The 57,671-nt window shown below is 69.2% G+C and carries 43 protein-coding genes (2 of these 43 running past the window's edge); 25 read left to right on the top strand and 18 right to left on the bottom strand.

Annotated elements, in window-relative coordinates:
* Together AC07OD_RS05210 and AC07OD_RS05205 are read left to right on the top strand one after the other, a co-directional pair.
* Positions 1–270: the 3' portion of an OmpA family protein gene (locus AC07OD_RS05210; protein WP_492253679.1), read on the top strand. Its footprint begins 453 nt before the window's first position; 270 of the gene's 723 nt are visible here — the last part of the coding sequence; its start codon lies beyond the left edge, outside the window; its stop codon occupies positions 268–270.
* Between the two features lie 3 nt (positions 271–273).
* On the top strand, positions 274–525 hold the full coding sequence (locus AC07OD_RS05205; protein WP_218295687.1) for a zinc ribbon domain-containing protein: 252 nt from the start codon (positions 274–276) through the stop codon (positions 523–525).
* A gap of 46 nt (positions 526–571) precedes the next feature.
* Here the strand turns inward: AC07OD_RS05205 and AC07OD_RS05200 are convergent, their stop codons facing one another.
* The gene (locus AC07OD_RS05200) at positions 572–1,336 is read right to left on the bottom strand and encodes an SDR family oxidoreductase (protein WP_494595481.1); all 765 of its coding nucleotides are present in this window, start codon (positions 1,334–1,336) and stop codon (positions 572–574) included.
* A 107-nt stretch (positions 1,337–1,443) separates the two neighbouring features.
* On the opposite strand from AC07OD_RS05200, the gene AC07OD_RS05195 reads away from it, so the two are divergent.
* Positions 1,444–2,355: an AraC family transcriptional regulator gene (locus tag AC07OD_RS05195; RefSeq protein WP_218340038.1), complete on the top strand. Its 912-nt coding sequence runs from the start codon at positions 1,444–1,446 to the stop codon at positions 2,353–2,355.
* A 51-nt stretch (positions 2,356–2,406) separates the two neighbouring features.
* On the opposite strand, the gene AC07OD_RS05190 is transcribed toward AC07OD_RS05195, so the two are convergent.
* The 4 genes from AC07OD_RS05190 to AC07OD_RS05175 form a co-directional block, all read right to left on the bottom strand.
* The gene (locus AC07OD_RS05190) at positions 2,407–3,594 is read right to left on the bottom strand and encodes a DUF1513 domain-containing protein (protein WP_494595478.1); all 1,188 of its coding nucleotides are present in this window, start codon (positions 3,592–3,594) and stop codon (positions 2,407–2,409) included.
* On the bottom strand, positions 3,578–4,696 hold the full coding sequence (locus AC07OD_RS05185; protein WP_218295683.1) for an imelysin family protein: 1,119 nt from the start codon (positions 4,694–4,696) through the stop codon (positions 3,578–3,580). Before AC07OD_RS05185 ends, AC07OD_RS05190 begins: the two co-directional genes overlap by 17 nt.
* Before the next feature lie 80 nt (positions 4,697–4,776).
* Entirely contained in the window at positions 4,777–6,267 is a 1,491-nt protein-coding gene (locus tag AC07OD_RS05180; protein WP_494595476.1) for a di-heme oxidoreductase family protein, read from the bottom strand.
* Positions 6,268–6,269: 2 nt separating this feature from the next.
* Positions 6,270–7,490, bottom strand: a complete 1,221-nt coding sequence (locus AC07OD_RS05175) for an imelysin family protein (protein WP_494595474.1) — start codon at positions 7,488–7,490, stop codon at positions 6,270–6,272.
* A gap of 312 nt (positions 7,491–7,802) precedes the next feature.
* On the opposite strand from AC07OD_RS05175, the gene AC07OD_RS05170 reads away from it, so the two are divergent.
* Positions 7,803–10,028, top strand: a complete 2,226-nt coding sequence (locus AC07OD_RS05170; RefSeq protein ID WP_369643055.1) for a PhoX family protein — start codon at positions 7,803–7,805, stop codon at positions 10,026–10,028.
* A gap of 102 nt (positions 10,029–10,130) precedes the next feature.
* On the opposite strand, the gene AC07OD_RS05165 is transcribed toward AC07OD_RS05170, so the two are convergent.
* The 4 genes from AC07OD_RS05165 to AC07OD_RS05150 all read right to left on the bottom strand — a co-directional run bounded on the left by AC07OD_RS05165 (position 10,131) and on the right by AC07OD_RS05150 (position 13,526).
* Positions 10,131–10,955, bottom strand: a complete 825-nt coding sequence (locus AC07OD_RS05165) for a FecR family protein (RefSeq protein ID WP_494595472.1) — start codon at positions 10,953–10,955, stop codon at positions 10,131–10,133.
* Positions 10,909–11,757, bottom strand: coding sequence for a BPSS1780 family membrane protein (locus AC07OD_RS05160; protein ID WP_494595470.1), 849 nt, complete (start codon positions 11,755–11,757; stop codon positions 10,909–10,911). Before AC07OD_RS05160 ends, AC07OD_RS05165 begins: the two co-directional genes overlap by 47 nt.
* A 353-nt stretch (positions 11,758–12,110) precedes the next feature.
* The gene (locus AC07OD_RS05155; protein ID WP_218340043.1) at positions 12,111–13,061 is read right to left on the bottom strand and encodes a homoserine kinase; all 951 of its coding nucleotides are present in this window, start codon (positions 13,059–13,061) and stop codon (positions 12,111–12,113) included.
* A 105-nt stretch (positions 13,062–13,166) separates the two neighbouring features.
* Entirely contained in the window at positions 13,167–13,526 is a 360-nt protein-coding gene (locus AC07OD_RS05150) for a hypothetical protein (RefSeq protein ID WP_218295677.1), read from the bottom strand.
* A gap of 53 nt (positions 13,527–13,579) precedes the next feature.
* Here AC07OD_RS05150 and polA point away from each other — a divergent pair, with 53 nt between their 5' ends.
* The gene (gene polA, locus AC07OD_RS05145; RefSeq protein ID WP_494595468.1) at positions 13,580–16,378 is read left to right on the top strand and encodes a DNA polymerase I; all 2,799 of its coding nucleotides are present in this window, start codon (positions 13,580–13,582) and stop codon (positions 16,376–16,378) included.
* A 341-nt stretch (positions 16,379–16,719) separates the two neighbouring features.
* On the opposite strand, the gene AC07OD_RS05140 is transcribed toward polA, so the two are convergent.
* The gene (locus AC07OD_RS05140; protein ID WP_494595466.1) at positions 16,720–17,619 is read right to left on the bottom strand and encodes a LysR family transcriptional regulator; all 900 of its coding nucleotides are present in this window, start codon (positions 17,617–17,619) and stop codon (positions 16,720–16,722) included.
* A 106-nt stretch (positions 17,620–17,725) separates the two neighbouring features.
* On the opposite strand from AC07OD_RS05140, the gene AC07OD_RS05135 reads away from it, so the two are divergent.
* From AC07OD_RS05135 to AC07OD_RS05110, 6 genes are all read left to right on the top strand, one after another.
* On the top strand, positions 17,726–18,700 hold the full coding sequence (locus tag AC07OD_RS05135; protein ID WP_494595464.1) for a Bug family tripartite tricarboxylate transporter substrate binding protein: 975 nt from the start codon (positions 17,726–17,728) through the stop codon (positions 18,698–18,700).
* Between the two features lie 43 nt (positions 18,701–18,743).
* On the top strand, positions 18,744–19,583 hold the full coding sequence (locus tag AC07OD_RS05130) for a substrate-binding domain-containing protein (RefSeq protein ID WP_218295673.1): 840 nt from the start codon (positions 18,744–18,746) through the stop codon (positions 19,581–19,583).
* 147 nt (positions 19,584–19,730) lie between these two features.
* A complete protein-coding gene (locus AC07OD_RS05125; RefSeq protein WP_494595462.1) occupies positions 19,731–20,798 on the top strand; it encodes a porin in 1,068 nt (355 codons plus the stop codon).
* 216 nt (positions 20,799–21,014) lie between these two features.
* Entirely contained in the window at positions 21,015–21,917 is a 903-nt protein-coding gene (gene yghU, locus AC07OD_RS05120; RefSeq protein ID WP_494595460.1) for a glutathione-dependent disulfide-bond oxidoreductase, read from the top strand.
* A 21-nt stretch (positions 21,918–21,938) separates the two neighbouring features.
* On the top strand, positions 21,939–22,571 hold the full coding sequence (locus tag AC07OD_RS05115; RefSeq protein ID WP_494595458.1) for a glutathione S-transferase family protein: 633 nt from the start codon (positions 21,939–21,941) through the stop codon (positions 22,569–22,571).
* Positions 22,572–22,698: 127 nt separating this feature from the next.
* Positions 22,699–23,625 (top strand): LysR family transcriptional regulator, encoded by a 927-nt coding sequence (locus tag AC07OD_RS05110; protein WP_494595457.1) that lies wholly within the window; start codon positions 22,699–22,701, stop codon positions 23,623–23,625.
* 54 nt (positions 23,626–23,679) lie between these two features.
* On the opposite strand, the gene AC07OD_RS05105 is transcribed toward AC07OD_RS05110, so the two are convergent.
* Positions 23,680–24,894 (bottom strand): D-amino acid dehydrogenase, encoded by a 1,215-nt coding sequence (locus AC07OD_RS05105; RefSeq protein ID WP_218295668.1) that lies wholly within the window; start codon positions 24,892–24,894, stop codon positions 23,680–23,682.
* Positions 24,895–25,261: 367 nt separating this feature from the next.
* Here AC07OD_RS05105 and AC07OD_RS05100 point away from each other — a divergent pair, with 367 nt between their 5' ends.
* Positions 25,262–26,152, top strand: a complete 891-nt coding sequence (locus tag AC07OD_RS05100) for a transporter substrate-binding domain-containing protein (protein WP_494595455.1) — start codon at positions 25,262–25,264, stop codon at positions 26,150–26,152.
* A 19-nt stretch (positions 26,153–26,171) separates the two neighbouring features.
* On the top strand, positions 26,172–26,969 hold the full coding sequence (locus AC07OD_RS05095) for an aspartate/glutamate racemase family protein (protein WP_370627790.1): 798 nt from the start codon (positions 26,172–26,174) through the stop codon (positions 26,967–26,969).
* Between the two features lie 142 nt (positions 26,970–27,111).
* On the opposite strand, the gene AC07OD_RS05090 is transcribed toward AC07OD_RS05095, so the two are convergent.
* Positions 27,112–29,511, bottom strand: coding sequence for a sensor domain-containing diguanylate cyclase (locus tag AC07OD_RS05090; RefSeq protein ID WP_218340052.1), 2,400 nt, complete (start codon positions 29,509–29,511; stop codon positions 27,112–27,114).
* 234 nt (positions 29,512–29,745) lie between these two features.
* Between AC07OD_RS05090 and AC07OD_RS05085 the strand changes: the two genes are divergently transcribed.
* Together AC07OD_RS05085 and AC07OD_RS05080 are read left to right on the top strand one after the other, a co-directional pair.
* Positions 29,746–30,642 (top strand): dienelactone hydrolase family protein, encoded by an 897-nt coding sequence (locus AC07OD_RS05085; RefSeq protein ID WP_218295664.1) that lies wholly within the window; start codon positions 29,746–29,748, stop codon positions 30,640–30,642.
* 148 nt (positions 30,643–30,790) lie between these two features.
* Positions 30,791–31,651 carry a ZIP family metal transporter gene (locus tag AC07OD_RS05080; protein WP_494595451.1) on the top strand — a complete coding sequence of 287 codons (861 nt, stop codon included), beginning with the start codon at positions 30,791–30,793 and terminating at the stop codon, positions 31,649–31,651.
* Between the two features lie 43 nt (positions 31,652–31,694).
* Here AC07OD_RS05080 and AC07OD_RS05075 read toward each other — a convergent pair whose 3' ends face one another.
* Complete coding sequence (locus AC07OD_RS05075) at positions 31,695–32,636, bottom strand: LysR family transcriptional regulator (protein ID WP_492807453.1); 942 nt, start codon at positions 32,634–32,636, stop codon at positions 31,695–31,697.
* A gap of 69 nt (positions 32,637–32,705) precedes the next feature.
* Here AC07OD_RS05075 and add point away from each other — a divergent pair, with 69 nt between their 5' ends.
* The 3 genes from add (at position 32,706) to arsA (ending at position 36,791) form a co-directional block, all read left to right on the top strand.
* Entirely contained in the window at positions 32,706–33,791 is a 1,086-nt protein-coding gene (gene add, locus AC07OD_RS05070; protein ID WP_494595449.1) for an adenosine deaminase, read from the top strand.
* 12 nt (positions 33,792–33,803) lie between these two features.
* Positions 33,804–34,823, top strand: a complete 1,020-nt coding sequence (locus AC07OD_RS05065) for a Bug family tripartite tricarboxylate transporter substrate binding protein (RefSeq protein ID WP_494595447.1) — start codon at positions 33,804–33,806, stop codon at positions 34,821–34,823.
* Positions 34,824–34,967: 144 nt separating this feature from the next.
* Positions 34,968–36,791 carry an arsenical pump-driving ATPase gene (arsA, locus tag AC07OD_RS05060; protein WP_494595445.1) on the top strand — a complete coding sequence of 608 codons (1,824 nt, stop codon included), beginning with the start codon at positions 34,968–34,970 and terminating at the stop codon, positions 36,789–36,791.
* A 74-nt stretch (positions 36,792–36,865) separates the two neighbouring features.
* Here arsA and AC07OD_RS05055 read toward each other — a convergent pair whose 3' ends face one another.
* A complete protein-coding gene (locus AC07OD_RS05055; RefSeq protein WP_218295657.1) occupies positions 36,866–37,624 on the bottom strand; it encodes a LytR/AlgR family response regulator transcription factor in 759 nt (252 codons plus the stop codon).
* The gene (locus tag AC07OD_RS05050; RefSeq protein ID WP_494595442.1) at positions 37,605–38,858 is read right to left on the bottom strand and encodes a sensor histidine kinase; all 1,254 of its coding nucleotides are present in this window, start codon (positions 38,856–38,858) and stop codon (positions 37,605–37,607) included. Before AC07OD_RS05050 ends, AC07OD_RS05055 begins: the two co-directional genes overlap by 20 nt.
* Before the next feature lie 51 nt (positions 38,859–38,909).
* Here AC07OD_RS05050 and argH point away from each other — a divergent pair, with 51 nt between their 5' ends.
* Both argH and AC07OD_RS05040 read left to right on the top strand, forming a co-directional pair.
* Entirely contained in the window at positions 38,910–40,382 is a 1,473-nt protein-coding gene (gene argH, locus AC07OD_RS05045) for an argininosuccinate lyase (protein ID WP_218340061.1), read from the top strand.
* Positions 40,383–40,586: 204 nt separating this feature from the next.
* A complete protein-coding gene (locus AC07OD_RS05040) occupies positions 40,587–41,579 on the top strand; it encodes a Bug family tripartite tricarboxylate transporter substrate binding protein (RefSeq protein ID WP_494595440.1) in 993 nt (330 codons plus the stop codon).
* A 141-nt stretch (positions 41,580–41,720) separates the two neighbouring features.
* Here AC07OD_RS05040 and AC07OD_RS05035 read toward each other — a convergent pair whose 3' ends face one another.
* Positions 41,721–42,329 (bottom strand): hypothetical protein, encoded by a 609-nt coding sequence (locus AC07OD_RS05035; protein WP_218295653.1) that lies wholly within the window; start codon positions 42,327–42,329, stop codon positions 41,721–41,723.
* A gap of 54 nt (positions 42,330–42,383) precedes the next feature.
* A complete protein-coding gene (locus AC07OD_RS05030) occupies positions 42,384–44,501 on the bottom strand; it encodes a catalase (RefSeq protein WP_494595438.1) in 2,118 nt (705 codons plus the stop codon).
* 222 nt (positions 44,502–44,723) lie between these two features.
* Between AC07OD_RS05030 and AC07OD_RS05025 the strand changes: the two genes are divergently transcribed.
* From AC07OD_RS05025 to AC07OD_RS05005, 5 genes are all read left to right on the top strand, one after another.
* The gene (locus AC07OD_RS05025) at positions 44,724–50,696 is read left to right on the top strand and encodes an alpha-2-macroglobulin family protein (RefSeq protein WP_494595599.1); all 5,973 of its coding nucleotides are present in this window, start codon (positions 44,724–44,726) and stop codon (positions 50,694–50,696) included.
* Positions 50,697–50,747: 51 nt separating this feature from the next.
* Positions 50,748–51,116: a hypothetical protein gene (locus tag AC07OD_RS05020; protein ID WP_218295651.1), complete on the top strand. Its 369-nt coding sequence runs from the start codon at positions 50,748–50,750 to the stop codon at positions 51,114–51,116.
* Positions 51,109–53,487, top strand: a complete 2,379-nt coding sequence (pbpC, locus tag AC07OD_RS05015) for a penicillin-binding protein 1C (protein WP_494595436.1) — start codon at positions 51,109–51,111, stop codon at positions 53,485–53,487. The genes AC07OD_RS05020 and pbpC overlap by 8 nt, the downstream gene beginning before the upstream one ends.
* An 83-nt stretch (positions 53,488–53,570) precedes the next feature.
* On the top strand, positions 53,571–55,853 hold the full coding sequence (locus AC07OD_RS05010; protein ID WP_492807437.1) for a bifunctional diguanylate cyclase/phosphodiesterase: 2,283 nt from the start codon (positions 53,571–53,573) through the stop codon (positions 55,851–55,853).
* A gap of 280 nt (positions 55,854–56,133) precedes the next feature.
* Positions 56,134–57,297 (top strand): alpha-hydroxy acid oxidase, encoded by a 1,164-nt coding sequence (locus tag AC07OD_RS05005; RefSeq protein WP_492253657.1) that lies wholly within the window; start codon positions 56,134–56,136, stop codon positions 57,295–57,297.
* Between the two features lie 39 nt (positions 57,298–57,336).
* Here AC07OD_RS05005 and AC07OD_RS05000 read toward each other — a convergent pair whose 3' ends face one another.
* Positions 57,337–57,671 carry the final stretch of an IclR family transcriptional regulator gene (locus tag AC07OD_RS05000; protein ID WP_369643036.1) on the bottom strand. It continues 409 nt past the right edge of the window, so only the last 335 of its 744 coding nucleotides appear in the window; its start codon lies off the right edge, out of view — the gene reads right to left on this strand; it ends in the stop codon at positions 57,337–57,339.

Below are 57,671 nucleotides of genomic sequence, written 5' to 3'. Positions count from 1 at the left end.
AGCTATGCGGCGGCGCCGCTCACGGTGGTGGGCCACACCGATGGCAAAGGCACCGACGCCTACAACGACAGCCTGTCGCTGCGCCGCGCCGAGGCCGTGGCGCGTGCACTGCACCGCCAGACAGGCCGGCAGGCCGCTGTGCAGGGCCAGGGCAAGCGCCAGCCCGTGGCGCCCAACACCACGCCGGACGGCCGGGACGACCCGCAGGGCCGGCAGCTCAACCGGCGCGTTCAGATCCTCATCGGCGTGCCGCTCCGGGAAGGCAGGTAGACCATGGCCCTTGTGCGTTGCCCGGAATGCGGGCGTGAAGTCTCGTCGAAGGCGCCCGCCTGCCCGTCCTGCGGCTACCCCCTGCAGGCCCAGGGCGCTTCGCCCGCGGAACCCCAAAACGCGCTGCAGTCGCCGCATGTGTGGGGCCGTGTGGCCTTGGCCCTGGGCGCGTGGCTGGTCACCCCCTGGATTGCCAGGCTCATCGTGGCGCTGGCGGTGTGCGTGCTGGCGTATTTCATGTTCACCGGGCGGTGACCTTGCGCGTCCCGGAGGGTTCGCGCTTGCGAGTCCACAGAGCGCATCAATGCGCCAAGGTGCCTGCGCCATGGGCGCCCGCCAGCGCCACCGCATCCGCGCCCGCCGCATAGCGCAGCCGCGCTGACGCATCGTTCACCGCCGCCCACACGGCCTCGGCCACATCCTGCTCGGTCGTCACGGCCGCGGGCTGGCCCAGGGCGGCGAAGACGGACTGGGCGCAGGGCGCATAGGCGGGAGGGATCAGCCCCTGCATGCGCTCGGCGCCATTGGCGGTGAACTGCGTGGTGGGCGCATAGCCGGGCTCCACGAGTTTCACGCGGACGCCAAAGGCCTCCAGCTCGAAGGCCAGCGAGGCGGTGAACCCCTCGATGGCGGTCTTGCTGGCGGTGTAGGCTGCCACGAGCGGCATGGGTGCCAGGGTGGCGCTGGACGTGACGTTGACCACCAGGCCCGCGCGCCGGCCGCGCATCTGCGGCAGCACGGCCTGGGTCACCGCCATGGTGCCGAAGGTGTTGGTGTCGAAGATGTCGCGCACCGTGGCCATGGGCGTGGCCTCGAAGGCGCCGAACAGGCCCAGGCCCGCGTTGTTCACCAGCACGTCGATGGGGCCTGCGGCCTGCAGCGCCTGGGCGATGCTGTCGGACCGGGTCACGTCCAGCGGCAGGATGCGCAGGCGGTCCGATGGCTGCAGCAGGTCGGTGCGCGGGGTGCGCATGCTGGCGATCACGTTCCAGCCCTGGGCGTGGAAGTGGCGGGCGGTGGCAAGGCCGTAGCCGGACGAGCAGCCGGTGATCAGGATGGTCTTCATGGTGAAACTCCGTGGATGGGTTGCGATGGAAAGTGGTGCAACGATATCGGGCCGGAGTCGGATTAACTACAATCTGAAGTCTGATTTTCTTTTGCAGGAGTCCGACCGTGGTCGATCCCCTCGCGCAGGTCATCGCTCTGCTGCGGCCGCGCGCCGTGTTCTCCAAGCTGATCAGCGGCGCGGGGCCCTGGGCCGTGCGCTATGGCGAGTTCGGCAGCCCGAGCTTTTGCACCATGCTGGAGGGACAGTGCGTGCTCGCCCTTGCGGGGCAAGAGCCCGTGGCGCTGGAAGCGGGCGACTTCGTGCTTCTGCCCGCGACACCGGGGTTCACCTTGTCGGGCATGGAGCAACCGGCGGCGCCGGTGTTCATGGACCCCCACCGCATGCCCGCGCCAGACGGCGAGCATGGGCTGCGCCATGGCACGCCCGATAGCCCGCCGGACATGCGCATGCTGGGCGGCTACTTCGAGTTCGACTCCCCCGACGCCGCGTTGCTGGTGTCGCTGCTGCCGGACATGCTGCACGTGCGCGGCGTGGAGCGGCTGCCGACCCTGGTGCAACTGGTGCGGCAAGAGTGCCTGGCCGCGCTGCCGGGCCGTGAACTGGTGCTGGACCGCCTGGTGGAGGTGCTGCTGATCGAGGCCCTGCGATCGAGCAACCGCGATGGTGCGCCCCCCGGGCTGCTGCGTGGGCTGGCGGACGCCCGCGTGGCGGTGGGCCTGCGCCTGATGCACAGCGCCCCGGAGCGGTCATGGACGGTGGACGCGCTGGCCCGGGAGGCGGCGTTGTCACGGTCCACTTTTTTCGAGCGCTTCCTGCGCGCCGTGGGGGTGCCGCCCATGGAATACCTGCTCGCCTGGCGCATGGCGCTGGCCAAGAACCTGCTGCGCAGCGGTGGCGGCGTGGGGCTTCATGAGGTCGCGGAACGCGTGGGCTACAGCTCGGCCAGCACGTTCAGCACGGCGTTCAGCCGCCATGTCGGGCTGGCGCCCGGCCGCTACGCGCGCCAGCAGCAGTAGCAGGCCTGCGGGTTGGTTGCTATGTTTTATATAGCTGGTTGCGCTTGTCCATCAAGCGCTGGGGGCACTTTTCATTCCAATTTTCTGCGCCAGCACCCAGTGGTTGTCCAGCCGCACATCCTGCAAGCCCCGGCCATGCGGGTGGCGCAGGGGCGCGGCGGCCTGCGCGCTCTGCAGGCTGGCGCCCAGGCCGCCTGCCCACAGCACGCCGCCTTGCACCGCCAGGGGGCAGGCCTCGGGCAGGGGCACCAGGCCCTGCCACTCGCCCTGCAATGAAAACGTGGCAATGCCGTGGGCGCGGGGGCAGCTCACGGCCCAGCCGGCGGGCGTGGCGGCCATGCTGCCGCCGTAGCCGTGGATGCCCTGGGCGATGGCCTGGGGTGCAGCCACCACGCGCAGCGCCGTGCCGTCGAACAGGGCCAGCACCGGGGCGGCGTCCTTGGCGGCTGCGTCGTCGTGCTCGGCCTGCAGCGCGATGCCCAGCGTGGTTCCATCGGGGCTCCATGCCAGGTGGCGCAGGCTCAGGCGGGGGTCCTGCAGGCGCCATTGGCCCAGCAGCCGGCCCGTGCGGGCGTCGAGCCGCACGAGCGATGAGTCCATGGTGCCCAGGTCGCGCTTGACGCGGCCTGTTTCTGGCGCGGTGGGCACGCCGCCGTTGGCGACGATCAGCGTGGGGGCGGCGCTGCCTTGGCCCTTGCTCTTGCCGCCCTGCGTGTCCCAGAGCAATTCATGCGCGTCGATGCCGTGGGTAGGCCATTCGGCGGTTTTCGCGAGCGTGTGGGCGTCGCGCGCCACGATCAAGCTCGCGCCGGTCTCGGCGTCGGTCTCGGTGGTGTACAGCCGCTGGCCATCGGCGCTGGCGAGCACGTGGCCGTTGAAGGAGCGCTCGCCGTCTTGCCACAGCCACTGGGGCTCGCTGTCTTTGTCCGGCTGCCAGCGCACCAGCCAGTCGCCGGGCCGGCGGGCGGTGGCCAGCACGGAGCCGTCAGGCAGCACGCACAGGCCGTGGGCGCGCGTGGGCACGTCCAGCGATGCGTGGACCTGCAGTGCCTGCCCGGCTCCTTCGGATGTGGACAGCAGGCCGATGTAGAAACGGCCCTGGCGCTCCCACGCGGCAGCCAGGTGCACGCGGTCACCGGGTTTGGCGAAGACGGCACCTGGCGCAATCACGCAGGCACCGAGGCCCCCGAGCAGGGCCAGCGCGTGCCGGCGGTGCAGAAGATCAGTCGCCGTCTGCATCCGAGAATCCAATGCTCACCTGCAGCGCGGGCGCCACTTCGGACTCGGCCAGGAACTTCAGCGCCGCCAGGTCCCTGGCGGTCTGCTGGATGGCCGCCTTGTTCTGCAGGCCGGACTTCTGCACCTGGGCCATCGACGCATCGACCTTGCTGGTGGCCTGGCGCAGCTTGTCGGCCAGCGGGTTCAGGCCCTTGCCGCGCAGGTACATCTCGAGCGGCACCAGGGCCTCGCCAGCGGCGGGGATGTCGGCGCTGGCGGGCAGGGTGGTCAGGCTGCGCAGGCCTCCCCAGGTGGCCGCCCAGGCCGCCAGCGTGGTGCCGCTGGCGGTGCGGGGGTAGTCGGGCGTGCGGGCGCCGGATCCCGATCCGGCGGCGCGCAGCGGCTTGTCCATCTGTGCCCAGCGCAGGCGTTCGATGCCACCCACCCACTGGTTCACGAATTCGCCGATGGCCTGGGTGGACGCCTCCTGCTCGTCCTCGGCGCCCCAGTCGGTGGCCGCCGCATCGGCATAGGCCTTGGCCAGTGCGGCGGATTCCCGCGCCACATCCTGGGCCACTTCGTGCGCGTAGCCGCAGGCGGGGCTGCCGGGCTGGGCCGGGCGCGTCCACAGCAGCCATTCCAGCGCGGGCAGGCCCTTGGCGGGCGTGCCGATGCGCTCGAAGGCCTTGGCGCCCTGAGGCTGGGCAGCGATGGCTTTGTCGATCAGCGCGGGGCGCGTGGGCGTGAAGTCGATGGCGCGCTGGCTGCGGCGTGCGATGACGGGGCCCACGGACACGGCGGCGAGCTGCTCCCACGCGCGGGCCGTGGCCTGCCAGGCGGCGCGTGCGGAGTCGAGCGCGGCCTTGCCGTCTGCCGCCGACGCCTGGCACAGCGCCGCCACGGCGGGCACCAGGGCGCGGGCATCGCGGTCGAAGTCCTGTGCGCGTGGCAGGGCCCAGTGGCCGTAGATGCCTTGCAGGGCGTGCACCGTGTCGTAGAACGGCACGGCGTTGCGCTGCCAGGCTGGGATGGGGGGTGCAGTGGGCGCCGCAGACTGTGCCTGCGCTGTGAGAGGGGGCAGGGTGGCCAGCAGCAGGGCGGCTGCAAGGAGGGATGTTTTCATTGCCGGGCCGCCCCAAGATGAAAACGCGGCCCCCTCGGGAGGCAGCGACCACACGGAGTGGGGAGCGTGGGGGTAAATTCTCATAGCGACTCCACGAATTTCACGAGCGCGTCACGGTCGGCTTTCTTCATCCTGAGCACCTGGTTCTTGGCCTCCTCGGCCTCGCCGCCGTGCCACAGCACGGCTTCGAGCACGCCGCGCGCACGGCCGTCGTGCAGCAGGCGGGTGTGGCCGTTCACGTCCTTGATCAGGCCCGTGCCCCACAGCGCCGGGGTCTTCCACTGGCGGCCGTTGGCGCCAAAGTCGGGCCGGCCGTCGGCCAGGCGCTCGCCCATGTCGTGCAGCAGCAGGTCGGTGTAGGGCGCAATGCGCTGGCCGTTCAGTGCCTTGCTCGTCAGCTGGGGGAAGGGCCCCTCCTTGGTGACGTAGCTCGGGCGGTGGCAGGTGGCGCACTGGGCCTGCGAGAACAATGCCTGGCCGCGCAGCACCTGCGCATCGTTGATGTTGCGGCGCGCGGGCGGGGCCAGCGTGGCCTGGTAGAAGATCACGTCGGCCAGGGTCTTGTCGTCGATCTCCACGCCGGGCTGGCCTTGGTCGCCACCGCTCTTGCCGCTGGGTGCGTCCAGGCAGTCCTTCTGCGCGGGTGTGCAGGCCTCTTGCGCGAAGTGGCGCGAGGTGATGCCCATGTCGCCCAGGAAGGCGCCGCCCGTCTGGTGCGCGATGGTGGCCACGTTGGCCTTCCAGCCGAAGCGCCCGACCATCGTGCGGCCGGCGGGGCCGTCCCACACCTTGTTGGGCACGCCCTTGATGGGGCCGGGGGCGGCGGCCTGATCGGCGGCGTTGGCCAGGATGTCGGCCTCGGCGATGGCTTCGAGCAGGCCCACGCCGATGATCTGCGGCGCGATGCGCGGGCTGGTCATCACGTCCTTGTGCAGGGGGCCGTAGCCCAGGTCGGCAAAGCCGTAGATGGGCTTTTGCAGCGTGTAGGGCGTGCCGTCGGCGAATCGGCCCTTGATGGTGTCGTAGCGCAGGGTCACGCGGCCTTCGGGCTTGACGCCCTGGATGGCCGCGTTGTTGAACTGGTCGCCGTACACCGGGTCGTGCACCGGCCCGCCGTGCACGTCGGTGCCGGGGATGGACAGGCGGATCAGCAGGGCCACCGTGGGGTCCTTCGTTTCGCCCAGGCGGTTGAAGATCGCTGGCGGTTCGCCCCGGCCGTCCTGCACGTGGCAGCCGCCGCACGAGCGCGCGATGAAGTGCGGGCCCAGCCCGTCGCGCGCCTTGGTGGACGCGGGCGCTTCCACCCAGTTGCGCCGGAAGAACGAGTTGCCGATGACGAAGCGCGTGCGCTCTTCATCGGTCAGGTTGGCGGCCGGGAACGAGAAGGCATTGCGCCCGGTGGCGAACACCGTGGTCTCGCCGCCGGTTTTTTCGCCCAGCGGGTCGGGCCGGGGCGCCGCCGTCAGCGACTGCAGGCCCAAGCCGCCGAAGCTGGCGAGTGCGACGATGGCGGTGCTGGCTGCCGCCAGGCGCACGGTGCGCCGGCGGGCAATGGCTTGCGCAGGCTTCATGCTCAGGGCTGGACCAGGGTCAGCTTGGTGATGCCGATCGCGTTGGCCGCGGCGACGAGGTCCTTGCTTTGCTGCGTGAGGCTGTCGATGGTCTTCTGGATGCGCTGGCGGCCCGGGGCGTCCTTGCCGCCGATGATCTCGCGGTCGAACGGCGCCTGGATGCCTTCGGCGGCAGCCACCGAAGCGGCGATCTGCTTGGTGGTCTTGTCGGCCAGCGCCGCGTCCTTGGCGGCCACCAGCTCGCGCAGCGATGCGCCCTTGACCACGCTGCCGTCGGCACGCTTGTACTCGCCCAGCCACACGTTCTGGATGCCCTGGGCGTTGGTCACCGCGTCGCGGTGGGTGTTGTCCGAGAAGCACGAGTGCTCGTCTTCCTGGTCCTGGCTGTTCAGGGCCACTTCCAGGCGTTCGCCGGCCAGCTCGCCGCGCGAGAGCGAACCCAGGCCCACGAGCATCTTGCGCACGGATTCCTGGCCGCCGCGCGCGAAGCGGGTTCGGTAGTTGTTCTTTGCATCGGGCGCCCAGGCTTTCACGAGCGACGTGAGGTCGTCGATGAGCAGGTCGGTCACCACGTTCAGGTACTGGCGGCGGCGGTCGGCGTTCTTGGCCTTGCCGTCCACGAAGTCTTCGAAATTGCGATCGCCCGGGCCGGTCTCGGACAGATCCTGGCCCCACAGGAAGAACTCGATGGCGTGCCAGCCTGTGGCGATGTTTTCTTCGCCGCCGCGCTCGTTTTGAGCGGAGAGATTCTTCTTGTTGATGACGAACTTGCGGTTGTTCACCAGGCCCGCGTTGGGCTTGCCCTGCACGCTGTCGACGAACGATTCGTCCATGGGCCAGGCGTTGATGCGGCCTTCAGGGCCGTTGTCGTTGTCGATGGGGCCGCCGTAGAAGCGGAAGGCCTCGGTCTGGCCGTAGAACTCGCGCGCGGCCAGCCACTTCTTGCGGGCTTCGGCCAGGGTCTCGGCCGAGGGCTTGGCGGTGAAGGCCTGCATGGCCTCGCGCAATGCCTGCGCGCTGGCCAGGGTGTCGCTGTAGTTGGCATGCACCAGCTGCGCGTAGTGCGCCGCCACGGCCTGGGCCGTCACTGCCTGTTTCGCCTGGGCCTGCGGGGCCGCCGCCGGTGCCGTCTGGGCGGCAGCGCCGGTGCTGTAGGCGCAGGCGAAGCTACCCGCGAAAAACGCAGCCCCCAGCAGGGACGTCTTCAGGGAGGGGAATGTCATGCAGTGGTCTCCAGGGAATCACGCGGGCTGCCGCACGGGGCCATGGGCCGGTGGTGGCACCGCGAAGGATGGGTGTGGATGGCGGGGCCGCACTGGCTGGAAGGGGCCTGCGCGCGAGCGTGGGCACAGACGACTGGCTGGGTGGGCGGGGGTGAGAAGGGATTATACAAATGGTAGTGATTCGTATTTGCCGAATTCCCTGGGTCCTGGCCGGGAACGCCTGTCATCAAACCGACGCAAAACCTTCACGGGGATGTCACCCGCGGTTTCTACGCTCCAGGGGTTTTGTAACCAACAACCCGAGGAACCCCCATGACCCACCGCGTGGATACGCCCGAGCAGGCCATCGACTTCAACAACGAAAACGCCAACACCTCCGCCAACCCCACGTTCGACGCGGTGCTGGGCGCCCGCCTGTCGCGCCGTGGCCTGCTGCGCGGCGGCGTGGGCTCCGTCGGCACCACCGTGCTGGCCGGGTTCGGCGTGAGTGCCTGTGGCGGCAGCGACGACCCCGTGGTGACGCCTCCCCCCGCCGGCCCCAAGCTGCTGGGCTTCGGCGCCGTGTCCAAGAGCCTGGCCGACGTGGTGGCCGTGCCCGCGGGCTACACCGCCAGCGTGATCTTCGCGCTGGGCGACCCCATTGCGGCGGGCGTGTCCGCGTACAAGAACGACGGCACCGACGGCGACTTCGACAAGCGCGCCGGCGACCACCATGACGGCATGGAATGGTTCGGCCTGGGCGCCGACGGCAAGCGCAGCGACAACGCCACCGAGCGCGGCCTGCTGGCCATCAACCACGAAGCCACCACCGACGAGAAGCTGTCCTCGTACTTCCTGCACGCCAATGGCGGCACCACCACCTTGCCCCGCCCCGCGGCGGAAATCGACAAGGAAACGGCCATCCACGGCATCGCCGTGATCGAAGTGGCCAAGTCCGGCGGCAAGTGGGCCTACGCGCAGAACTCCGCGTTGAACTTCCGCCTCACGTCGCTCAGCCCCATCGAGATCTCGGGCCCGGCCCGCGGCAGCGCGCAGCTGTTCACCAAGTTCTCGCCCACCGGCACCACCACGCGCGGCACGCTGAACAATTGCGGCACGGGCAAGACGCCCTGGGGCACCTTCCTGACCGGTGAGGAAAACTGGTTCGGCTACTTCACGCGTGGCGCCGCCGACGATGCCGCGCGCGGCAACGACAAGAGCGTGACGGCCCTCAAGCGCTATGGCCGCAACCAGGGCGCCGCATCGCGCCACGGCTGGGAAAGCGGCGGCACCGACGACAAGTACCAGCGCTGGAACAACAGCAAGACCGGCACGTCGGTGGACGGCACGGACGACTACCGCAACGAGATGAACGGCATGGGCTACATCGTCGAGATCGACGCCTACGACAAGACCCGCATGGCCAAGAAGCGCACCGGCCTGGGCCGCTTCGCGCACGAGAGCGCGGCCTTCGGCAAGGTGGTGGCCGGCCAGCCGCTGTCCATCTACATGGGCGACGACTCGCGCGGCGAGTACATCTACAAGTTCGTGTCCACCGCCACGTGGAACCCGGCCGACGCCAACGCCAGCGACCGCCTGGCCATCGGCGACAAGTACCTGGACAGCGGCAAGCTGTACGCCGCCAAGTTCAACGCCGACGGCACCGGCGGCTGGGTGGAGCTGTCGCTCACCAACACCGCCATCAGCGGCTATGCCACCTACAAGTTCGCCGACGCGGCCGACATCGTCATCAACACCCGCCTGGCCGCCGACGCCGTGGGTGCCACGAAGATGGACCGCCCCGAGTGGAACGCCGTGAACCCCGCCAACGGCGAGGTGTACTTCACACTGACCAACAACAGCGCCCGCAGCGCCAACCCTGGCAGCGGCCAGTACCTGCCCGACGCGGCCAACCCCCGCGCCTACACCGACATGAAGGGCACGACCAAGCAGGAAGGCAACCCCAACGGCCACATGGTGCGCCTGAAGGAAGGTGCGTCCGTGTCGGCCTTCACCTGGGACGTGTACCTGTTCGGCGCGGAAGCCAGTGCCGACAAGACGCTGATCAACATCTCGGCCCTGACGGACGACCAGGACTTCTCCAGCCCCGACGGCCTGGCCTTCAGCAAGGCCACGGGCATCTGCTGGATCCAGACCGATGACGGCGCCTACACCGATGCGAGCAACTGCATGATGCTGGCGGCGGTGCCCGGCCAGGTGGGCGACGGCGGCAAGAAGACGCTGACCTACACCAAGGCGGATGGCAGCAAGTTCGACATCGTCTCGCCCGTGGGCAAGGCCGCCACGGCCGACACGCTCAAGCGCTTCCTGGTCGGCCCCAAGGGCTGCGAGATCACGGGCCTGGCCGAAACGCCCGACGGCAAGACGATCTTCGTGAACATCCAGCACCCGGGCGAGTCCACCGGCATGGCCAACCTGGGCGACCCCGCCAAGTTCCAGAGCCAGTGGCCCGCCAACGCCGGCTACGGCGCGGGCAAGCGCCCTCGCTCGGCCACCATCGTGATCACGAAGAACGACGGCGGCAACGTGGGCACCTGACGGGGCGGGGTGAGAGGGAATGGGCCTCTCACCTTCCTTGATGGATTGGTTGCTTGCAGGCCGGCCCAGGGGGCCGGCCTTTTTTGTTTTGGGGGCAGGGGCTCAGTAGTCCGAACCCGGCGGCGGTGGCGGCGGGGCGGGGGGCGAGGGGCGTGCCGGCGTGGCGGCGGGTGTGCCGCTCGCACCGGGCGTCGCGGTGTAACCCATCTGCCCGCTGCCGTCCTTGGTGCCCTTGCGCCCGGCGATCTGCCAGGCCGTGCGCTGGTGGATGAGGCTGGCCAGGAACTCCAGTTCCTCATCGGTGTGGTTGATGGCGCCGGCCGGGGTGAGCAGGCGGCCATTGCGCGGCGCGCTCTCGACCCAGAACGACTGGTGGTATGACGCCTCGCTGACCAGGCTTTCGGTGCCCGCCGCCAGGTCCACCGTGCCGTAGCAATTGCAGAAGTAGCCCCGGTTGTCCTGATCGGCGAAGACCTCGGCGTACACCCCCGTGCCCCGGATGCCGGCGGTGGCGGTGGGCAGGATCACCTGGCGCTCCGCGCCCCGGCCCCACACGCTGGCCACGGCGCCGCTGACCAGGCGCAGTACCCTGACGGCGGTGGGCGTCTCGCCCTCCAGCGCCACGCGCGAGTTCTGGCGCACCAGGAAGGCGCCGTCGCCCACCGCAAAGACCACGGTGGCGCCGGGCCCGGTTTCAAGGCGGTCTCCCGCGGCGATGCTGTGCTGCGGGGTCAGCGCCTCGCCGTTGCGCAGCACCTGGCCGCGCAGCTCCACGATGTTGCTGCGCGACTGGGCGTGCGCGGCCACCCAGCCGCCCGTGGCCATCCACAGCGCTGCGGCCTGCAGCAGGCCGCGCCGCTGGTACCAGGCCAGCTCGTCCTCAGTGCGGCCCAGGAGCTGGTGCGGGTGGGGGCGGTGCGTCGTCATGGGGTGGTGCCTCGGAGGCGGGATGGGACGGGGGCTCGAAGCAGTCGCGGAAGGTGAAAACCACCGATGTGAAGAACATGGCCGCCATCACCATCGCGGCCCCCACCATGATGCCGCCCGCGGTCGATCCGGCCAGCCCCGCCGCGGCCAGCAGCGCGGACGCCAGCGTGACCACCACGCCCCCCAGCAGGAACACGCCCAGCCAGCCCAGCCCGTAGACCAGGAACGCGCCAAAGTTGCGCACGCAGGCCACGATGCTGAAGAACAGCGCCTTGACCGGCGGCACGCCGTGCCAGTGCACGAGCCCCGGGGCATGCCAGAACAGCAGCGACAGCGGCAGGTACAGCATCATGGACAGCCACATGGCGCCCTGGAAGGCGGGGTCTTCCGCCACTTCCTTGGTCAGGGCGGCGCCGCCCAGGTACACCCGCGCGAACTGGCCGCCGTCCAGCAGCGCCGACAGGCCCATCACCGCCAGGAACCCCGCCGCATAGAGGGCGCCGAGCACCAGCATGTCGCGCAGCCGCTGCTGGCCGGTGCGAAACGCCACCAGCAGCACGGCGGGGGTGGGAAACCGCCCCTGCGTGGCTTCCGCCGAGGCCACCATCATGGCCAGCGTGGCCGAGGGCAGCAGCACCAGCGCGATGGCCGGGCCCACCAGCGGAATCAGCGTGGCCAGCGACATGGACGCCATGATCATGAAGAACAGCGCCGCCAGCGCCATGGGTTGCCGCCAGAACGTCCGGATGCCGAGCTTGACCCAGGCCATGCCGGTGCGGGCGGGGACGATGTGGAGTTTCATGGATGCTTAGGAGGAGAAAAGAGGGTGGGGCCTGCGCCCGGGCACTGCTGGCAGCCGAGAGGCTTCCGCTGGCAGTGCAATGCATAGCTTGGAATTTACCCCAGCGGCCCATTCCGGCGGCGGTGCAAGGGATCCCCCCTGCCGCGAGGGCCCGAGCGCGGATTTTCCGCCGGGCCGGTCAACAAAGGCGCTTCGCGTCTTCGTGCTCCGGTGATCCAGGGCGCTCCGCGTCCGCCGTGGCCCCTGCGGCGGGGTCGGCCCCGGCGCGGAACATGCCGCACGGGCCGCGCCGCCGCGAGCGCGACATCCCCGTGGCGGGGGCGGGCGCCACGGGCGGCTCCAGGTGCTTCATCTCAGGCGTGCACGGGCTGCGCAATGCGGGCGCGCAGCACCCGCTCGAAGTGCGTGGGGTCGTGGGGCGTCAGCATCGAGGCTTCGCGCGGCAGGTGGAAGTCCCACAGGCGCGAGATCCAGAACCGCAGGGCGCCCGCGCGCAGCATGGCGGGCAGCAGTTCGCGCTCGGCCGCCGTGAGCGGGCGCACGGCCTGGTAGGCGTCGAGCATGCGGGTGGCGCGCCCGGCATCGTGCTGGCCCGTGGCGAGGTCGATGCACCAGTCGTTCAGGCACACGGCCAGGTCGAACAGCCAGGTGTCCACGCCCGCGAAGTAGAAGTCGAAGAAGCCGGTGAGCTCTTCGCCCTCGAACATCACGTTGTCGCGGAACAGGTCGGCGTGCACGGGGCCGCGCGGCAGGGCCGCGTAGGCGGCGCCGGCGGCCACATGGTTCTGGTAGGCCAGTTCGGAGCGCAGCAGGGCGGCCTGGGTTGCGCCGACGTGCGGCAACACCACCGGCACCGTTTCGTTCCACCAGGGCAGGCCGCGCAGGTTGGGCTGGTGGCGGTCGAAGTCGCGGCCCGCCAGGTGCATGCGGGCCAGCATCGTACCCACGGCGGCGCAATGCGCGGCCTGCGGCGCCAGCTGGCTCTTGCCGCGCAGCTTGTTCACCACGGCGGCGGGCTTGCCACACACGGTGTGCAGGATGTCGCCGTCCTGGTCGGCGCGCGGATCGGGCACGGGCACGCCACCGTGCGCCAGGTGCTTCATCAGGTACAGGTAGAACGGCAGCTGCGCGGCGGTGAGGCGCTCGAACAGCGTCAGCACGAACTCGCCCTGGTCGCTGGTGAGAAAGTAGTTGGTGTTCTCGATGCCACCCTCGATGCCGCGCAGCTCCACCAGCTCACCCAGTTGCAAACGGCGCAGCAGCTCGCGCGCCTCGGTGTTGGAGACTTCGGTAAAGACGGCCATCGCTCAGGGGGGTTACAAAGAAATGAAAAACTGACAGCAAAAGGGCAGGGCGTGCAGCGGCTTCATGGGGGCAGCGCGGTGGCGCTGCCCGGCGCCGCAGGGGCCTCAGAACTTCAGCACGTTCCAGACGCGCGGGGCGGTGGTGGTCTCCGCGCCGCTGTTGCTGCCCGCGCGGCTGCGGGCGCCGTCGGGCGACTGCACTTCATAGCCGGGCAGGTTGCCGGTCTTGGGCTGCACGGAAATGATCTGGGTCTGGCCGCCCACGCGCAGCTCATCCACGCGGTTGCCCGCGTCTTCGACATGGATGCGCTCGGTGCGCTGGTTGGAACGGCCTGCAGGTTGCTCCTGGTTTGAGAGCGCCTCGCGCGTGTCTGCCGTGCCCTGGGGGGCATTTTGGCTTGAACTCTGGGCCAGGGCGGTGCCGGAGGCAATGCCCAGCAGCAAAAGGAGGTGAAGAGCGCGCATGGGGCGATTGTAGGGCGCGGGCTGGGTGGGGCTCGGCCGTGCACAATTGCCGCATGAGCAACAAAAAGACCCTGGTGCTGGTGGACGGTTCCAGCTACCTCTACCGCGCCTTCCACGCCATGCCCGACCTGCGGGCCGTGCCGGGCGACCCGACCAGTGCCGCCACGGGCGCCATCCGGGGCATGATCAACATGATGCAGGCCCTGCGCAAGGAGGTGACGGCCGACTATGCCGTGTGCGTGTTCGACGCCTCGGGCCCCACCTTCCGCGATGCCCTTTACACCGAATACAAGGCCACGCGCTCGCCCATGCCAGACGACCTGCGCAGCCAGATCGAGCCCATCCACGAGGTGGTGGACCTGCTGGGCTGGAAGGTGGTGGCCGTGCCTGGCGTGGAGGCCGACGACGTGATCGCCACCTTGGCCAACGTGGCGGCCGCACAGGGCATTGAGGTCATCGTGTCGAGCGGCGACAAAGATTTGAGCCAACTGGTCAACGAGCACATCACCATCATCGACACCATGAGCGGCAAGCGCCGCGATGTGGCGGGTGTGACGGCAGAGTTTGGCGTGCCGCCTGCGCTGATGGTGGACTACCAGGCGCTGGTGGGCGACACCGTGGACAACGTGCCCGGCGTTGCCAAGGTAGGGCCCAAGACCGCCGCCAAGTGGCTTGAAGAATATGGCTCGCTCGACAGCTTGATTGCCAACGCCGACGCCATCAAGGGCGTGGCGGGCAACAATCTGCGCGAGGCGATTGCCAGCGGTCAGCTGGTATTGAGCCGTCAGCTTGTCACCATGAAGACCGATTGCGCGCTGGCCGACTACATCCCCGGTCTGCCTGCGTTTGACGACATCACGCTGGACGCGCCAGACAACACCGGCTTGCTGCCGTTTTACGAAAAGTATGGCTTCAAGGGCCTGGCCAGCGCGATCAAGGGCGCAGCGGCCCCCGCCACCACAGCTCCCACCGTTGCCATGCCCGGTCAAAGTGGTGATTTGTTTGCCGACCACTCGGCCAGCACCGTGGCCGAAGAAGCCCAGCACCGCACCGTGGTGTACGACACCATCCTCAACTGGGCCGACTTTGACCAGTGGCTGGAACGCCTGCACCAGGCCCCGCTGGCGGCGATCGACACTGAAACCGATTCGCTCGACGAGATGCGTGCGCAGATCGTGGGCATTTCCTTCAGTGTGCAGCCCGGCGAGGCCGCCTACATACCGCTGCGGCATGAAGGCCCCGACGCACCCGCGCAGCTGCCGATGGACGAGGTGCTGGCCCGCCTCAAGCCCTGGCTGGAGAACGCCAGGCACCACAAGCTGGGCCAGCACATCAAGTACGACCGCCATGTGTTCGCCAACCACGGCATCGAGGTGCAGGGCTACGCACACGACACCATGCTGCAAAGCTACGTGCTCGAAGTGCACAAGCCCCACAACCTGACCAGCCTGGCCGAGCGCCACACCGGCCGCAAGGGCATCACGTATGAAGACCTGTGCGGCAAGGGCGCGCACCAGATCCCGTTTGCCCAGGTGCCCGTGGACAAGGCTGCCGCCTACTCGTGTGAAGACTCGGACCAGACCCTGGACGTGCACAACGCGCTGTGGCCGCTGCTGCAGGCGGACGACAAGCTGCGCTTCATCTACGAGCTGGAGATGCAGAGCAGCGAGGCGCTGTACCGCATCGAGCGCAACGGCGTGCTGATCGATGCGCCCACCCTGGCCACGCAGAGCCACGAGCTGGGCCAGCGCATCCTGCAGCTCGAAACCGAGGCGTACGAGATCGCAGGCCAGCCCTTCAACCTGAGCAGCCCCAAGCAGCTGGGCGAAATCTTCTTCGACAAGCTGGGCATGCCCGTGGTCAAAAAGACCGCCACCGGCGCGCGCAGCACCGACGAAGAGGTGCTGGAAAAACTGGCCGAGGACTACCCCCTGCCCGCCAAGCTGCTGGAGCACCGCTCCTTGAGCAAGCTCAAAGGCACCTACACCGACAAGCTGGCCCAGCTGGCGCTGCCGCGCACGGGCCGCGTGCACACCCACTACGCGCAGGCCGTGGCGGTGACGGGCCGCCTGTCGAGCAACGACCCCAACCTGCAGAACATCCCCATCCGCACCCCCGAAGGCCGCCGCGTGCGCGAGGCCTTCGTCGCTCCCGCGGGCCGCGTGATCGCCAGCGCCGACTACTCGCAGATCGAGCTGCGCATCATGGCGCACCTCAGCGGCGACCACTCGCTGCTGCACGCCTTCCACGCGGGCCTGGACGTGCACCGCGCCACCGCCGCCGAAGTGTTTGGGGTGGAGGTCGATCAGGTCACCAGCGAGCAACGCCGCTACGCCAAGGTCATCAACTTTGGCCTGATCTACGGCATGAGCAGCTTCGGCCTGGCCAAGAACTTAGGGATAGAAACCAAGGCCGCAGCGGCATATATCGACAAATACTTCCAGCGCTATCCCGGCGTGAAGCAGTACATGGACGACACCAAGGCCGCCGCCAAGTCCATGGGCTATGTCGAAACCGTGTTTGGCCGTCGCCTGTACCTGCCCGAGATCAACTCCCCCAACGGCCCCCGCCGCGCAGGCGCCGAGCGCGCTGCCATCAACGCCCCTATGCAAGGTACGGCGGCCGATCTGATCAAGCTGGCGATGGTGGCGGTTCAGAAGGAGCTGGACGCGCACAAGCCGGGCATCCAAATGATCATGCAGGTGCACGACGAACTGGTGTTCGAGCTGCCCGAGGGCGAGGTGGACTGGCTCAAGAGCCACATCCCGCGCCTGATGGCGGAGGTGGCTGCGTTGAAGGTGCCGCTGCTGGCCGAGGTGGGGGTGGGGGCGAATTGGGACAAGGCCCACTGAGGCCCAGGAGAGGACCGACGCGGGGAGGCAGAAATTTCGGTATTTTTGCCCGCCGGCGCTTATCCAGCAATCGCTGGCAGCTATCAAATTTTATGTCGTTGCCTGCGTCGCCGTCTCGCTGGAGAGACAAGCGGCTAGTTAGCTGCTCGCAAGACCCGTTTACGCCCTGGGTGAGAACACGAACAGCCGACCTTCGAAGTGAAGTGGTACTCCAAAGACAAGCCTCTCCAGGTTCGGAAGGTGCAGCCAGCATCAAGCCCGCATCGCTGGTGCGCCGTGTGACGGTGAATTGCCCGTGGGTAAGCCACACCAGAGTACGCATTGCGGCTGCCGGGTCTTCCTCAACCCGCGCCGTGCAACTGCTTCACCCGTGCCCTCAACGCGTCAGCCGCAGGTGACAGCATACGGTCGCGCCGCTGCAGCAGACCCAGGGTGCGCCACAAGTCGGGTGCGCTGAGGGGCACGCCGCAGACCTCGGCGTGAGCAGGCGGCAGTGCCAGCTGGGGCAGAACGGCCAGCCCAAGGCCACCTTCCACCAGGGCCAGCGCGCCCGCCACGTGATTGCATTCGTACCAAGCCACCGGTTGCTCGGGCAGGTCGGCCGTGGCCTGGTCCAGCAGCAGGCGGTTGGCGCTGTCGCGCGATACCGACACCAGCCGCATCCCGGCCAGTTCGGCCCAGGGCACTTCCTTGCGCTTGGCCCAGCGGTGGCTGCGCGGCATGGCCAGCATGTAGCGCTCTTTGGTCAGGGCTTCAAAGCGAACGGCAGACTCCTGACTTCCCGTGAAGCTGAGCCCGAAATCGGCCGCGCCGCTGAGCACGGCGTCCAGGACCTGGCTTGCGCTTTCGTCCATGACATGCACCTGCACTTCAGGTTGCGCGACTGCAAAGCCGCGCAGCACACGGGGCAGGAGATGGCTTGCCACCGACGGGATGCAAGCAATCGTGACCCGCCCCCGGCGCAGGTGTACCTGGTCGCTCACGCGCTGCACGGCCGCATCCAGCCCGGCCAGCGCGGTGCGAGCCTCGTGCAGAAACTCCTGGCCGATGGCGGTCAGTTCCACGCTGCGGGTGGTGCGCTCCAGCAGTCGCACGCCCAGGGCCAGCTCCAGCCGCTCCACGCGCCGGCTCAAGGCGGGTGCCGACAGGCATAGCGCTTCGGCGGCAAGCCGGAAGCTCGCCTTCTCTGCAGTGGCCACGAATGCCTGCAGTTCACCCATATCGAATTTGATGCGTGCCATGCAACAGTCGCTCCTTAAATTGCAATTCACAGACCATTGTGCCCTGCCTAGACTTGCGCTCCTAGCAAGGCCGACCGTGCTTCGGCCGCTTCTGGAAATCACCGACATGCAACGACGTTCACTGATCGCGGCGGCCACCCTGGCAGTCAGCCTTGCGCTGGCCCACACCACAGCCCAGGCTCAAGACTTCCCTCCCAAAAAGCCGGTCACCCTGGTCGTGGGCTTTGCCGCCGGCGGTTCGGCGGATATCGCTGCGCGGCTGATTGCCAAGAAGCTGGGCGAAAACATTGGCCAGAGCGTGGTGGTGGACAACAAGCCGGGCGCGGGCGGCAATCTGGCGCACACGCAGGTCGCCACCGGTCCATCGGATGGTTCGGTGCTGCTGTTTGGATCGATCGGGCCGCTCACCATCGCGCCCCATTTCATGGCCGTGCGCTACGACCCGCTCAAGGATCTGTCGCCCATCACCATGGGAGTGAGCTTTCCCAATGTGCTGGTGGTGTCGGCCAGCACCGGCATCAAGACCCTGGGCGAATTCGTGGCGAAGGCCAAGCGTGAGCCCGGTAAGCTCGACTTTGCCTCGACCGGCCCTGGGTCTGCTTCCCACCTGGCGGGCGAGCTGCTCAACGATGTGGCCAGGATCGATACCGTGCATGTGCCCTACAAGGGGGGTGCCCCGGCGCTGCAGGATGTGCTGGGCGAGCGGGTCACGTCGTTTTATGCGGCCCCTCCAACGGCGCTGCCCCACATCGAATCGGGCAAGCTGGTGCCGCTGGCCACCACCGGGCTGACCCGCCCCGCCTACCTGCCCAATGTGCCCACGGTGGCCGAGACGTTCCCGGGCTTCAATGCCACCAACTGGTATGCGTTCGTGGCTTCGGCCAAAACGCCCAAGCCGTTGCTCGAACGCTGGAATGTCGAGCTGGTGAAGGTGCTCAACACCCCCGAGGTACGCGAAAACCTCCTCAAGCACGGCCAGACGGCTGCGCCCGGCACGCGGGAAGAACTGGGCAAGTTCATCGCGGCAGAGCACGGCAAGTGGGGCCGCATCGTGCGCGAGCGAAAGATCACTGCGGACTGAGGCGCAGCGCCCCGCATTCCAACAAGACATCAGGAGACAAGACATGCAATCCGTCCATTCGACGACTACCCGGCCCCCGCGGGCGCCGCGCCGACGATTCCTGAACGCCATGCTGGGCACCGCGCTGGCGGTGGGCCTGGGCATGGCGGGCGCCGTGCCGGCCAGCGTCCAGGCCGCAGAGATCCGCGTGGTCACATCGGGCGGCTTCTCGGCTGCGTACGACCAGTTGATCCCGCTGTACGAGCAGGCCACCGGCCACAAGGTGGTCACGGAGCGGGGTGCATCCATGGGCAACGCGCCCGATTCGATCCCGAGCCGTTTTGCCCGCAACGAGCAGTTCGATATCGTCATCCTGGCCGATTCGGGCCTGGAGGCACTCATCGCCCAGGGCAAGGTGCAGCAGGGCAGCCGCGTGGATCTCGCGCGTTCGATGATCGGCATGAGCGTGCGCAAGGGCACGCCCAAGCCCGACATCAGCACGGTCGATGCGCTCAAGAAGACGCTGCTCGATGCCAAATCCATCGCCTACTCGGCCAGCGCGAGCGGCGTCTATCTGTCGACCGAATTGTTCCCGCGTCTGGGTGTCGCGGAGCAGATCAAGGACAAGGCCACCAAGATATTCAGCGAACGCGTGGGCGCGGTGGTGCTGCGCGGCGATGCCGAGATCGGCTTTCAGCAGGTGAGTGAGCTGTTGCCGTTCAAGGAGCTGGAGTTTGTCGGCCCGTTGCCGGACGAAGTGCAGCAGCGCGTGTTTTTCTCGGCCGGGGTGGCGGCTGGGTCGGCCAATCCGGAAGCGGCCCGCCATCTGATCCGCTTCCTTTCGGCGTCGGCTGCAGCACCCATCATTCGCAGTACCGGCATGGAGCCCGCCAGCGCTCGCTGACGCGGCGACTCCCGGCACCGCCCAGGCACGCCCCCTGCGCCCGGGGCGCATGCCCCTTCCTGCGCGCACCTCAGACACGACAGGCACCGGCTTTGCACGGTGCGGCTGGCGGCTGCGCGCACATCACTACAACGACAAAAGAGTCCTATGACCCGCTTGATTCCTGTCCTCGTCGCGGCACTGAGTGTGCCGGCCTTCGCATTTGCCCAGCAGGGTGGCCCCACCGTGTATGGCATTGTCGACGCCGGCGTGCGGCACACCTCGGGCATGACCTCCGCCAACGCACCGGCCGCCGCGTCGGCCACCGGCCTGGCCAGCGGGGTCGACAACACCAGCCGCATCGGGTTCCGCAGCCGCGAGGACCTGGGCGATGGCATGTACGCGCTCTTCAACCTGGAGACGGGCCTGAACGTGGACACGGGCAGCACGGCCAACGTCACCAAGTTCTTTGATCGAGCCGCCATCGTTGGCGTCGGTGGTTCGTGGGGGCAGGTCACCCTTGGGCGTCAGACCAATCTGTTGGCCGATGCCGTCAGCCCGGTGGATGCCGTGGGTATGCGCTTTGCGGCCTTCAATCCCAACATCGTCACTGCGGCCTTGAGCAACCACGGCCTCGGGGTGGAGTACGGTGCCACCGGGTCTTCCAGCGGGTCGTACCGGCTGGACAACTCCTTCAAATACACCGGTTTCTTCGGTCCGGTCACGGCCCGGGCGATGTACAGCGTGGGTGAAAACGCCGGGTCCACCGCCGCCCAGCACTCGGCCGGTGCCGGCCTGGCGTACACGGCCGGGGGCTGGGTCATCTCGGGGGCTTTCCAGCGGTTCACCACGGCGGCAGACCTGCTGCTGCGTGCCGCCACGCTGGGCGCTGCCTACCAGTCCGGCAGCGTGCGCCTGGCGGTCAACACCGCGCGCAACCATGCGCAGACGTCAGCATCGGCCCGCACCGGGCAGCGCACCCATTCGGCCGGCGCCACCTGGTCGGCGACGAACACGATCGACCTCACAGCGGCGTGGTACCGCGTGGAGCGCGAGCGCACCGGGGCCAGGGAGGACGGGTACAGCCGGACCATGCTGTTTGCAGAATATAAATTCTCACGCCGCACCAAGCTCTACGCCGAGCTGGACCGTACCCGCTGGCGCGCGGGCTACCAGGGCGCGGCCGCCAAGAGCCGAGCCACTGGGATCAGCAGCGGCATCGCGCATACGTTCTGAGCCGCGCCGCGGTCCTCCGGTGCTGGCCACCGAGGCTGCCTGGTCGACCCCGCTCTGCGGTGCCCCCGGCATTGCCCTGCTGCATGAAAGAGTCTGGAAGCGGACGCCGGAAAGGGCATGGGTGGTAGCCATGCAGGCGCGCAGGGTCGCCGCTAAACTCGTGAAGCAACCCGTGGCCGCATGGCCGCCTCTCCCACATTTGCCTGGAGCCCCTGCATGCCCGATCCCACCCCCTACACCCCACCCGCCATCTGGCAATGGAACAAGGAAAACGGCGGCCGTTTCGCCAGCATCAACCGGCCCATTGCTGGTGCCACGCACGACAAGGAATTGCCCGTGGGGCGGCACCCGCTGCAGCTGTATTCGCTGGGCACGCCCAATGGCGTGAAGGTGACGGTGATGCTGGAAGAGCTGCTCGCGCTGGGCCACAGCGGCGCGGAGTACGACGCGTGGCTGATTCGCATCAACGAGGGGGAGCAGTTCGGTAGCGGGTTTGTTTCTGTGAACCCCAACTCCAAGATCCCCGCGCTGCTGGACCGCACCGACGCCGCCAACCCGGTGCGGGTGTTTGAGTCCGGCGCCATCCTGATGTACCTGGCCGAGAAGTTCGGCAGCGCCTTCTTGCCCAAAGAGGGCGCGGCGCGGGCCGAGTGCCTGTCGTGGCTGTTCTGGCAGATGGGCAGTGCGCCGTTTGTGGGCGGCGGGTTTGGGCATTTCTATGCCTATGCGCCGGTCAAGATCGAATATGCGATTGACCGCTATGCGATGGAGGCCAAGCGCCAGCTGGATGTGCTGAATCAGCGCCTGGCCGTGACCGAGTATGTGGCGGGGGATGAGTACACGGTGGCGGACATCGCGATCTGGCCCTGGTATGGCTTGCTGGTGAAAGGGCAGGCCTACAACGCAGGCGAGTTCTTGCAGGTGCACGAGTACACGCATGTGGTGCGCTGGGCCGAGCAAGTTGCCAAGCGCCCGGCGGTGCAGCGCGGGCGCAAGGTCAACCGCGTCAATGGCGACCCGGCCAGCCAGTTGCGCGAGCGGCATGACGCCAGCGACTTTGACACCAAGACGCAGGACAAGATCGAGGCGGCGGCAGCAGCTTCTTCACCCGCACGCTGAGTGTTTTTGCAAGGCGTCACCATGATCACTTTGTACGACTGCGCCACCGCGCCCAGCCCGCGCCGCGCGCGCATCCTGCTGGCAGAAAAGGGCGTGGCCCACGACACCGTGCAGGTGGACCTGCGCAATGGCGAACAACTGGGCGAGGCCTACCGGCGCATCAACCCGCAGTGCACGGTGCCCGCGTTGCGCACGGACGAGGGGCTGCTGCTGACCGACAACGCGGCGATCACCGCGTATCTCGAAGCGCGCTACCCGCAGCCTGCACTGCTGGGCGAGACGCCGGCAGAGAAGGCCGAGATCGCCAGCTGGAACTGGCGCATGGAGTTCGAGGGCCTGCAGGCCATTGCCGAGGCGCTGCGCAACAGCGCGCCCGCCATGGCCAACCGGGCGCTGCCGGGCGCGGTGGACTATCCGCAGATCCCGGCCCTGGCCGAGCGTGGGCTGGTGCGGGTGGGGCAGTTCTTTCAGCTGCTCAACGAGCGCCTGGCGGGGCGCGACTTCATGGCCACCGACCGCTTCAGCGTGGCCGACATCACGGCCGTGGTGGCGGTGGATTTTGCGCGCGTGGTCAAGCACAAGCCGGGCGAGCAGCACCCGCACCTGCTGCGCTGGCGCGCGGCCATGGCGGCGCGGCCGTCGATGTCGTTGTAGCTGTAGCTGTAGCTGAGAGAACCGTTACGGCCGCCAGCTAGCCGCCCGACCGGGCTGCCGCAGCCCGTTTCCGCAATGGGGAGATTCAAGGATTGCGTGCCCGGCGCGTTCCTTGCATCGTTGCCCCATGCGCCTTCGCCACATAGAAGTTTTCAACGCCGTCATGCTCACCGGCAGTGTGAGCGCGGCGGCCCGCCTCATCAACGTCACCCAGCCCGCCGTGAGCCGCATCCTCGCCCACGCGGAGCTGCAGCTCGGTTTTCCGCTGTTCAACCGCCTCAAGGGCCGGCTGGTGCCCACCACCGAGGCGCAGACCCTCTACCCCCACATCGAGCGCCTGTTCACCCAGCTCGACGACGTGCAGCGCCTGGCCAACAGCCTGAAGAGCGACCGGCGCGAAGGCGAGCTGCACATCCTGAGCGTGCTGGCGCTGAGCTACGAAGTGCTGCCGCGCGCGCTGCGGTTCTTTCGCCAGGCGCACCCGGATGTGGTGATCACCATCGATGCGCTGCATTCGCCCCAGATCGTCTCGGCCCTGGTGCTGCAGGAAGCCGACGTGGGCTTCGTGTTCAGCGCCGTGGCGCACCCCTCGCTCACGCAGGAGCACCTGGCCGATGGGCGCATGCTCTGCGTGGCGCCCAAGGGCATGCTCGATGCGGCGCTGGTGCGCTCGGGCACCGTGCACCTGGCCGATCTGGTGGAGACGCCCGTGGTGCGCCTGGACGTGCGCGACCCCATCGGCACCGTGGTCAACCATGCATGCCGCGAAGCGGGCGTGGGCCTGAAGACGGCGATCACCGTGCAGACTTACCACGCGGCGCTGGCGCTGGCGCACCACGGGCATGCGGTGGCGGTGGTGGATGCGTGCACCGCCGCATCGGCGGACCGCGGCAAGGTCGACGTGCTGGCGCTCGCGCCCCATATCGCCGTGCCCATCAAGTCGCTGCGCACCGTGAACCGGCCCAGCTCGCTGCTGGCCAGCGCCATGACGCGTTGCATGCGCCAGGCGGTGGCCGAGACCATGGAATCCGTGGGCCTGCCCGTGGCCGATTGAGCTGGCGGCGCGCTCCCGCAGCCCGCCGCGGCGGGCACGGGCAGCGCCGTACGCTCAGGCCGGCGCGAGCAGCTGCGCCACCTGGGCCGCGGTGCCGAACGCGAGGGTGAAACCCAGGGCGCCGTGCCCCGTGTTCAGCAGCAGGTTGGCGGGCGCACGGACATGGCGGCCCACCACGGGCACGCCGGTGGGCGTGGCCGGGCGCATGCCCGTCCAGGGGCGCAGCTCGCCAAAGTCGCTGCAGCGTGGAAAGACCGCGCTCGTGGCCTGGCACAGGCTGCGGATGCGCGCGGGAGGAATCTGCGCATCGTGCCCCACCAGTTCCGCCATGCCCGCCACGCGCAGGCGCTGGCCAATGCGCGCGAACACCACCTTGCGCGCCGCATCGGTCACGTTGACGCGTGGCGCGGCGCCCGCGTCGCCCGTGGCATCGAGCGTGATGCTGTAGCCCTTGAGCGGGTAGACCGGGAGGCGAACGCCCAGTGTCCGCGCCACGGCATGGCTGGCACTGCCCAAGGCCAGCACGAACTGCCGCGCCTCGATGGCCCCCTGGCTGGTGTGGACGGCCTGGATGTGCTGCCCCTCGCGCACGAAGTCCTCCACCCGGGCGCCGAGCACGAAGCGCACGCCGCGCGCAGCAAGCAGGTCCTGCAGGCCCTGGCAGACCTTGAGGCAATCGGCCGCGCATTCGCTGGGCGTGTGGATGGCGCCCGCGATGTGGCGCTCGTAATGGGCGAGGGCGGGTTCCAGCTCCACGCACCGCGCGGCGGACACGGCCTCCTGCGGGCGGCCCCAGGGGCGCTGCAGTTCCATCTGCCGGCGCGCGCCCGCGAGGCCCGCGGGCGTGTCGTACAGCACCAGCTTGCCGGTGGTCGAAAAGTCGCAGTCGAGCTGCTCGGCCCGCAGCATGGCCTCGAACCGGCGGCGGCTCAGCGCGGCCAGATCGAGCAGTTGCCGGGTGCTCTGCTCCGACGTGCGCCGGTTGCAGGCGCGCAGGAACGCCACGCCCCAGCGCCACTGGTGGGGGTCCCACTGCGGGCGCAGCTTGAGCGGGGACTGGGGCGACAGCAGCAGCCGGGGCAGCTGGGCCCAGATGCCCGCGTCCGCGAGCGGCTGCACGTAGCTGTAGCTCAGCTGCGCACCGTTGCCGCCGCTGGCGCCGGCGCCGGGCTGGGCCTGGTCGACCACGGTCACCTGCATGCCGCGCTGGTGGAGTTCATACGCGGTGGCCAGGCCGACGATGCCTGCGCCGAGGACACATACCTGCATCTTGTGGGCTTTTTGGTGGATGGAAGCGCAATGTAGGGCGCGGGCCGGCGCCTGAACAATGCCAATGCGCGGGGCAGCCATGCCGGGAAGTTATGTGGATGCGCGCACGGGAAGGGGGCGCGCGGGTGCGGAAGTTGCGAGGGCCTCGTGGAAAGAGGCCCGCGGATGGTGCGATAGCGTGCACCAGTCTGGCGGCATAACTTTTCGTCATGGCCTACCCGTGCAAATGAATTGTTCAAGGGCGGCGCAAATTCCTACAGTGCCCCTGCGTCCGGATTTTTCGCATTCATTCCATGATTCATGTTCGTTCGTTCGCTTGCTTGCTTGCTCCCCCTCCATCCATCTGCTTTTGCACAAAGGGATTTCCATGAAGCTCTCTGCCCTCACCACCGCCGCCATCGTGGCCACCGGACTGCTGGCCAGCACCGTGGCCAGTGCCGACACCCTCAAGAAGGTTGCCGAGTCGGGCAAGATCACCGTGGCCTACCGCGAGTCGTCGGTGCCCTTCAGCTACCTGGCCGGCCCGGGCGCGCCGGTGGGCTTCGCGGTGGACATCACCAACGCGGTGGTCGACGCGGTGAAGAAGCGCGTGAGCAACCCTGCGCTCAAGGTGGAGCTGCAGGCGGTCACCTCGCAGAACCGCATCCCGCTGCTGCAGAACGGCACCATCGACCTGGAGTGCGGCTCCACCACCAACAACAGCACGCGCGGCAAGGACGTGCAGTTCGCCATCAACTACTTCTACACCGGCACGCGCCTGCTGACCAAGAAGTCGTCGGGCGTGAAGAACTACGCCGACCTGGCCAAGAAGAAGGTGGCGAGCACCTCCGGCACCACCAATGCGCAGGTGCTGCGCAAGTACAGCCGGGACAACAACCTCGATCTGGACATCGTGCTGGGCAAGGACCACGACGATGCCGTGCTGCTGGTGGACAGCGGCCGCGCCGAGGCGTTCGCCATGGACGACATCCTGCTCTTCGGCCTGATGGGCAATGTGCGCAATCCGGCCGACTGGGCGGTGGTGGGCGACTCGCTGCAGGTCGAGCCCTACGCCTGCATGCTGCGCAAGGACGACCCGCAGTTCCAAGCGCTCGTCAACGGCGTGATCGGCACGATGATGAAGTCCGGCGAATTCGAGAAGCTCTACACCAAGTGGTTCAGCTCGCCCGTGCCGCCACGCAACCAGAACCTCAACCTGCCCATGAGCACCGAGCTGCGCGAGAACCTGGTGGCGCAGAGCGACAAGCCGGCCCTTTGAAGCGCGAGCCGCAGAGCACATGCCAGTGTCCGCAAGCCACGGCCCGCTGCCGCAGGTGGTGGGAATCCTCGGGGGCATGGGCCCCGCCGCGGGGGCTGATTTCGTGCGCCTGTTCGTGCAGGCCTGTACCGAGCGCATGGGCGCGCTGGGCATTCCCGTGCACGACCAGGCCTATCCCGAGCACTGGCTGGCGCAGGTGCCGATCCCGGACCGCACGGCGGCGCTGAGCGACACCCGTGCGGGCGCGCACCAGCCGGCCGAGCCCATGCTGCAGGCCACGGGGCGGCTCGCGGCGCTGGGGGCCCGCGTGGTGGCCATTGCCTGCAACACGGCCCATGCCTGGCATGGCCTGCTGCAGCAGCGGTTCCCGCAGATGGTGGTGCTGCACGGCATGCAGGAGGTGGTGGGCGGCCTGGCCGCCGCCGGGGTGCAGGGCGTGGGCCTGCTGGCCACCCGGGGCGCCTACGACGCGGGCCTGTACCAGCGCGAGCTGGCGTACAGCCGCATCGAGTGCTTCGTGCCCACGCTCGCGGAGCAGGACGCGCTGATGCAGGGCATCTACGGCGGCGTGAAGGCCGGCGACTATGCCCTGGCGCGGGACCGGTTCGAGTCCGTCTCGCGGGCGTTGCAGCGGCGCCACGGCGTGTCCACGCTCATCATGGGCTGCACCGAGATCCCGCTGGCGCTGAGCGAAAGCCCGCGCCTGGACGGGGTGGCGCTGGTGAACCCCTCGCTGGTGCTGGCCAGCGCATTGGCTCGGCATGCGTACCGCGACGCGACCCTGCCACCCGCCCGGCCTGCGGCCCACCCGGCCTGAATCCCGGGGATGGCCTGGTTCAGCACGCACACCGCGTGTACGACAAATGCTTCACCGCGCCCATTGCACCCAGGGTGGATGAAACCGGGCATGCGGATGCCTCACCTGCTGCTGGTGGATTCGCTCACGTACCCGCCGGACTTCATGCCGCGGTGAGCGTGGAGGGCGGCGGGGAGAACACCTCGAACCGGTTGCGTCCGCCATGCTTGGCGCGGTACAGCGCGGCATCGGCCGCCTGCACCAGGGTGTCCGATCCGGTATCGGGGCGGGGCACCAGGCTGGCCACCCCGATGCTCAGGGTGAGCATGGGGGCCGTGGGCGAGCGCGGGTGGGGCAGGGCGGCCTCGCGCAGTCCGTCCATGCAGCGCTGGGCCACGGTCACGGCATCGGGCAGCAGGGTGTCGGGCAGCAGCAGCACGAACTCTTCACCGCCGTAGCGGGCGGCCACCTCGTCCGCGCGGCGGATGGTGGCCTGCAGCAGTTGCGCCACGTGGCGCAGGCAGGCGTCGCCGGCGATGTGGCCGTAGTGGTCGTTGTAGAGCTTGAAGTGGTCGATGTCGATCAGCACCACCGCCAGCGGCGCCTGGTGGCGGCCGCAGCGCAGCCATTCGGTGGCCAGCCGCTCGTCGAAGCGGCGCCGGTTGCCGATGCCCGTCACGCCATCGGTGGTGGACAGCAGGGCCAGCTTCTCGTTGGCGGCCGCCAGTTCCTGCTCCTTGCGCACGAGCAGCGTCACGTCGGTGCGCACGCCGGCGATGCCGCCCTGGGGGGTGCGCCGCTCGTCGGCCTGCAGCCACCGGCCGTGGGGCAGGCGCTGCAGAACGGCCTGGCTGGCGGCGCGGTGGTCGGCCACGCGCTGCGCGATCCAGTCTTCCTCGTTGCCCACCGCGTCGAGGTATTGGCCACGCTCGACACCGTAGCGCGCGATCTGCTCGAAGGTGCTGCCGGGCACGATCATGGGCGCGGAAATGGGGTACAGCTTGCGGTACTGGGCGTTGCACACCACGAGCCTGTCGTCGGCATCGAAGAGGGCAAAGCCCTCGGGCAGCGATTCCACGGCGTCCTGCAGCAGCTCGCGAGCCTTGTGCGCGGCCTCCTGCGCGGCCTCCAGCGCCTGGCGCTGCTCGATCAGGTCGGTGATGTCCAGGCGTACCGCCACCACGTAGTTCTCGGGCGTGCGGGTCTCGTAGATGTTGATCCAGCGCCCGTCGGCCAGCCGCTGCACCAGGGTGGAGGTGCGGCTGCCATGCTCGGACAGGCGCTCGGCGATCCAGGCCTCCTCGCGGCCGTGGGCGGACGGAATCAGTCCCCGGTCCACCGAATGCCGCAGGATGTCGGCAAAGCTCCTGCCCAGGTGCTCCGCGTAGTTCATGTGCGGGTACATGCGCGACAGCTGCTGGTTGTAGAGCACCAGCCGGTCCTGCTCGTCGAAGATCTCGATGCTCACGGGCAGCGCCTCCACGGCGCGCTCGAGCAGCTGGCGGGTGTGCTGGCTTTCCTGGCGGGCCGCCTCGGCCGCCTGCCGCTGTTCGATGAGGTCGGTGATGTCCAGGCGCACGCACACCGTCATGCCCGACGGCGTGCGGCTTTCGTGCATGTGGATCCACGCGCCGCCCCCTTCATGGCGCACCTCGGGGCCTGGGCGGTGGCCCCGCAGCGCCATCTCGTGCGCCAGCCACAGCTCTTCCTGGCCCTGCGCCGCTTCGGGGATGCCCTGGCGAAGGCCCTCGCGCAGCAGTTCCTCATACGTCTTGCCCAGCGAGGTCTCCGAGCGCAGGTGGGGCCGCAGGCGCTCCATGTGGCTGTTGCACAGCACCAGGCGGTCGGTCTCGTCGTAGATTTCAAGTCCCGCCGGCATGGCGTCGACCGCCTCGCGCAGGCTGCGCTCGGCGCGCTCGGCGTCGTGCAGGGCCCGCTTGAGCGCGCGCTCGCTGTGCACGGCCTCGGTGATGTCGGTGCGCAGCACCACCACGCCCCCGCCGTCCAGGCCACGTTCCGTGATCCGCAGCCAGCGGTCGCCCTGCATCTCCTGCACCTCGGGGCCCGCCGGAGAGCGGTGGCGCGCCATGCGCTCGCGCAGCCAGGCCTCGGTGTCGGGCAGGGCGGCGGTGATCCTGCCCGATTGCGCGGCACGGCGCAGCACGTCCTCGAAGCGGGTGCCGTACTCCAGCGGCATCACGGAGTCCGCGGCCACCTGGCGGTACTGCGCGTTGCACAGCACGAGCCGGTCTTCGGCGTCGTAGATCGCGAGCCCGTCGGGCAGGATGTCGAGGGTGGCGGACAGCTGCATGCTGGCGCGCCCGGCCGCCTGGCGCAACGCGGCGGCGTCGCGGCGCAGGCGCCGGGCCCGCAGCGCCAGCCGACCGTGCAGCAGGGCCAGCGCCGCCAGCGCCACGCCCGCGGCGGCCAGCATGGCGCGCGCGGTGCCGTTGCCGGCATCCTGGCCCGCCAGGGCCCAGCCCAGCAGCGCCAGCCCGCCCACGCCGCAGAGCCCCGCCACCGGCAGCGCCAGCGGGTCTTCGCGGGGTGGGGGCGGGCTCATCGTGCAGGGTTTCCCAAGGTGGCGGTCACGGGTCTCTCTGGTGAAGGGATCGACCGCCCCAGGGCGCGCCGTGGTGGCGCACAACCAGGGGGCCAGCGGCTGGGTGCGGTGCCGGTCTGCGGAAAGTCTAGCAGCGGTCCCTGTTTTTCGGTACCCAGGGAAGCGGGGATGCGGCAAACCCCCTAGACTGCGGTTCCCATCCCTTGCCCATCCTTCTTTTCCTGGAGAAACCCGATGTTCAATGACGACCTCCATTCCGACGCCCGGGCCCTGCTGCCCGGCCGCAGCACCGACGCCGGCGCCACGCGGCGCACCGCGCTGCAGGCTGCCCTGGGGCTGGGTTATGCGGCCGCGGCCGCGCCCATCATGGCGCAGACGGCCATCGCCACGCCGGCGGACGGGCTCACGGCGGGCGAGGTGAGCTTTACCGTGAACGGCTTCAAGGTGCCCGCCTACCGCGCCGCGCCCGCCGGCAAGACCGGCCTGCCCGTGGTGCTGGTGATCCAGGAAATCTTTGGCGTGCACGAATACATCGCCGACACCTGCCGCCGCTTCGCCAAGGCCGGGTACCTGGCCATCGCGCCGCAGCTGTATGCGCGCCAGGGCGACCCGTCCCAGTACACCGAAGTGGCCAAGCTCATGGCCGACGTGGTGTCCAAGGTGCCCGATGCGCAGGTGATGGCCGACCTGGACGGCGCGGTGCAATGGGCCACCGCCAATGGCGGCGACGCCGCGCGCGTGGGCATCACGGGTTTTTGCTGGGGCGGCCGCATCACCTGGCTGTACGCCGCGCATGGCCCCGTGAAGGCGGGCGTGGCCTGGTATGGCCGCCTCGTGGGGCAGCCGGGCGAACTCACGCCCAAGCACCCGGTGGACATCGCGCCCATCCTCAAGGCGCCGGTGCTGGGCCTGTACGGCGAGAAGGACACGGGCATCGCCCTTGACACGATTGATAAGATGAAAGCCGCGCTGGCCAGCGGTTCGCCGCAGGCCAAGGCGTCGGAATTCGTGGTGTACCCGGACGCGCCCCATGCCTTTCATGCCGACTACCGCCCGAGCTACCGCAAGGAAGCGGCCGAGGACGGCTGGAAGCGGGCCCTGGCCTGGTTCAAGACACACGGCGTGGCCTGAGGCAGCGTGGGCCCACGCGGGCCCGGCAGGGGAAGTCCCTGGCCACCGCAGCCGCCCCCACCCGGGGCGGCTTTTTTAATCTCGCATCCGGGATGCGGTATTTGAACGAAAATAGGCTCCAGGGCATATCTATAAAGCGCAAGAAGCTATGACTTTGGTAGCAATCATCCTGGCCACACTGGCCGCGGGCATTGGCAGCGTGTGGCTGGCCGCGCTGCTGATGCGGCTGGGCCTGGGCGGGCGCCCGGACAGCGTCGGCCCCCAGCACCTGCTCAGCCTGGCGGCGGGCGCCTTGCTGGCCACGGCCTTCATGCACCTGCTGCCCGAGGCATTCGAGAGCCAGGCGGGCGCGCACGACCTGTTCGCCACGCTGCTCGTGGGCGTGGTGTTCTTCTTCCTGCTGGACAAGGCGGAACTCTGGCACCACGGGCACGAGCACAGCCATGTGGCGCAGGCGCCGGCACATCCGCTCGGCGCTGAACACGGCCACGGCCCTGACCACGGCGGCAGGCACGACCATACGCACCACGACCACCATCACCACCACCATGCCCCGCGATCCGGCGGCTGGGCTGTGCTGACGGGCGACAGCGTGCATTGTTTTGGCGACGGCATCCTGATCGCCTCCGCCTTCCTGGCCGACATCCGGCTGGGCGTGATCGCCGCCGTGTCGGTGCTGGCGCACGAGGTGCCCCACCACATGGGCGACCTGGTGGTGCTGCGCCAGACCAGCCCCAACCGCCGTATGGCGCTGGTCAAGGTGTCCCTGGCGGGCGCCGTGACGGCGCTGGGCGGCGTGGTGGGCTACTTCCTGGTGGGGCAGCTGCAGGACCTGCTGCCCTACTTCTTGGCCGTGGCGTCCAGCAGCTTTGTGTATGTGGCGCTGGCCGACCTGATCCCGCAACTGCAAAAGCGCCTCACGGCACGCGAGACGGTGCTGCAGATCGCCTGGCTCGTCGCGGGCATGGTCATCGTCACGCTGGTGAGCGGGGCGGCGCACGGGCACTGAGCCCGGTGCGACAGGTTGCCAGGGCTGTCTCCGCCCAGGCGGCTTATCCCGTGCGCAGCGCCTGAGTGAGGAACTCCAGGCAATCCTGCACCAGCGGGGGCCGCGCCCCCATGGGGGCGTGCGCCATGAGCGCCACCCGGCGCGAGATCACCGGTGCGTGCAGCGGGCTCACCCGTACGGCGGCCGCGTCCAGGTTGTGGGTGTACAGCCGGGAAATCACCCCCACTGCCAGCCCGCAGCGCACCAGGCTGTAGAGAGATTCGCTGTAGAGCAACTGGTCTGCCGCTGCCAGGTCCACCCCGTGCTGGCGCAAGGTGGCCACCGCGAGGTCGTAGGTGCTGCCCCTCGCGAACAGGGCCAGGCGTTCGCCGGCCAGGTCTTGCCATGCCAGCCGCTTGCGCCGGGCCAGCCGGTGGCGGATGGGCAGTACCGCCACCAGGTCGTCGTGGGCCACGGGGAAGGTCTCGATATGGGGCGGAAGATCGAGCGCGACGCCCAAGGCCAGGTCCACCTCGCCGCGCTGCAGCGCGGCCACCAGATCGTCGTTGAGGGGGTCCTGCAGGCGCAGGTCCACGTCCGGGTGCTGCGCCAGCCACTGCCGCAGCGGCTCGGCCAGCAGGTGCATGGCCGAGGGCAGCGCGGCCACGCGCAGGGTGCGCTTGCCATCGTCCAGCGTGCGGTACAGCCCATCCACTCCCTGCTCGTAGCCATTGATGAGCCGTTCCACCTGCGGCAGCAGCAGGGCGCCCTGGGGCGTGAGGCGCACGTGGTGCGTGCTGCGCTCCAGCACGGGCGCGCCCAGCACGGCCTCCAGCTCGCGGATGGAGGCGGACAGCGCGGGCTGCGTGAGCGACAGGGCCTCAGCCGCCTGCCGAAAACTCAGGGCCCGGGCCACGGCCTGAAAGCTGCGCAACTGGCGCAGCGTGGGCGTGCGGTGCGCGGGTGGGCGCTCGGCCGCGGGCCGTGTGGCGGGGTGTTTGCTCATAAGTTGCTTTTATTGCAACATCAAATTAAATCACTTCCGCCATCACACCGCGCTGCATAGCATGCGGCCATGCCCACCTTTGCCGCACCCGCAGATCCGCTGTACGCCTTTCTCCACGCCCTGCCCAAGGTGGAGCTGCACTGTCACCTGCTCGGCACCGTTCGGCGCGATACGTTCACCAGCCTCGTTCGCCGGGCGGGCGCCCCCATCGGCGATGCCGAGATCGAGGCCTTCTACACCCGGGGCGAAAAACCCGTGGGCGTGCTGCGGGTGCTGCGCGCGCTGGATGCCGAACTGATCCGCAGCCCGGATGACCTGCACCGCCTGACCTACGAATACCTGCAGGATGCCGCCGCGCACCACGTGCGCTATGCCGAGTTCTTCTGGAACCCCACGGGTACCGCACGGCAATCGGGGCTGGCCTATCCGCAGGCGCTGGAAGGCATCGTGCGCGCCATTGCAGATGCCGAGGCCGACTTCGGCATCACGGGCCGCCTGGTTGCCGCCATCGACCGCGAGGCCCCGCCCGAGGCCGCCACCGAAATGGTCGAATGGGTGCTGGCCCACCGGCGCGACGAGGTGATTGGCATCGGCATCGACTACCGCGAGGTGGATCACCCGCCTGAATGGTTCGCCCAGGCCTACGCGCTGGCGCGCCGGGGCGGGCTCAGGACCACGGCCCATGCGGGCGAGTTCGGCATGCCCTGGAACAACGTGCGCACGGCCCTCGACGTGCTGCAGGTGGACCGCATCGACCACGGCTACACGGTCCTCGACAACCCGGCCCTGGTGCACGAATGCGCCGACCGGGGCATCGTCTTCACCGTGGTCCCCACCAATTCGTATTACCTGCGCACCCTGGCCCCCGAACGCTGGGCGCTGGACCACCCCATCCGCCACATGCCGGCGGCGGGCCTGCGCATTCACCCCAACACCGATGACCCCACGCTGCACCACGTGAACCCCACCCAGGCCTGGGCCATGATGGTGCGCGACTTCGGCTTTGGCGCGGGGGACCTGCGCGGTTTCCTGGCCAATGGACTGGATGCCGCCTGGATTGACGATGGCACGCGGCGTGCATGGTCCACGCAGTGGCTGGCAGCGTTTGACAAGCAACTGGCGCAGACAAACCTGTTCTCTGCCGTCCCCCCCTGAAGGAGTCCTTGCATGTTTCCCTCCCGGTTCTTCCCTGTACCGTCCTTCTTGCCACGGCGCCTGGCGTGGCCCCTGGTGGCTGCGCTGCTCGGCGCAGGCGCCAGCATGGCTGCGCACGCGCAGGCCGCCTGGCCCGCCGCCAAGCCCATCACGCTCATCGTTCCCTTCAGTGCCGGAGGCAATGTGGATGTGACGGGGCGGCTCATCGCGCAAAGGCTCGGAGAACGCCTGAAACAGAGCGTGGTGGTGGACAACGTGGCAGGCGCTGGCGGCGTCATCGGCATGGAAAAGGCCGCCAGGGCGGCGCCAGATGGCTACACGCTCGTCCTGGGGGCTGACAGCCCGGCGGCCATTGCACGACTGGTGAACCCTGCGGCCGTGCGCTACGACACCCTCAAGGACCTGGCTCCGGTGGGTTTGGTGACCACCGCCCCCATGCTGATCGTGGCGCGCCCCGGGCTGCCGGCGAACAACCTGGCCGATGTGCTGCGTCTGGCGCGTGAAAAGCCCGGACAGCTGAGTTACGCCACCTCGGGCGTGGGCACGGTGCTGCACCTGGCCATGGAGCGCGTCAAGGAACAGAGCAAGACCTTCATGGTGCATGTGCCGTACCGGGGTGGCGCACAGATCGTGACCGATGTGATCGGCAACCAGGTGGACCTCGCCGTGCTCATCAGCGTGACGGCGGCGCCGCACATCCACAGCAAGAAGCTCAAGGCCATCGCCCTGACGGACGACCAGCGCCTGCCCTCTCTGCCCGACGTGCCGACGGTGGCCGAGACCGCGGGCTTCACAGGGTTTGACATGGTCTCGTGGACGGGCCTGTTTGCCCCCGCGCAGACGCCCCCCGCCGTGGTGGAACGCCTGAACCGCGAGCTGGGCGAAGTGCTGCGCATGGACGATGTGCGCGCGAAGCTGGCCGATGGTGGCGCCGTGGCGGGCAAGGGAAGCGCCGCCGAGTTTGCGCGGTTTGTGCAGACCGAAAGCGCCCGGTATGCCGCGATCGTGAAGGCGGCGAACATCAAGGAATGACCCGCCGGCGGGGTGGTGCCTGTTGTGTTGTGCAGCGCGGCATCCACCCTCCGTTCTTGATGCAGGTCAATGGGCTGCGGGGTGTAGGGTCCGTGGGGGGACTTGCGCCAGACAAAAAGGTGGGGGCTGTGCCATGCTGATGGCATGAACGCTGCCGCATCTGCCTCGCACCACTCCGCTGTGGTTCGTCTGGGCCTGCTCGCCCAGCCTACTCGGTTCCTGTTCTTTACCGGCAAGGGCGGGGTGGGCAAGACCTCGTTGTCCACAGCGACGGCCATTGCCCTGGCAGATGCGGGCCGCCAGGTGCTGCTGGTCAGCACCGATGCGGCCTCCAACCTGGATGAAATGCTGGGCGTGCCGCTGTCCAACCAGCCAGTGGCCGTGCCCGGGGTGCCGGGGCTGCACATGCTCAACATCGACCCCGATACCGCCGCCGAGGCCTACCGCCAGCGCGTGCTGGCGCAGCTGGAGGCCACCGCCAGCAGCGATGAACGCGCTGCGGTGCGCGAGCAACTCTCGGGCGCCTGCACCACCGAGATCGCTGCGTTCGACGAATTTGCCGCGCTGCTGGCCAGCGAGGGCAGTGACACCGGCCATGTGTTCGACCACGTGCTGTTCGACACGGCCCCCACCGGCCACACGCTGCGCCTGCTGAGCCTGCCCAAGGCCTGGACCGGGTTTCTGGCGGGCAACGACCGGGGGGCGTCGTGCCTGGGCCCGCACTCAGGCCTGAAGATGCAGGAGGCCCGTTTCAACGCCGCGCTGGCCGCACTGAGCGACCCGGCCCTGACCACCGTGGTGCTGGTCACCCGCCCCGACCCCCGACCCATGCAAGAGGCCGCGCGCACCGCGCTGGAGCTGCGCGCCCTGGGCCTGGCCAACCAGCGCCTGGCCATCAACGGCGTGTTCCACGCCAGCCAGCCGGGGCAGGACGCGGTGGCCGATGCCATCGAGGCCCTGGGCCGCCAGGCCCTGGACCAGATGCCCGATGCGCTGGCCCAGCTGCCGCGCGACGAGGTGCCGCTGCGTGCCTTCGATACCGTGGGTTTGCCTGCGCTGCGGGCGTTGCTGGGCGGTGGCGATGTGCTGCCGAGCGCGCCCGCCGCCGTTGCGGATGTGCCGTTGCAGGCTGAACCCCTCTCGTCCCTGGCCGACGCGCTGGCCGCCAAGGGCCACGGTCTCATCATGGTGATGGGCAAGGGCGGCGTGGGCAAGACCACCATTGCCGCCGCGCTGGCTGTGGGTTTGGTGCAGCGCGGACACAGCGTGCACCTCACCACCACCGACCCGGCGGCCCACGTGCAAAGCCAGCTGGGCGGCAGCGTGCCGGGCCTGAAGGTGGGGCGCATCGACCCGCAGGCCGAAACCAAAGCCTACATCGACAAGATCATGGCCACGCGCGGCAAGGCGTTGGATGACGCAGGCCGCGCGCTGCTGCGGGAAGACCTGCAGTCGCCCTGCACCGAAGAGGTCGCCGTGTTCCACGCCTTCAGCCGGGTGGTGAACGAGGCGCGCAGCGCCTTTGTGGTGCTGGACACCGCGCCCACCGGCCACAGCTTGCTGCTGATGGACGCCACCGGCGCCTACCACCGGCAGATGACGCAGCAGTACGAAGGCAGTGCCAACTCCAAACACATCATCACGCCCCTGATGCGCCTGCAGGACGCCGACATGACCCATGTGGTCATCGTCACGCTGCCCGAGGTGACACCCGTGAGCCAGGCCGCTGCGCTGCAGGATGACTTGCGTCGTGCCCACATCGAGCCCTGGGCCTGGGTCATCAACAAAAGTGTGGCGGCCACCGGCACCGGCGACCCGTTGCTGCAGGCCCGCCTGGTGGGCGAGCAGCAACAGGCCGAGCGCATTGCCAACGGACTGGCGCAACGCACCTATGTGCTGCCTTGGCTGGCCACGCCGCCGGTGGGGGTGGAGGCTCTGGGGCGGCTGGTGGAAGCGCCTCAGCAATGATCAGTTGTAAGCTATAAAAATTATAGCTATTGGCGCTTTGGAGATAAGCGCCAGAGGTCAAAAAAGACCAGAAATCAACGCGCCAGCTCTTCCCGCACCGCGGCCACCTGCCGGCGCGACACCGCCAGCAGTTCCGTGGAGCCCTGCAATCGCACGGCCCAGCCTTCGCCCTCCTCGGGGTCGTAGTGTTTTTCCAGCGCGCGCACGGCGCGGCGGGCCACCAGCGCGTTGCGGTGGATGCGCAGGAAGCGCGGCGCGAACTTGGCCTCCAGCTCGCTCAGGGCGCCGTCCATGATGTAGCTGCGCGTGGCGGTGCGCACGGTCACGTACTTCTGCTCGGCCTTGAAGTACAGCACCTCGGCCAGGGGCAGGCGTTCGGTGCGGCCCCGGTCCTGGATGAGCAGGGTTTCGCCTTCGGGCACGCCGGTGGTGGGCGCGGACGCGGGGGGGCGCGTGCCACGCTGTACCTTGGCCAGTGCCTGCTGCAAGCGTTCGCGGCGCACGGGCTTGGTCAGGTAGTCGGTGGCATCCAGTTCGAACGCGCTCACGGCATGGTCCGCGTGGGCCGTCACGAACACCACGGCCGGGGGCTGGGGCAGGGTCTGCAGGGTGTGGGCCAGTGCCAGCCCATCCTGGCCGGGCATGTGGATGTCAAGCAGCACCAGGTCGAAGGCGCGTCCGCCCGTGGGCCCCAGCAGCGCCATGGTTTCGCCGGCGTTGGCGGCCTCGGCCACGGTCATGCGCTGGGCAGGCTGGGCCTGGGCGCAGTCGGACAGGAGGGTGCGCAAGCGGCTGCGGGCCAGGGCTTCGTCGTCAACGATCAGGATGTTCATGGTCGGTAGCGGGGCTGCTGTGGTTGAGGTCGTCTTCGCCGTCCACCATGCGGCGCTGGGATGTTTGCGCGCGGCCGCCATGGGGGCCCCTTCGGGCTGGCGCCGCGCCGCGCGCGCCCCGGGCGCGCGCCTTGGGGTCGGTGGCGGGCAGGGTGATGCGCACTTGGTACAGGCCGTCCTGCACGCCGGCGGTGAATTCGCCCTGCACATCATGCAGCAGCGCCAGCCGCGCGCGGACGTTGGCCAGGGCAATGCCGTGGCCCCGGGGCGCCGTGTCGTCGCCATTGCCGTTGCCGTTCCTGCCTTCCTTGGGGGGCAGGGTGTTGGTGATGCGCACGACCACGCGGCTGCCGCGCAGCTCGGTCAGCACGCGCAGCCGCCCGCCGCGCGCGCTGGGCTCCACGCCGTGCTTGACGGCGTTCTCCACCAGCGGCTGCAGCAGCAGCGGCGGCAGGCGGGCGCTGTCGGTGCGGGGGTCCAGGTTCCACTGCACCTGCAGGCGCTTGCCAAAGCGCACCTCTTCGATGGCCAGGTAGCGGCGCGCCAGGGTGATCTCTTCGGCCAGCGTGACCGATTCCCCCTGTTCCACCAGCGCGTGGCGAAACAGGTCGCTCAGGTCTTCGAGCAGCGATTCGGCCTTGGCCGGTTCCGCGCGCACCAGCGCGATGGCGCTGTTGAGGGTGTTGAACAGGAAGTGCGGCCGGATGCGCGACTGCAGTTCGGTCAGCCGCGCCGTGGTGGCCGCGGGCGTGCGGCCCCGTGCGCGCAGCACCAGCGCCGCCACCAGCATGGCCGCCAGCAGCGCCCCTGTCGCGGCGCTGGCCAGCCAGGGCGGTGACGCAGGTTGCGCCACCAGCGCCAGCATGCCGCAGGCGTAGGCGCCCGCCAGCGCGCCCAGCAGCACGCCGGCCGCATACTGCTGCGCGGTGGAGAGGCGCTGCAGAACAGTCTTGAGGCTGCAGGCCGTGATGAGCCACAGCAGCGTGGCCGGCAATGCCCCGCCCGTCAGCAGCGCCATCGTGGCCAGCCATTCCACGGGGTTGCCCGCTCCGAACATCGCGCCCACGCCCACCACCAGCTCCACGAACAGCACGGCCCGCAGCACCACGCCCACCTGGCAGGCATCGAACACCAGCACCCGGCGCGCGGGCGCCAGGCCACCCCGCGCGGAGCCTCGCGGCAGGGCCGAATCGGGCGGCGGAGGCTGGGTCGATAAAATTTGCGTGTTTTGCATTGCGGCGCCCGGGTTGTCCGGGTGTCTGAACCTCCGGATTATTGCCCTCCTATGTCCAAAGCCCAAGCCACCAGCGCTGACTCTGCGCCGTCCCACAACCAGCTCGATACCAAGGCCCAGGCCTGGTCGGCGCTGTTTTCCGAGCCCATGAGCGACCTGGTCAAGCGCTACACCTCCAGCGTGTTCTTCGACAAGCGCCTGTGGCAGGCCGACATCGCGGGCAGCCTGGCGCATGCCGAGATGCTGGCGGCCCAGGGCGTGATCAGCCAGGAGGACCACGCCTCCATCCAGCGCGGCATGGCGCAGATCACCTCCGAGATCGAGTCCGGCGGCTTCGAATGGAAGCTGGACCTGGAGGACGTGCACCTGAACATCGAGGCGCGCCTGACGCAGCTGGTGGGCGATGCCGGCAAGCGCCTGCACACCGGCCGCAGCCGCAACGACCAAGTGGCCACCGACGTGCGCTTGTGGCTGCGCGGCGAGATCGACCTGATCGGCGACCTGCTCAAGGAATTGCAGGTGTCGCTGGTGGACGTGGCCGAGCAGAACGTCGAGGTGATCCTGCCCGGCTTCACCCACCTGCAGGTGGCCCAGCCCGTGAGCTTCGGCCACCACATGCTGGCCTATGTGGAAATGTTCGCGCGCGATGCCGACCGCATGGCCGATGTGCGCCGCCGCACCAACGTGCTGCCGCTGGGGGCCGCTGCGCTGGCCGGCACCACCTACCCGCTGGACCGCGAGCGCGTGGCCAGGACCCTGGGCATGGAGGGTGTGTGCCAGAACAGCCTGGACGCCGTGAGCGACCGTGACTTCGCCATCGAATTCACAGCCGCCGCCAGCCTGTGCATGGTGCACGTGAGCCGCCTGAGTGAAGAACTCATCATCTGGATGAGCCAGAACTTCGGCTTCATCAAGATCGCCGACCGCTTCACCACCGGCTCGTCGATCATGCCGCAGAAGAAGAACCCCGACGTGCCCGAGCTGGCGCGCGGCAAGACCGGCCGCGTGGTCGGCCACCTGATGGGCCTCATCACGCTGATGAAGGGCCAGCCGCTGGCCTACAACAAGGACAACCAGGAGGACAAGGAGCCGCTGTTCGACACCGTGGACACGCTCAAGGACACGCTGCGCATCTTCGCCGAGATGGTCGGCGGCCAGCTGAACCCCGCCACGGGCCAGAAGGAGGGCGGCATCACCGTCAACGCACCCGCGATGGAGCAGGCCGCGCTCAAGGGCTACGCCACCGCCACCGACCTGGCCGACTACCTGGTCAAGAAGGGCTTGCCCTTCCGCGACGCGCACGAGACCGTGGCCCACGCCGTGAAGGCGGCCACCACGCACGCCTGCGACCTGTCGGAGCTGCCCCTGGCCGTGCTGCAGGGCTTTCACCCGCAGATCGACAAGGACGTGTACGAGTGCCTGAGCCTGCGCGGCTCGCTCAATGCGCGCAACACCTTGGGCGGCACCGCGCCCGCGCAGGTGCGCAGCCAGCTGGAGCGCCACCGCGCGCGCCTGGGAAAATGAGACAACCCCTGGGGCGCTGCGCGCCTTTGCCCGTCTCTCGAATCGCCGCGCAGTTCGGGAAGGGGCACGCCGCCAGCGCACGCCAGCGCAGCGCCGCAGCCACGGCGGGGCGGCCCCTGGTGCGCCGGGGCCGCTGGCCTGAACCGTGCTAGGTGTGCGGATGCGCACCCCAGCGACCACATTCGAACAAACCGGAGTTCTGCCATGACGACCACTTCCCGCCGCAGCCTGCTGTCCCGCCTTTTGCGCATCACCGCCCTGGCTGGCGCCGCGCTGACCGTGGGGCTGGCCTTTGCCCAGGCACCCAAGCCCATCCGCCTGCTGGTGGGTTTCCCGCCCGGCGGCGGCACCGATGCGATCGCGCGCACGCTCGCCGAGAAGCTCAAGGACGAATTGGGCCAGCCCGTGGTGGTGGAAAACCGCCCCGGTGCGGGCGGCCAGATCGCCGCGCAGGCGCTCAAGGCCTCGGCGCCGGACGGCACCACGCTGTTCCTCACGCACGACCACACCATCTCCATCCTGCCGCAGGTGGTGAAGAACCCGGGCTTTGATCCGGTGCGCGACTTCGTGCCCGTGGGTGGCTTCGCCACCTTCGTGAACGCGTTCGCCGTCTCGGGCGGCACGCCGGCGAAGTCGTTCCCCGAGTACGTGGCCTGGGTGAAGGCCAGTGGCCACGGCAAGGGCGCGGTCGGCATTCCGGCACCCGCCTCCACGCCCGAGTTCCTGGTCAAGCTGCTGGGCCAGAAGTACCAGCTGGACCTGGTCTCGGCCCCCTACCGGGGCAGTGCGCCCATGATGGCCGACATGCTGGGCAACCAGATCAGCGCGGGCGTGGCCTCGGTGCAGGACTTCATGGAGAACCACAAGGCCGGCAAGGTGCGCGTGGTGGGCGTGCTGGGCACCAGGCGCCAGGCGGCCATGCCCGACGTGCCCACGTTCGACGAGATGGGCCTCAAGGGCTTCGAGGACCTGCCGTACTACGGCATCTACGCACCCACCGGCACGCCGCAGAAGTTCATCACCGACTTCTCGGCCGCGCTGGCCAAGGTCGTGGCCATGCCCGACGTGCGTGACCACCTCACCGCCATGGGGCTCACCGTGGGCCACATGTCGCCCCAGCAGCTGGCCGCCCGCCAGGCTTCCTACACCGACGCCTGGACCCGCATCATCAAGACGAGCGGGTTCGTGGCCCAGTAGTGGGGGTTCCGAAGGGCCGTGGCGCCAGCGCGGCCGGGCAATGAAATAGCCGCCAGCGCTTGTCAATCAAGCGCTGGCGGCTATTGTTTTTGTAGCTTTGGCATGGAGCGCCTGGCGGCGCCCCCCCCGCGGCTTGTCCGGCTACAGCATGGCCTCGCGCTGCTGCTCGGCGCGCGACGCGCCGATGGCGGTTTCCACCTTCTTGACCTCTTCGGGCGGCGGCAGCACGGCGGGCATGCCCAGCGCCTCAATGGCCAGTTCGCGGCACCAGCCCTTGGTGTGGTAGAGGTGGTGGTCCTCGTCCTTTTCCACGGCCTTGTGGGCCGCTTTCAGCGTCTGGCCCACGTCCCCCGTGGCCACCTCGGCCACCTTGCCCAGCAGTTCCCAGTTGGCGTGGTCCTTGGTCTCGGCGTGCACCACGCATTCGCAGGCCACCAGCTGGGCGGCGGCGGGGTCGCCCCCCTGTTTCGCCAGCAGCATGGCCTTGACCAGGGATTCGCCGATGTGCTTGACCACCGCCCGGCTGGGTGACTGCGCGGCCGGGTCCAGGCCCAGGGCGTCGCACAGGCTGCGCACCACCTCCTGGTGGGTCAGGGTTTCTTCCAGATAGGTCTGCCATTCCTTCTTGAGATCCGGGTTCACGGCGCAGGTGAGCGCGGTGCGGTACACCTGCTCGCCGCCGAGTTCGGTCTCCATCATCTGGAGCACGAGATCATCAAGCTGGTGGCTGTCATAGTGGGCTTTGGGCATGGTTTCTCCTTCGGTGGTTGGGTTGGCAATGGGGTGTGCGCAGGGGGTGTTCGTTCATGCGAGGGTGCGGACCCTGGGTTCGCGCTCCCATTGGCGGGTCTGTGCGGCCGCCAGGAAGCCCTGCACGTCGGCCGGGTCCACCACGCCCGCATCGGGCTCGATGCCCCCGGCCTGCAGGATGGCCTGGGTGCCCTTGCAGGCCGCGATGGCCTTGAGGTGCCCGAACGCGTCGCGGAACCAGTCCACGGCGGCGGCCTCCTGGGCCAGCTGCGCGCCCATCTCGGGCGACAGCACCGAGGCCACGGCGTCGAACACCACCGATGGCGTGCCTTGCAGCTGCCCGTCGGCGGGCAGCTGGGTGCCGTCCCTGAGCCGGGCACCGCCCACCTTGGGCGCCACGATCTTGACGGTGGCGCCGGCCTTCTCCGCCGCCTTGCGCAGGTTGGCCACCGTGTTGCCGTTGGAGCCGTCGGCCACCAGGATGCCGATGCAGCGGCCCTGCAGCGTGGGCTTCATGCGGTCGATGATGCGCAGCGCGGGAGAGGGCGGCAGGTCCTGCACCGGATCGGCCACCGGCGGTGCGGGGGGCAGGGCCTGCAGGCCCAGCCCGTCGGCCACGCGCCGGGCCAGCTCGGGGTCCACGTGCTGCAGGTGGCCCACCACGGCCTCGCGCACATGCGGCGTGCCCACCTTGGACAATTCGAACACCAGCGCGGACGCCATGTGCGCCTGCTCCAGCGGGCTCTGGCTGCGAAAGAACATGCGCGCCTGGCTGTAGTGGTCGGCGAAGCTCTCGGCGCGGATGCGCCCCTTGGCGCCGTCGTCCCCTTGCGCGAAATGCCGCATTCCCAGCGCCTGCGAGGCGCGCGGCGTATCGGCCTGCAGGCTGCTGGGCTCATAGTTCACGCGGCCCTTGGGCACCTGCATCTGCATGTGGCCGTCGCGCTGCATGTTGTGAAAGGGGCACTTGGGCGCATTGATGGGAATCTGCGCGAAGTTGGGCCCGCCCAGGCGCGACAGCTGCGTGTCCAGGTACGAGAACAGGCGGCCCTGCAGCAGCGGGTCGTTGCTGAAGTCGATGCCTGGCGGCACATTGGCGGGGCAATAGGCCACCTGCTCGGTCTCCGCGAAGAAGTTGTCGGGCCAGCGGTTGAGCACCATGCGGCCCACGGGCTGCAGCGGCACCAGTTCCTCGGGAACGAGCTTGGTGGGGTCCAGGTGGTCGAACGGAAAGCGCTCCGCATCCTCTTCGGTGAAGAGCTGCACGGACAGCTCCCATTCCGGGAAATCGCCCGCCTCGATGGCCTCGAACAGGTCGCGCCGGTGGAAGTCGTTGTCCGCCGCCTGCAGCTTCACGGCCTCGTCCCACACCGTGGACTGGATGCCCAGCTTGGGGCGCCAGTGGAATTTCACGAAGGTGCTGTCGCCCGCGGCGTTGATCAGGCGGAAGCTGTGCACGCCGAAGCCTTCCATCATGCGCAGGCTGCGCGGGATGGTGCGGTCGCTCATCGCCCACATGATCATGTGCAGCGACTCGGGCATCAGCGAGATGAAATCCCAGAAGGTGTCGTGCGCGCTGGCCGCCTGGGGAAACGCACGGTCGGGCTCCATCTTGACGGCGTGCACGAGGTCGGGAAACTTCATCGCGTCCTGGATGAAGAACACGGGGATGTTGTTGCCCACCAGGTCCCAGTTGCCCTCGGGGGTGTAGAACTTGACGGCGAAGCCGCGCACATCGCGCGGCGTGTCCACCGAACCGGCGCCGCCCGCCACGGTGGAAAAGCGCGTGAACACGGGTGTCTGAACGCCCACCTCCGTGAGCACGCGGGCGGCGGTGTACTGCTTGAGCGAATGGGTGAGCTCGAAGAAACCGTGGGCCGCCGAGCCGCGCGCGTGCACGATGCGCTCGGGAATGCGCTCGTGGTCGAAGTGGGTGATCTTCTCGCGCAGGATGAAATCCTCGAGCAGCGTGGGGCCGCGTGGCGACGAACGCAGGGAGTTCTGGTTGTCCGCCACGGGAATGCCCAGCTGCGTGGTGAGCACGGGGTGCTTGCCGCCAGCTTGCTGCTGCAACTCGCCCGCGTTGCCGCGGTAGGTGTCGGCCTGGGTGGAGGAGGGAGCAGCGGGCAGCGTCTTCTTTGCCGCGCCGCGGGTGGTGGGGGTTCGTGCCATGGGCGCTCCTGAACGGTGGGAAGGAAGGGAAACAAACCCCCATCTTTGAGGGCCACACGCCGCCGCGGGGTAGGACGCCACCGTATCGGGCCGTCGTCGGCGGGCGGTGATCCGGCCGGCTGGCCGGATACGTAAGCGCTTGCAACGCCGCGCCGGGTGCAGTGCCGTTTTGTTACGCTTGCCGGTTCCTTCGGAGGGGACAGCGTGAACGCAAAGAAATGGATGCTGGCCACCAGCCTGTCGCTGGCGGCCTGGGGGGCGCAGGCCCTGCAGATCACCAGCTTTTCGCCGCAGGGCGAAGTGGCCCGGGTGCGGCAGGTGGTGGCCAAGTTCGATGCCGCTGCCGTCAACTTTGGCGACCCCAAGGCGCCCGCGCCGCTGGCCCTGAGTTGCAGCGATGCCGGGGCCACCAAGGGCACGGGCCGCTGGACGGGAGAGCGCGAGTGGGTGTTCGACTTCGAGCGCGACCTGCCGCCGGGGGTGCGCTGCACCGCCACCGTCAGGGCAGGGTTCAAATCGGCCGCTGGCGCTGAATTGACGGGCGCGAAAAGCTATCAATTCAATAGCGGAGGGCCATTCGTGCAGGCCATTCGCCCGAACCCCTACCAGGAGATCGACGAAGAGCAGTTCTTCGTGCTGCAGCTCAATGGCCCCGCCACCACCGCCAGCGTGCAGGGCAATGTGTGGTGCACGGCCGAAGGCGTGGGCGAGCGCATCCCGGTCCGGTTGATCGAGGGCGCGCAGCGGGCCGAGATCCTGAAGGCGCTGGGCCTGGAGAAAAGCGCCGCGCAGGAGCCCCTGCAGTACGCCGCGCTGGCCTGCAACCGGCGGTTCACGTCCGGTTCGCGCATGCAGGTCGTGTTCGGCAAGGGCGTCGCCACGCCCAGCGGGGTGGCCAACGCGGTGGAAAAACGCTTTGACTTCAAGGTGCGCGAGCCCTTCTCGGCCGAATTCAGCTGTGAGCGGGAGAACGCGCAGGCGGCCTGCCTGCCCATCCGTCCGCTGCAGCTGTCCTTCAATGCCCCCGTGCCGCGCAAGCTTGCAGCGGCCATCCGCCTCAAATCGGCCAAGGAGACGCTCCAGCCCCGGATGGAAGGCGCGGGCGATGGCCAGGCGGGCGATGCGCTGGTGAACAGCGTGCAGTTCGCCGCGCCCCTGGCCGAGAACACGGCGTTCACGCTGGAGCTGCCCAAGGACCTCAAGGACGCCTCGGGCCGTCCGCTGCGCAATGCCGACAGCTTTCCGCTGAAGGTGGCCACGGGCGGCATGCCGCCGCTGGCCAAGTTCGCGGCGGCGCCGTTCGGCATCGTGGAGCGTTTTGCCGAGGGGCCGCGCTCCGACAAGCCCCCCGCGCTGCTGCCGGTGACGCTGCGCAATGTCGAGGCGGCGCTGCGCGTGCAGGGGCTGCAGCCGGGCGCCGAGGCGCCGGCAGGCAAGGTGAGCACGCTCAAGCCCCGCACCGATGCGGACATCATCGCGTGGTTCCGAAAGGTGCAGCGCTATGACAACTACGTGGTGAACCGCAAGCAGGCGCGGCAGGACGTGAGCGGCCCGCTGCCCAAGGCGCTGGACGAGGACAAGGAGTACGTGCAGTCGCGCATGCTGTCGCTGCTGGCGGGCAAGGGCGGGGTGAAGACGCTGGACCTGCCCAGGCCTTCCGGCAACGACCCGCGCCCGTCCGAGGTGGTGGGCATTCCCCTCACGCCCGGGTTCCACGTGGTGGAGATCGCCTCGCAGAAGCTGGGCGCCTCGCTGCTCGACGAACGCCATGGCGATGCCCGCACGATGTATGTGCGCACCTCGGCCCTGGTCACCAACCTGGGCGTGCATTTCAAGCTGGGCCGCGAGAACGCACTGGCCTGGGTGACCACGCTGGACAAGGGCCAGCCGGTGCAGGGCGCCACGGTGCGTGTGTCCGACTGCAAGGGCAACGAGCTGGCGCAGGCCATCACCAACGACCAGGGGGTCGCGAACATCGAGGGCCTGTCGTCCGAACCGCCGCGCTGCGGCGATGCCTACCACGGCGGCGATGGCGGCCAGGCCTATTTCGTGAGTGCGCGCCACAAGGGCGACGACGGCGTGGAGGACATGGCCTTCACGTGGAGCGACTGGCAGCGCGGCATCGAGCCCTGGCGCTTCAACGTGCCTACGAACAGCGCCCCGCGCCCCAGCGAGCGGGCCCACACCATCTTCGACCGCACCCTGTTCCGGGCGGGCGAAACCGTGTCGATGAAGCACGTGCTGCGCTCTGAAACCCGCCAGGGGTTCGCGCTGCCCGCGCAGCGGCCCGAGACCCTGGTCATCACCCATGTGGGCAGCGGCCAGCAATTCACCCAGAGCCTCGCATGGCGCACGACCGCCACCGGGGGGCTGAGCGCGCAGAGCAGCTTCGCCGTGCCGCCCGCCGCCAAGCTCGGCGTGTACCAGGTGGAGCTGCGCAGCGATTCCGACAATGAGCGCAGCTTCAGCTCGGGCGAGTTCCGCGTGGAGGAATTCCGCCTGCCGGTGCTCGAAGGGCGCATTGCGCCGGCCGACAAGAAGGCGCTGGTGCGCGTGCGCTCGGTGCCCACCGACGTGCAGGTCAACTACGTGGCGGGCGGCGGCGCGGCCCATCTGCCGGTGCGGGTGTCCGCCCTGGTGCGCGGCAAGAGCCTGCAGTACGCCGACTACGAGGCCTTCAGCTTCAACCCTCCGCGCAAGCGCGCGCAGGCCTCCAGCGCGGGTGGCGACGACGAGGAGCCCGCCGCCAGCCAGGACGCGCGCGTGATCGCCGACAAGCTGCCGCTCACGCTGAACAAGGACGGCGCGGGCAAGCTGACCATCGACAACGTGCCCCAGGCGCGCGAACCACAGGAATTGCTGATGGAGGCCACGTATGCCGACCCCAACGGCGAGGTGCAGACCCTGCGCGGCACGCACACGCTGTGGCCCGCCGGCGTGGTGGCGGGCGTGAAGACCGAGGGCTGGGTCTCGGCCCGCCAGAAGATCCGCTACCAGGCCCTGGCGCTGCAGCACGACGGCAAGCCCGCCGCCGACACCTCGCTGCAGGTGCAGGCCATCGCGCGCATCACGACCACCACGCGCAAGCGCATGGTGGGCGGCTTCTACAGCTATGACAACCAGACCGAAACGAAAGACCTGGGCACGCTGTGCAGCGGCAAGAGCGACGCGCGCGGCCTGCTGCTGTGCGAGTCCAGGCTGGATGAGCCCGGCGAGGTGGAACTGGTGGTCACGGCCACCGACCGCGACGGCAACACCAGCGTGGCCGCCTCGTCGGTGTGGGTCACGCGCCAGGGCGAGCTGTGGTTTGGCGGCGAGGACCACGACCGCATCGACCTGCTGCCCGAGAAGAAAAGCTACCAGCCGGGCGAGACCGCCAAGTTCCAGGTGCGCATGCCGTTCCGCTTTGCCACGGCACTGGTGGCGGTGGAGCGCGAGGGCGTCATCGACACCCAGGTGGTGCAGCTCAACGGCCAGGACCCGACGGTGAGCCTGAAGGTGCAGCCGGATTGGGGCCCGAACGTGTACGTGAGCGTGCTGGCCCTGCGCGGGCGCCTGCGCGAGGTGCCGTGGTACAGCTTCTTCACCTGGGGCTTCAAGGCGCCGCGCGAGTGGTGGACCTCGTTCTGGTACGAGGGCAAGGAGTACCAGGCGCCCACGGCGCTGGTGGACCTGTCCAAGCCCGCCTTCCGGCTGGGCCTGGCCGAGATCCGCGTGGGCACGCAGGCCCACCAGATCAGCGTGAAGGTGGCGGCCGACAAGGAAAGCTATGCCGTGCGCGGCAAGGCGCAGGTCACCATCACCGCCACGTTGCCGGGCGGCAAGCCCGCCGCCAATGCCGAGGTGGCCGTGGCCGCCGTGGACCAGGCGCTGCTGGAGCTGATGCCCAACACCAGCTGGAACCTGCTCGAAGCCATGCTCCAGCGCCGCAGCTGGGGCGTGGAGACCTCCACCGCGCAGATGGAGATCATCGGCCGGCGCCACTATGGCAAGAAGGCCGTGCCTGCCGGCGGCGGAGGGGGCAGGGCGCAGACGCGCGAGCTGCTCGACACGCTGCTGCTGTGGGAGCCGGCCCTGCAGCTGGACGCCAACGGCCAGGCCAAGGTGACGGTGCCGCTCAATGACGCGCTGACCACGTTCAAGATCGTGGCGGTGGCCGATGCGTCCACCGGCCTGTTCGGCACCGGCAGCACCAGCATCCGCGCCACGCAGGACTTGCAGATCATCAGCGGCCTGCCGCCCCTGGTGCGCGAGGACGACCAGTTCCGCGCGCAGATCACGCTGCGCAACACCACCAAGGCGGCGATGAAGGTCGAGGTGGCGCCGCGCGCCACGCTGCTGGAGCTCAAGCCCCAGACCGTCGACATCCCCGCCGGCGAGTCGCGCGAGGTGGCCTGGAACGTCACCGCGCCGGCCCAGCTGGCGCAGACGCGCTCCGAGTCCATCCTGTGGGAGATCGAGGCCAAGGACACCGTCAGCGGCGCGCGCGATGCCCTCAAGGCACGCCAGCGCATCATCCCCGCCGTGCCGCTCACGGTGCAGCAGGCCACGCTCGTGCAGGTGGACGGCAGCTTCAGCCTGGACGTGAACCCGCCCGCCGATGCGCTGCCGGGCCGGGGCGGCCTCAAGATGTCGCTGCAGCCCAAGCTGGCCGAGGGCCTGCCCGGCGTGCGCGACTGGTGGGCCCGCTACCCGTTCGCCTGCCTGGAGCAAAAGACCAGCAAGGCCGTGGGCCTGCGTGACGGCGCGCTGTGGCAGACCGTGGTGGCGCAGCTGCCCACCTACCTGGACAGCGACGGTCTGGCCAACTACTTCCCGCCGCGCGACGGCGACGCCAACCGGGGCAGCGACACGCTCACGGCCTACGTGCTGGCGGCCACGCACGAGGCGGCCAGCCTCAACCCCGCGTTTGCCCTGCCCGACGAGGCCCGCGCGCCCATGGAGCGCGGCTTGATCGCGTTCGTGGAAGGCCGCATCCAGCGCAGCTTCTGGAGCCCGCGCAAGGACCTGGACATGCGCAAGGTGGCCGCGCTGGAGGCGCTCTCGCGCTACGGCAAGGCCCAGGGCCGGATGGTCGGCAGCATCACCATCGCGCCCAACCAGTGGCCCACGCACACGGTGATCGACTGGGTGAACGTGCTCAAACGCGTGGCCGACGTGCCCGAGCGCGACAAGCGCCTGGCCGAAGCCCTGCAGATCCTGCGCAGCCGCCTGTCGTTCCAGGGCACCAAGCTGATCTTCAGCACCGAGCAGGACGACTACTGGTGGTGGCTGATGCAGAACGGCGACGTGAACACCGCGCGCCTGATGCTCGCGGTGATGGACGACCCGGCCTGGAAGGACGACATGGGCCGCCTGGCCAACGGCTTCATCAGCCGCCAGCAGGCCGGCGCCTGGCACACCACCACGGCCAACCTGTGGGGCGGGCTGGCGCTGGAGAAGTTCAGCGCCAGGTTCGAGGCCACGCCGGTGTCGGGCACCACCAGGGCCGCCATGGGCGCCCACAACGCGGCGGTGGACTGGAGCAAGGTCGAGCGCGTGAAGACCACCGACCTGACAGGCGCTGCGCACCAGACCACCTGGTTCGGCGCGCCTGCGTCGCCGGGCAACCTGAAGAACAACGGCATGTTCCTGCCCTGGGGCAAAGCGGGTGGCAAGGAGCCACTGGCCGTCACGCACCAGGGCCCCGGCAAGCCCTGGCTCACGCTGCAGTCGGTGGCCGCCATCCAGCTGAAGGCGCCTTTTGCCGCCGGGTACTCCATCACCAAGACGGTGACGCCCGTGGAGCAGGCCAACAAGGCGCTGCCGCCCGGCCAGTACACGCGCGGCGACGTGCTGCGCGTGACGCTGGAGGTGAACGCCAGCGCCGACATGACCTGGGTGGCCATCACCGACCCGGTCCCGGGCGGCGCCACCATCCTGGGCAGCGGCCTGGGCCGCGACTCGGCCATCGCCACGCAGGGCGAGAAGGCGAAGAGCGGCGCGGGCTGGCCCGCGTTCGAGGAGCGCAGCTTCGAGGCCTTCCGCAGCTACTACGAGTACCTGCCCAAGGGCACGGTCAAGATGGAGTACACCGTGCGCCTGAACAACGTGGGCGATTTCGCGCTGCCCCCGAGCCGCGTGGAGGCCATGTACGCGCCCGAGATGTTCGGCGAGCTGCCCAACGCGCGGGTCAAGGTGGAGGCGGCCAGGTAGCCGCGGCGCCGTGCCACGCCCCGTCATGAGCCGTCCCCGGAGCCGCGCGCCATGAGCCTCAGTGTCTTCGTGGAACTGCGGTTCTGGCTGCTGGTGGCGTTTTCCCTGGTGCTGCCCGCGGGCATCTACGGGCTGCTGCTGGCCACGCGCTCGATCTCGCGCATGGCGGTGCTGGGTTTTGGCGTGGCGCTGGTGCTGATCGCGGGCGTGGACGTGTACCTGCTGCAATCGCTCGCGGCCCTGGCCAAAGGCACGCCGTCGCTGGCGGACGACGCGGTGTTCATTTCCGAGCTGTCGATTGCCCTGTATATCCTGCCGGTGGTGTTCGGCGGCATCGGGGTCAACCTGATCTCACACGTGCTGCTGCGCCACCTGACCGAGGCCGAAACGCGGTTCGACCGGGAGCATCGGGATGACTGACCGTGGCCGGCCCGTGGTGCCCGGGCGGGCGCGCAGGCCGTACAAGGGGTGGGCCGTGGCGGCCCTGTCCGCCTTCCTGGCGGCGCCCGCGGCGGCCATCGCGACTTTCGAGGAGGTGCGCGCGGACTTCAGACCGTCCGACACCGTGCTCCTCTCGCGCGAGGGCGAGGTGCTGCAGCGCCTGCGCACCGACACCACCGTGCGCCGTGGCCAGTGGGTGGCGCTGGCCGACATTTCACCCGCGCTGCGCACGGCCCTGGTGCTCAGCGAGGACAAGCGTTTCTTCGAGCACAGCGGGGTGGACTGGCAAGCCGCCTCGGCCGCCGCCTGGGGCAACCTGTGGAACCAGCGCACGCGCGGGGCCAGCACCATCACCATGCAGCTGGCGGGCCTGCTCGATGGGGACTGGCGCCAGGGGCCGGGCGGGCGCTCGGTGGCGCAAAAGCTCGGCCAGACGGTGGCCGCACAGGTGCTGGACCGGCGCTGGCGCAAGGACCAGATCCTGGAGGCCTACCTCAACCTCGTACCCTTTCGCAGCGAACTGGTGGGCATCGACGCCCTGAGCCGCACGCTGTTCGGCAAGGCCGCCCATGGCCTGGACGAGCGCGAGGCGGCCGTGGCGGCCGCGCTGGTGCGCGCGCCCAACGCGCGCCCCGGCCTGGTGGCGCAGCGGGCCTGCGGGGTGCTGCGCGACATGCGGGCGCAGCAGCCACCGGCGCGGCCGCGATCCCTGGCCTCCGGCCGTCCGGCACAGCACCTGCCCCCCGTGGACTGCGATGCCCTGGACCTGTTCACCACGGCGGCGCTGCAGCGCCGCGCGTTCGATGCGAGCGAGGGCGTGGCCCCCCACTTCGCGCGGCACTTGCTGCGCCAGCGCTTCATCAAGGAGGGGGGCGTGGTGCCCGAGCGCGTGCAGAGCACGCTGCGCGCGCCGCTGCAGCGCTTTGCCGTGCTGGCCCTGCAGCAGCACCTGCGGGAGCTGCGCGGACGCAACGTGGAAGACGGCGCGGTGCTGGTGCTGGACAACGCCACGGGCGCGGTGCTGGCCTGGGTGGGCTCGTCGGGGCCGCTGAGCCAGGCCGGCGAGGTGGATGGCGTGCTGGCGCCGCGCCAGCCGGGCTCCACGCTCAAGCCGTTCCTGTATGCGCAGGCCATCGCCGAGCGGCGTCTCACGGCGGCCTCGCTGGTGGACGATTCGCCCGCGCACATCGCCACCGCGGGCGGCCTGTACATCCCGCAGAACTACGACCGCCAGTTCAAGGGCTGGGTGTCGGTGCGCACCGCGCTGGCGGCGTCGCTGAACGTGCCGGCGGTGCGCACGCTGGTCATGGTCACGCCGGACGCGTTCCATCGCCAGCTCTCCGCGGCGGGCATGCCGCTGCGCGAAAACGGGGACTACTTTGGCTACAGCCTCGCGCTGGGCAGCCCCGAGGTGCCGCTGCTGCACCTGTCCAACGCGTTTCGCACCCTCGCCAACGGCGGGCGCCTGAGCCCGGTGGCATGGGCCCAGGCGCCCCCCGGCAAGGTCCCGGCCTTCGCCCCCGCGCTCGATCCGCGCGCGGCCTTCATCGTGGGCGACATCCTGTCCGACGGCAATGCGCGGGCGCGCACCTTTGGCACCGACAGCGTGCTGGCCACGCGCTTCTGGACCGCCGTGAAGACCGGCACCAGCAAGGACATGCGCGACAACTGGGCCGTGGGCTGGTCCGCGCGCTACACCGTGGGCGTATGGGTGGGCAATGCCAGCGGCGCGGCCATGCACGACGTGAGCGGCACCAGCGGCGCCGCGCCCATCTGGGCCGCGGTCATGGGCTTCCTGCACGCGCGCGAACCCAGCCGCGCCCCCAAGGCGCCCCCGGGCCTTGTCCGGGCCGCCGTGCAATTCGGGCCCGCCGCGCCACAGCCCGGTGGCGCGGGCGACGCCCGCCAGCCCCTGGAGGCGGCGCGGCAGGAGTGGTTCCTGGAGGGCACCCAGCAGCCCCTGTTTGCTATTGATTCAGGAGCTAACGGGCAAGACGAACCCAGCACCAGCACCAAAAGAACCCCCCATCCCCCGGGGCGCGAGGCCGGGGCGGCCGCGCCGGGCCTTGGCGCGCGCATCACGGCGCCGGCCCCTGGCACCATCATCGCGCTGGACCCGGACATCCCTCCCGCGCGCCAGCGCCTGCAGTTCACCGCCACGGGAAGCGGGTGGCTGTGGCGCATGGACGGCAGGCCGCTCGGGCGCGGCGCGCGCGTGGCCTGGATGCCCTGGCCGGGGCGGCACGTGGTGCAGCTCACCGATGCCCAGGGCCAGGTGCTGGACGAGGTCCGCATCGAGGTGCGCGGCGCGGGTGCCGTGGCGCCCGCACCCAGGGCCACTGCGCATTGACGCCACGAAATCCGAGGGATACGGTGTGACTTGCCGCCCGGCACGCCACAGGTAGACGCCTAGAATGGTTACAAGATATTTCTATGCCCTTTCTGCGCCAGTTCTTTTCCCACCGCCTGATCTGGCTGGCCCTGTTGGTCTCGCTGGGCATTGGCGCACTCTTCGCACGCACGATCTGGACCATTCGCGCTGACGAGTGGAACTACGCTGCCCAGACCAACGCCAATCTCGCGCGCACGCTGGAGCAGGGGCTGAGCTGGGCGCTCGACACGTTCGACAAATCGCTGGAAGGCGTGGCGCGCGAGGTGGGCAGGCCCGAGGTGTGGGCCCTGCCGCCCGACCTGCGCGCCCGGGTGGTGTTCGACAACTCCCTGCGCGCGCGTGGCGCGGGCGATGTGCTGGTGCTCGACACCCTGGGCAACGTGGTGCTCGATTCGGGCCCGCTGCCGCCGCGCCGGGTCAACTTCGCGGACCGCGACTATTTCACGGCGTTCCAGTCGGGCGGGCACCAGGGCCTGTTCGTGGGCAAGCCCGTGCCCTCGCGCGTGACCGGGCTCAACATCCTGCCGGTCTCGCGCGCCTACTACCGCCCGGACGGCAGCTTCGCCGGGGTGGTGGTGGGCGCCATCAGCCTGAGCTATTTCAATGAGCTGTTCGGTTCGCTCGACATGGGCCCCCACAGCGGCGTGAACCTGTTTCGCAGCGACGGCGTCGTGATCACCCGGTTTCCCTATGGCGACGCCGACGTGGGCCGCAGCCTGGCGGGCACCCCCAACCTGATCCGCTTCCAGAAGGAGGGCACGGGCACCTTCATCGGCACGTCCACCATCGACGGCATGGAGCGCCTGTATTCGTTCCGTCCCGTGGGGCGCTATCCGCTGATCCTCAACGTGGCGCAGTCCACCGACACCGTCCTGGCCAAGTGGTACCGCAGCGCCTGGGTGCTGGGCGGGTTCGCGCTGCTGCTGATGGTCAGCTGCGTGGGGCTGGCCACGCTGTTCGTGCGCGAACTCACGCTGCGCCAGCAGGTCTCCGCGCGGCTGCGCGAGGCCGAACGCAACACGCGCACCATTCTCGACAACATGCCCTCGATGATCGGCTACTGGGATGCCGGGCTGCGCAACCGGTTCGCCAACCAGGTCTATTTCGAGTGGTTCGGCGTGCGGCCCGAGCGCATGCCCGGCATGCACCTGAGCGACCTGCTCGGGCCGGAGCTGTTCGCGCAGAACAAGCCGTTCCTGGACAGGGCGCTGCTGGGCGAGCCGCAACTGTTCGAGCGCACCTTCGCGGATGTGCATGGCGTTGCGCGCCACACCATGGCCTCCTACCTGCCCGACACCGAGGGCGGCAAGGTGCGTGGCATCTTCGTGCAGGTGACGGACATCTCGGAACGCAAGCGCATGGAGGACGAACTGTTTGACGAGAAGGAGCGCGTGCGTCTCACGCTGCAGTCCATCGGAGACGCGGTGGTCTGCGCGGACGCCCATGGAGCGGTCACGTACCTGAACCCGGTGGCCGAGCGCCTGACCGGCTGGCAGGCCTTCGACGCGGCGGGCCACAACGTGGACGAGGTGGTGAACCTGCGCAGCCCCGACAACGACGCGGTGCTGGCCAGCCCCTTGCGCCAGGCCATGGAGCAGGGCCTGGCGGTGGAAGCGGTGCGCGGCGTGGTCCTGCACCGCACCAGCGGGCAGCGCTTTCAGGTGGAGGAAACCTCCAGCCCCATCACCGACCGCCATGGAGCCGTGACGGGCGCCGTGGCCGTGCTGCGCGATGTGACCGAATCGGTGGTCATGGCCGAGCGCATGGCGCACCTCGCCCAGTACGACGCGCTGACCGACCTGCCCAACCGCGTGCTGCTGCAGGACCGCGCCCAGCTGGCCATCTCGCAGGCGCGCCGCGACGGCAAGTGCCTGGCCGTGATGTACCTGGACCTGGACGGCTTCAAGGACGTGAATGACACCCTCGGCCACGATGTGGGCGACCTGCTGCTGGTGCAGTTCGCCCAGCGCCTGAAGGCCGCCGTGCGCGCCTCGGACACCGTGTGCCGCCAGGGCGGCGACGAATTCGTGGTGCTGCTGCCGGGGCTGGACGGCGCCGAGCCCGCGTGCAGCGTGGCATGCAAGATCCTCGCGTCCTGCGACCTGCCTTTCGAGCTGGCGGGTCGGGTGCTGCAGATCGGGCTGAGCGGCGGCATCGCGCTGTACCCCCAGCATGGTGACACCTTCGACGCGCTTTCGCGCCATGCCGACAGCGCCATGTACGCCGCCAAGCGCGGCGGGCGCATGCGCTTCATGCTCTACCGGGGCCCGGACGAGGCGCCCGAGGTCGTGCTGGCCGACAACGCGGGAGGCCGCGTGCGCTGAGCATGCGGCGGTGCGACGCGGTGCGGGGAGGGGGGCCGCATGCCAGAACCCACGGTGGGATCATGTTTTGCTATGAAAATAATAGCTTATTGCGCTTGTGGAATAAGCGCCAGGCGGTGTTTTTGGTGAAAGTCCTGGAGCTTGCGCGGGCCCGCCTCGGCCTGCCTTGGAAATTTGTTGCAGCCCCGCGCAAATAATTTTGATGGCCCGCCAGCGCGCAAGTGCCTACCATCCGCGCAGTTCTTACCGTCCCCTGTGCAACCCCTTCTGGAGCGTCCGCGTGCCTGACTTGTCCAAAATCACCTGCATCGAAGACCTGCGTGTCATCGCCCAGCGGCGCGTGCCGCGCATGTTCTATGACTACGCCGATTCAGGCTCGTACACCGAGGGCACCTACCGCGCCAACGAAAGCGACTTCCAGCGCATCAAGCTGCGCCAGCGCGTGGCCGTGAACATGGAAGGCCGCAGCACGCGCACCACCATGGTGGGGCAGGACGTGGCCATGCCGGTGGCCATCGCGCCCACGGGCCTCACGGGCATGCAGCATGCCGACGGCGAGATCCTGGGCGCGAAGGCGGCCAAGGCGTTCGGCATCCCGTTCACGCTCTCGACCATGAGCATCTGCTCCCTCGAGGACATCGCCGAGCATACGGGGCGCCACCCGTTCTGGTTCCAGGTGTACGTGATGCGCGACCGCGACTTCATCGAGCGCCTGATCGACCGCGCCAAGGCCGCCAACTGCTCGGCGCTGCAGCTCACGCTGGACCTGCAGATCCTGGGCCAGCGCCACAAGGACATCAAGAACGGACTGTCGGCGCCGCCCAAGCCCACGCTCGCCAACCTCATCAACCTGGCGACCAAGCCGCGCTGGTGCCTGGGCATGCTGGGCACCCCGCGCCGCTCGTTTGGCAACATCGTGGGCCATGCCAAGGGCGTGGGCGATCTGTCCTCGCTCTCGTCCTGGACGGCCGAGCAGTTCGACCCGCAGCTCAACTGGGGCGATGTCGAGTGGATCAAGAAGCGCTGGGGCGGCAAGCTGATCCTCAAGGGCATCATGGACGCGGAGGACGCCCGCCTGGCGGTCGACAGCGGCGCCGATGCGCTCATCGTCAGCAACCACGGCGGCCGCCAGCTGGACGGCGCGCCATCGTCCATCGCCGCGCTGCCCGGCATCGCGGCCGCTGCAGGCAAGGACATCGAGGTGTGGATGGACGGCGGCATCCGCAGCGGGCAGGACGTGCTCAAGGCGCGTGCGCTGGGCGCCCAGGGCACGCTGATCGGGCGCAGTTTCCTCTACGGCCTGGGTGCCTTCGGCGAGGCGGGGGTGACCCGCGCGCTGCAGATCATCCAGAAGGAGCTGGACATCACCATGGCCTTCTGCGGCCACACCAACATCAACACGGTGGACCAGTCCATCCTGCTGCCGGGCACCTACCCCGTCTAACCGTGGCCCGTGCAACCGCGGCCGGCCGGTGCGCAGGACCTACAGCGTCTTCTGCAGCGCCGCGATCTCCCGCTGCAGGGTCTGCACCACGAAGTCCTCGCGCGGCTGCATGCGCGCCGTCATGGCGCTCACGCTGATGGCGCCGACCACCATGCCGCCCCGGTCCCGGATGGGCACGCCAATGCTGGTCACGCCCGCCACGGCGTAGTTGGTGATGCTGGCGTAGCCCCGCGCACGGGCGGTTTCCATCAGGTCCAGCAGGATCTGCCGCGTGAGGCCCCCGTAGGTGGCCAGGTGCGGCTCGATGCGGCCGAGCACCTCGGGCAGTTCGTCCTGCGGCATGAAGCTCAGCAGCGCCAGCCCCCCGCCGCCAA

It is taken from the genome of Acidovorax sp. GW821-FHT10E03, from assembly GCF_059415205.1.
Note: the sequence above shows the minus strand (reverse complement) of the source record. Positions and strands in the feature narration are given on the sequence as shown.

Excerpts from the sequence above, each read along its gene's own strand:
- AC07OD_RS05055 (WP_218295657.1), bottom strand. The coding sequence starts at position 37,624 with ATGAACATCCTGATCGTTGACGACGAAGCCCTGGCCCGCAGCCGCTTG.
- AC07OD_RS05155 (WP_218340043.1), bottom strand. The coding sequence starts at position 13,061 with ATGGCCGTCTTTACCGAAGTCTCCAACACCGAGGCGCGCGAGCTGCTG.
- AC07OD_RS05175 (WP_494595474.1), bottom strand. The coding sequence starts at position 7,490 with ATGACATTCCCCTCCCTGAAGACGTCCCTGCTGGGGGCTGCGTTTTTC.
- AC07OD_RS05010 (WP_492807437.1), top strand. The coding sequence starts at position 53,571 with ATGCCCTTTCTGCGCCAGTTCTTTTCCCACCGCCTGATCTGGCTGGCC.
- AC07OD_RS05080 (WP_494595451.1), top strand. The coding sequence starts at position 30,791 with ATGACTTTGGTAGCAATCATCCTGGCCACACTGGCCGCGGGCATTGGC.
- AC07OD_RS05035 (WP_218295653.1), bottom strand. The coding sequence starts at position 42,329 with ATGCCCAAAGCCCACTATGACAGCCACCAGCTTGATGATCTCGTGCTC.
- AC07OD_RS05075 (WP_492807453.1), bottom strand. The coding sequence starts at position 32,636 with ATGAGCAAACACCCCGCCACACGGCCCGCGGCCGAGCGCCCACCCGCG.
- AC07OD_RS05130 (WP_218295673.1), top strand. The coding sequence starts at position 18,744 with ATGCAATCCGTCCATTCGACGACTACCCGGCCCCCGCGGGCGCCGCGC.
- AC07OD_RS05125 (WP_494595462.1), top strand. The coding sequence starts at position 19,731 with ATGACCCGCTTGATTCCTGTCCTCGTCGCGGCACTGAGTGTGCCGGCC.
- add (WP_494595449.1), top strand. The coding sequence starts at position 32,706 with ATGCCCACCTTTGCCGCACCCGCAGATCCGCTGTACGCCTTTCTCCAC.
- AC07OD_RS05150 (WP_218295677.1), bottom strand. The coding sequence starts at position 13,526 with ATGCGCGCTCTTCACCTCCTTTTGCTGCTGGGCATTGCCTCCGGCACC.
- AC07OD_RS05115 (WP_494595458.1), top strand. The coding sequence starts at position 21,939 with ATGATCACTTTGTACGACTGCGCCACCGCGCCCAGCCCGCGCCGCGCG.
- AC07OD_RS05030 (WP_494595438.1), bottom strand. The coding sequence starts at position 44,501 with ATGGCACGAACCCCCACCACCCGCGGCGCGGCAAAGAAGACGCTGCCC.
- AC07OD_RS05050 (WP_494595442.1), bottom strand. The coding sequence starts at position 38,858 with ATGCAAAACACGCAAATTTTATCGACCCAGCCTCCGCCGCCCGATTCG.
- AC07OD_RS05105 (WP_218295668.1), bottom strand. The coding sequence starts at position 24,894 with ATGCAGGTATGTGTCCTCGGCGCAGGCATCGTCGGCCTGGCCACCGCG.
- AC07OD_RS05170 (WP_369643055.1), top strand. The coding sequence starts at position 7,803 with ATGACCCACCGCGTGGATACGCCCGAGCAGGCCATCGACTTCAACAAC.
- pbpC (WP_494595436.1), top strand. The coding sequence starts at position 51,109 with ATGACTGACCGTGGCCGGCCCGTGGTGCCCGGGCGGGCGCGCAGGCCG.
- AC07OD_RS05025 (WP_494595599.1), top strand. The coding sequence starts at position 44,724 with ATGCTGGCCACCAGCCTGTCGCTGGCGGCCTGGGGGGCGCAGGCCCTG.
- AC07OD_RS05065 (WP_494595447.1), top strand. The coding sequence starts at position 33,804 with ATGTTTCCCTCCCGGTTCTTCCCTGTACCGTCCTTCTTGCCACGGCGC.
- arsA (WP_494595445.1), top strand. The coding sequence starts at position 34,968 with ATGAACGCTGCCGCATCTGCCTCGCACCACTCCGCTGTGGTTCGTCTG.
- AC07OD_RS05140 (WP_494595466.1), bottom strand. The coding sequence starts at position 17,619 with ATGGCACGCATCAAATTCGATATGGGTGAACTGCAGGCATTCGTGGCC.
- AC07OD_RS05040 (WP_494595440.1), top strand. The coding sequence starts at position 40,587 with ATGACGACCACTTCCCGCCGCAGCCTGCTGTCCCGCCTTTTGCGCATC.
- AC07OD_RS05185 (WP_218295683.1), bottom strand. The coding sequence starts at position 4,696 with ATGAAAACATCCCTCCTTGCAGCCGCCCTGCTGCTGGCCACCCTGCCC.
- polA (WP_494595468.1), top strand. The coding sequence starts at position 13,580 with ATGAGCAACAAAAAGACCCTGGTGCTGGTGGACGGTTCCAGCTACCTC.
- argH (WP_218340061.1), top strand. The coding sequence starts at position 38,910 with ATGTCCAAAGCCCAAGCCACCAGCGCTGACTCTGCGCCGTCCCACAAC.
- AC07OD_RS05165 (WP_494595472.1), bottom strand. The coding sequence starts at position 10,955 with ATGACGACGCACCGCCCCCACCCGCACCAGCTCCTGGGCCGCACTGAG.
- AC07OD_RS05200 (WP_494595481.1), bottom strand. The coding sequence starts at position 1,336 with ATGAAGACCATCCTGATCACCGGCTGCTCGTCCGGCTACGGCCTTGCC.
- AC07OD_RS05135 (WP_494595464.1), top strand. The coding sequence starts at position 17,726 with ATGCAACGACGTTCACTGATCGCGGCGGCCACCCTGGCAGTCAGCCTT.
- yghU (WP_494595460.1), top strand. The coding sequence starts at position 21,015 with ATGCCCGATCCCACCCCCTACACCCCACCCGCCATCTGGCAATGGAAC.
- AC07OD_RS05020 (WP_218295651.1), top strand. The coding sequence starts at position 50,748 with ATGAGCCTCAGTGTCTTCGTGGAACTGCGGTTCTGGCTGCTGGTGGCG.
- AC07OD_RS05110 (WP_494595457.1), top strand. The coding sequence starts at position 22,699 with ATGCGCCTTCGCCACATAGAAGTTTTCAACGCCGTCATGCTCACCGGC.
- AC07OD_RS05095 (WP_370627790.1), top strand. The coding sequence starts at position 26,172 with ATGCCAGTGTCCGCAAGCCACGGCCCGCTGCCGCAGGTGGTGGGAATC.
- AC07OD_RS05160 (WP_494595470.1), bottom strand. The coding sequence starts at position 11,757 with ATGAAACTCCACATCGTCCCCGCCCGCACCGGCATGGCCTGGGTCAAG.
- AC07OD_RS05190 (WP_494595478.1), bottom strand. The coding sequence starts at position 3,594 with ATGCAGACGGCGACTGATCTTCTGCACCGCCGGCACGCGCTGGCCCTG.
- AC07OD_RS05090 (WP_218340052.1), bottom strand. The coding sequence starts at position 29,511 with ATGAGCCCGCCCCCACCCCGCGAAGACCCGCTGGCGCTGCCGGTGGCG.
- AC07OD_RS05205 (WP_218295687.1), top strand. The coding sequence starts at position 274 with ATGGCCCTTGTGCGTTGCCCGGAATGCGGGCGTGAAGTCTCGTCGAAG.
- AC07OD_RS05085 (WP_218295664.1), top strand. The coding sequence starts at position 29,746 with ATGTTCAATGACGACCTCCATTCCGACGCCCGGGCCCTGCTGCCCGGC.
- AC07OD_RS05180 (WP_494595476.1), bottom strand. The coding sequence starts at position 6,267 with ATGAAGCCTGCGCAAGCCATTGCCCGCCGGCGCACCGTGCGCCTGGCG.
- AC07OD_RS05100 (WP_494595455.1), top strand. The coding sequence starts at position 25,262 with ATGAAGCTCTCTGCCCTCACCACCGCCGCCATCGTGGCCACCGGACTG.